The sequence below is a fragment of the Streptomyces sp. NPDC001135 genome, assembly GCF_053598395.1.
The window spans coordinates 1-57,671 of the sequence record NZ_JBSFKD010000005.1 but is presented as its reverse complement, the minus strand read 5'-3'; the positions used below and the strand labels follow the sequence as shown (position 1 = coordinate 57,671).

43 protein-coding genes (1 of these 43 running past the window's edge) are annotated in these 57,671 nt (G+C 72.4%); 19 read left to right on the top strand and 24 right to left on the bottom strand.

The features are described 5' to 3' along the window. The 15 genes from ACWC94_RS08830 to ACWC94_RS08760 form a co-directional block, all read right to left on the bottom strand. Positions 1-272: the beginning of an LLM class flavin-dependent oxidoreductase gene (locus ACWC94_RS08830; RefSeq protein ID WP_450795716.1), read on the bottom strand. 913 nt of this gene lie to the left of the window's left edge; only the first 272 of its 1,185 coding nucleotides appear in the window; the start codon lies at positions 270-272; the stop codon falls past the left edge of the window. Between the two features lie 82 nt (positions 273-354). After that, positions 355-891 carry a flavin reductase family protein gene (locus tag ACWC94_RS08825; RefSeq protein WP_450795715.1) on the bottom strand — a complete coding sequence of 179 codons (537 nt, stop codon included), beginning with the start codon at positions 889-891 and terminating at the stop codon, positions 355-357. Continuing rightward, the gene (locus ACWC94_RS08820; protein WP_450795714.1) at positions 888-1,700 is read right to left on the bottom strand and encodes an SDR family oxidoreductase; all 813 of its coding nucleotides are present in this window, start codon (positions 1,698-1,700) and stop codon (positions 888-890) included. The genes ACWC94_RS08825 and ACWC94_RS08820 overlap by 4 nt, the downstream gene beginning before the upstream one ends. Positions 1,701-1,745: 45 nt before the next feature. Then, entirely contained in the window at positions 1,746-2,270 is a 525-nt protein-coding gene (locus ACWC94_RS08815) for a cupin domain-containing protein (protein WP_450795713.1), read from the bottom strand. 79 nt (positions 2,271-2,349) lie between these two features. Further along, complete coding sequence (locus tag ACWC94_RS08810) at positions 2,350-3,450, bottom strand: type III polyketide synthase (RefSeq protein ID WP_450795712.1); 1,101 nt, start codon at positions 3,448-3,450, stop codon at positions 2,350-2,352. 28 nt (positions 3,451-3,478) lie between these two features. Next, on the bottom strand, positions 3,479-4,249 hold the full coding sequence (locus ACWC94_RS08805) for an SDR family NAD(P)-dependent oxidoreductase (RefSeq protein WP_450795711.1): 771 nt from the start codon (positions 4,247-4,249) through the stop codon (positions 3,479-3,481). A gap of 231 nt (positions 4,250-4,480) precedes the next feature. After that, positions 4,481-7,729, bottom strand: a complete 3,249-nt coding sequence (locus tag ACWC94_RS08800) for a type 2 lanthipeptide synthetase LanM family protein (RefSeq protein WP_450795710.1) — start codon at positions 7,727-7,729, stop codon at positions 4,481-4,483. A gap of 90 nt (positions 7,730-7,819) precedes the next feature. Continuing rightward, positions 7,820-7,996 (bottom strand): hypothetical protein, encoded by a 177-nt coding sequence (locus ACWC94_RS08795; protein WP_450795709.1) that lies wholly within the window; start codon positions 7,994-7,996, stop codon positions 7,820-7,822. Positions 7,997-8,096: 100 nt separating this feature from the next. Beyond that, positions 8,097-8,891, bottom strand: a complete 795-nt coding sequence (locus ACWC94_RS08790; protein WP_450795708.1) for an AfsR/SARP family transcriptional regulator — start codon at positions 8,889-8,891, stop codon at positions 8,097-8,099. A gap of 124 nt (positions 8,892-9,015) precedes the next feature. Beyond that, entirely contained in the window at positions 9,016-10,521 is a 1,506-nt protein-coding gene (locus ACWC94_RS08785) for a methyltransferase domain-containing protein (RefSeq protein ID WP_450795707.1), read from the bottom strand. Positions 10,522-10,632: 111 nt separating this feature from the next. Next, on the bottom strand, positions 10,633-11,661 hold the full coding sequence (locus ACWC94_RS08780) for a ParB/RepB/Spo0J family partition protein (protein ID WP_450795706.1): 1,029 nt from the start codon (positions 11,659-11,661) through the stop codon (positions 10,633-10,635). A gap of 83 nt (positions 11,662-11,744) precedes the next feature. Continuing rightward, complete coding sequence (locus ACWC94_RS08775; protein ID WP_450795704.1) at positions 11,745-12,395, bottom strand: TetR/AcrR family transcriptional regulator; 651 nt, start codon at positions 12,393-12,395, stop codon at positions 11,745-11,747. Between the two features lie 51 nt (positions 12,396-12,446). After that, positions 12,447-16,292, bottom strand: a complete 3,846-nt coding sequence (locus ACWC94_RS08770) for a type I polyketide synthase (RefSeq protein WP_450795703.1) — start codon at positions 16,290-16,292, stop codon at positions 12,447-12,449. 382 nt (positions 16,293-16,674) lie between these two features. Next, the gene (locus ACWC94_RS08765) at positions 16,675-18,147 is read right to left on the bottom strand and encodes an MFS transporter (RefSeq protein WP_450795702.1); all 1,473 of its coding nucleotides are present in this window, start codon (positions 18,145-18,147) and stop codon (positions 16,675-16,677) included. Between the two features lie 29 nt (positions 18,148-18,176). Then, the gene (locus tag ACWC94_RS08760; protein WP_450795701.1) at positions 18,177-19,034 is read right to left on the bottom strand and encodes an arylamine N-acetyltransferase family protein; all 858 of its coding nucleotides are present in this window, start codon (positions 19,032-19,034) and stop codon (positions 18,177-18,179) included. 94 nt (positions 19,035-19,128) lie between these two features. Between ACWC94_RS08760 and ACWC94_RS08755 the strand changes: the two genes are divergently transcribed. Together ACWC94_RS08755 and ACWC94_RS08750 are read left to right on the top strand one after the other, a co-directional pair. Then, positions 19,129-20,037, top strand: a complete 909-nt coding sequence (locus ACWC94_RS08755; protein ID WP_450795700.1) for a LysR substrate-binding domain-containing protein — start codon at positions 19,129-19,131, stop codon at positions 20,035-20,037. A gap of 245 nt (positions 20,038-20,282) precedes the next feature. Beyond that, positions 20,283-20,846: an avidin/streptavidin family protein gene (locus tag ACWC94_RS08750; protein WP_450795699.1), complete on the top strand. Its 564-nt coding sequence runs from the start codon at positions 20,283-20,285 to the stop codon at positions 20,844-20,846. Between the two features lie 104 nt (positions 20,847-20,950). Here ACWC94_RS08750 and ACWC94_RS08745 read toward each other — a convergent pair whose 3' ends face one another. Both ACWC94_RS08745 and ACWC94_RS08740 read right to left on the bottom strand, forming a co-directional pair. Beyond that, complete coding sequence (locus ACWC94_RS08745) at positions 20,951-21,631, bottom strand: energy-coupling factor ABC transporter ATP-binding protein (protein ID WP_450795698.1); 681 nt, start codon at positions 21,629-21,631, stop codon at positions 20,951-20,953. Beyond that, positions 21,628-22,194, bottom strand: a complete 567-nt coding sequence (locus ACWC94_RS08740) for a biotin transporter BioY (protein ID WP_450795697.1) — start codon at positions 22,192-22,194, stop codon at positions 21,628-21,630. Before ACWC94_RS08740 ends, ACWC94_RS08745 begins: the two co-directional genes overlap by 4 nt. A gap of 180 nt (positions 22,195-22,374) precedes the next feature. Between ACWC94_RS08740 and ACWC94_RS08735 the strand changes: the two genes are divergently transcribed. Then, positions 22,375-23,613: a cytochrome P450 gene (locus ACWC94_RS08735; protein ID WP_450795696.1), complete on the top strand. Its 1,239-nt coding sequence runs from the start codon at positions 22,375-22,377 to the stop codon at positions 23,611-23,613. Between the two features lie 55 nt (positions 23,614-23,668). Here ACWC94_RS08735 and ACWC94_RS08730 read toward each other — a convergent pair whose 3' ends face one another. The 7 genes from ACWC94_RS08730 to ACWC94_RS08700 all read right to left on the bottom strand — a co-directional run bounded on the left by ACWC94_RS08730 (position 23,669) and on the right by ACWC94_RS08700 (position 31,083). Then, complete coding sequence (locus ACWC94_RS08730; RefSeq protein ID WP_450795695.1) at positions 23,669-24,310, bottom strand: energy-coupling factor transporter transmembrane component T family protein; 642 nt, start codon at positions 24,308-24,310, stop codon at positions 23,669-23,671. A gap of 6 nt (positions 24,311-24,316) precedes the next feature. After that, positions 24,317-25,522, bottom strand: coding sequence for a thiolase family protein (locus ACWC94_RS08725; protein WP_450795694.1), 1,206 nt, complete (start codon positions 25,520-25,522; stop codon positions 24,317-24,319). Beyond that, a complete protein-coding gene (locus ACWC94_RS08720; RefSeq protein WP_450795693.1) occupies positions 25,519-27,054 on the bottom strand; it encodes an AMP-binding protein in 1,536 nt (511 codons plus the stop codon). Before ACWC94_RS08720 ends, ACWC94_RS08725 begins: the two co-directional genes overlap by 4 nt. Positions 27,055-27,136: 82 nt before the next feature. Further along, positions 27,137-28,324 (bottom strand): 8-amino-7-oxononanoate synthase, encoded by a 1,188-nt coding sequence (locus tag ACWC94_RS08715; protein WP_450795692.1) that lies wholly within the window; start codon positions 28,322-28,324, stop codon positions 27,137-27,139. Beyond that, positions 28,317-29,507: a beta-ketoacyl-[acyl-carrier-protein] synthase family protein gene (locus ACWC94_RS08710; protein ID WP_450795691.1), complete on the bottom strand. Its 1,191-nt coding sequence runs from the start codon at positions 29,505-29,507 to the stop codon at positions 28,317-28,319. Before ACWC94_RS08710 ends, ACWC94_RS08715 begins: the two co-directional genes overlap by 8 nt. Further along, the gene (locus tag ACWC94_RS08705) at positions 29,504-29,743 is read right to left on the bottom strand and encodes an acyl carrier protein (RefSeq protein WP_450795689.1); all 240 of its coding nucleotides are present in this window, start codon (positions 29,741-29,743) and stop codon (positions 29,504-29,506) included. Before ACWC94_RS08705 ends, ACWC94_RS08710 begins: the two co-directional genes overlap by 4 nt. Positions 29,744-29,838: 95 nt before the next feature. Further along, positions 29,839-31,083 carry an MFS transporter gene (locus ACWC94_RS08700; protein ID WP_450795688.1) on the bottom strand — a complete coding sequence of 415 codons (1,245 nt, stop codon included), beginning with the start codon at positions 31,081-31,083 and terminating at the stop codon, positions 29,839-29,841. A 387-nt stretch (positions 31,084-31,470) separates the two neighbouring features. Here ACWC94_RS08700 and ACWC94_RS08695 point away from each other — a divergent pair, with 387 nt between their 5' ends. The 16 genes from ACWC94_RS08695 to ACWC94_RS08620 all read left to right on the top strand — a co-directional run. Continuing rightward, a complete protein-coding gene (locus ACWC94_RS08695) occupies positions 31,471-32,784 on the top strand; it encodes an adenosylmethionine--8-amino-7-oxononanoate transaminase (protein WP_450795687.1) in 1,314 nt (437 codons plus the stop codon). A gap of 435 nt (positions 32,785-33,219) precedes the next feature. Then, positions 33,220-35,223 (top strand): aminodeoxychorismate synthase component I, encoded by a 2,004-nt coding sequence (gene pabB / locus ACWC94_RS08690; protein WP_450795686.1) that lies wholly within the window; start codon positions 33,220-33,222, stop codon positions 35,221-35,223. 5 nt (positions 35,224-35,228) lie between these two features. Beyond that, on the top strand, positions 35,229-35,705 hold the full coding sequence (locus tag ACWC94_RS08685; protein ID WP_450795685.1) for a GNAT family N-acetyltransferase: 477 nt from the start codon (positions 35,229-35,231) through the stop codon (positions 35,703-35,705). Beyond that, positions 35,702-36,643, top strand: a complete 942-nt coding sequence (locus ACWC94_RS08680) for a hypothetical protein (RefSeq protein ID WP_450795683.1) — start codon at positions 35,702-35,704, stop codon at positions 36,641-36,643. Before ACWC94_RS08685 ends, ACWC94_RS08680 begins: the two co-directional genes overlap by 4 nt. Next, positions 36,640-36,966 carry a chorismate mutase gene (locus tag ACWC94_RS08675; protein ID WP_450795682.1) on the top strand — a complete coding sequence of 109 codons (327 nt, stop codon included), beginning with the start codon at positions 36,640-36,642 and terminating at the stop codon, positions 36,964-36,966. Before ACWC94_RS08680 ends, ACWC94_RS08675 begins: the two co-directional genes overlap by 4 nt. Further along, positions 36,963-37,550, top strand: a complete 588-nt coding sequence (locus ACWC94_RS08670) for a hypothetical protein (RefSeq protein WP_450795681.1) — start codon at positions 36,963-36,965, stop codon at positions 37,548-37,550. Before ACWC94_RS08675 ends, ACWC94_RS08670 begins: the two co-directional genes overlap by 4 nt. Beyond that, a complete protein-coding gene (locus ACWC94_RS08665; RefSeq protein ID WP_450795680.1) occupies positions 37,547-38,725 on the top strand; it encodes a LeuA family protein in 1,179 nt (392 codons plus the stop codon). The genes ACWC94_RS08670 and ACWC94_RS08665 overlap by 4 nt, the downstream gene beginning before the upstream one ends. After that, entirely contained in the window at positions 38,722-39,495 is a 774-nt protein-coding gene (locus tag ACWC94_RS08660) for a class I SAM-dependent methyltransferase (RefSeq protein WP_450795679.1), read from the top strand. Before ACWC94_RS08665 ends, ACWC94_RS08660 begins: the two co-directional genes overlap by 4 nt. Then, complete coding sequence (locus ACWC94_RS08655) at positions 39,485-40,735, top strand: GNAT family N-acetyltransferase (protein WP_450795678.1); 1,251 nt, start codon at positions 39,485-39,487, stop codon at positions 40,733-40,735. Before ACWC94_RS08660 ends, ACWC94_RS08655 begins: the two co-directional genes overlap by 11 nt. Further along, the gene (locus tag ACWC94_RS08650; protein ID WP_450795677.1) at positions 40,732-42,768 is read left to right on the top strand and encodes a LeuD/DmdB family oxidoreductase small subunit; all 2,037 of its coding nucleotides are present in this window, start codon (positions 40,732-40,734) and stop codon (positions 42,766-42,768) included. Before ACWC94_RS08655 ends, ACWC94_RS08650 begins: the two co-directional genes overlap by 4 nt. Continuing rightward, on the top strand, positions 42,765-43,835 hold the full coding sequence (locus ACWC94_RS08645) for an isocitrate/isopropylmalate dehydrogenase family protein (protein ID WP_450795676.1): 1,071 nt from the start codon (positions 42,765-42,767) through the stop codon (positions 43,833-43,835). The genes ACWC94_RS08650 and ACWC94_RS08645 overlap by 4 nt, the downstream gene beginning before the upstream one ends. Before the next feature lie 4 nt (positions 43,836-43,839). Next, positions 43,840-44,748, top strand: a complete 909-nt coding sequence (locus ACWC94_RS08640) for an aminotransferase class IV (protein WP_450795675.1) — start codon at positions 43,840-43,842, stop codon at positions 44,746-44,748. Further along, on the top strand, positions 44,745-46,109 hold the full coding sequence (locus ACWC94_RS08635) for a hypothetical protein (RefSeq protein ID WP_450795674.1): 1,365 nt from the start codon (positions 44,745-44,747) through the stop codon (positions 46,107-46,109). The genes ACWC94_RS08640 and ACWC94_RS08635 overlap by 4 nt, the downstream gene beginning before the upstream one ends. After that, positions 46,106-47,377 (top strand): MFS transporter, encoded by a 1,272-nt coding sequence (locus ACWC94_RS08630; RefSeq protein WP_450795673.1) that lies wholly within the window; start codon positions 46,106-46,108, stop codon positions 47,375-47,377. The genes ACWC94_RS08635 and ACWC94_RS08630 overlap by 4 nt, the downstream gene beginning before the upstream one ends. Positions 47,378-47,454: 77 nt before the next feature. Beyond that, on the top strand, positions 47,455-52,548 hold the full coding sequence (locus tag ACWC94_RS08625) for an amino acid adenylation domain-containing protein (protein WP_450795672.1): 5,094 nt from the start codon (positions 47,455-47,457) through the stop codon (positions 52,546-52,548). After that, positions 52,545-57,671: type I polyketide synthase (locus ACWC94_RS08620; protein WP_450795671.1), on the top strand; the 5,127-nt coding region annotated here is incomplete at its 3' end. The genes ACWC94_RS08625 and ACWC94_RS08620, both read left to right, overlap by 4 nt.

The window sequence follows — 57,671 nt, the reverse complement described above, 5'->3', positions numbered from 1 at the left end:
TGGTGGTACGGCAGGGAGGTGACTCCGGTGCCGAACCTCAGGTGCCTGGTGCGCTCGGCCGCCGTGGCGATGAACAACTCGGGTGCGGGGACCAGCTCCCAGCCCCCTGAGTGGTGCTCACCGATCCACGCCTCGTCGAAGCCCAACCGGTCCAGGTGCACCATCAGATCGAGGTCGTCCTCGAGGGCCAGCGTCGGGTTCTGCCCACTCTTGTGGAACGGCGCGAGGAAGACACCGAACCGCCCTGGTCCGGGCACGGTCACGTCACTCATCAGTACCTCAATCAGCTCATTACCGGTATGCGGGTCGGGGACGGACGTCGCGGGCGGGTTCGGCCGCTCCTCGTGGACGCGCTCAGGACGCGGCACGGGGAGCGCCCGCCGGGAGGGCTTTTGCGGCGGGGGGCCGGATGCGGTGGAAGGCCCGCTGGTAATACAGCAGCGGTTCGCCCTCCCGCACACAGGCGCGGTGCACCTCCCCGAGCAGGATCACGTGGTCGCCCGCCGCGATACGGTCCGCCGTGCGGCACTCCAGCCGGGTGAGGGTTCCGTCCAGCAGCGGCGCGCCACCCAGTCCGGACCGTGTCGCCGACCCGGCGAACTTGTCCGCGTCCTTGCGGGCGAACCGCACCGCCAGCCCCTCCTGGTCGTCACGCAGCACATGGACGGCGAACCAGGCGGACGCGCGAAAGGTCTCCAGGCAGTTGGCGTTCCGGTCCAGGCAGACCAGGACCAGCGGGGGTGCCATCGACACGGCGGTGAAGGAGCTGGCCGTGAACCCGTGGGGCCGGCCGGCCGCGTCAGCGGCGGTGACGACCGTGATGCCGGTCGCCCACTGCCGCATGGAGTCGCGGAACAACTCCGGTGCCATCGACGGTGAGGAGGCGATCATGTCGCCCCCTCGACCACGGGCTCAGGTGCCGGCAGCGCCCTCATCCAGTCGATGGGGTGGTTGAGCCCGCCGGAGGCCGGGATGGACACCCCGTTGACCCAGCCGGAGGCGGGCTGCACGATCAGCGACACGATCCCCGCGATGTCCTCGGCGCCGGCGAGGCGTCCCGCCGGAATCGTGCGCCGCATCGCCGCGCGTACCGCCTCGGGCACGTCCCGGCTGGTGTCGGTCTGGACGAATCCGGGCCGTACCGCGTTCACGGTGACTCCGCTGTGTCCCTCTTCGGCCGCGGTGTAGCGCACCAGTGCCTCCAGGGCCGCCTTGCCGACGCCGTAGGCGGCCATGCCCGGTGCGGTGGGCCCGACGGCGTGACCGCTGCTGATCACCACGAACCGGCCGAACCCGCGCCGCTGCATGCCGGGGAGCAGCTCCTGGGTCAGCCGGTGGAGCACCGCCAGGTCGGCGGTGACCTTGTGCAGCAGTTGATCCGTACCCAGTTGCACGACTCCCGCTCTGCTGTGCGGGGTTGTCGCGTTGCTCACCACGATGTCGACTGCGCCGACGGCATCGCGCAGGTCGTCCAGCAACCGGTCCGCGGCCTCGGTCCCGTCGAGATCGGCACGCAGCACGTGCGCCGTGCCGGTGAGCGCGCGGCACTCGGCGGCGACGCGCTCGGCCGCGTCACGGTCGCTGCGGTAGGTGAGCACCACCCGGGCGCCCAGCCGGGCCAGGGCTCTCGCGGTCGCGGCGCCGATTCCCCGGCTGCCGCCGGTGACCAGTGCCGTCCGTTGGGTCAGTGGGTCTGCCACGGTCTCTCCATGCAGCGGCTAGGGGGCGTTCCGGTCAGGTTCCGGTCACTGCTGACCGGGTCCGAAGCGGAGCGGGGTGAGCTGGGTGACGTCGTAGCGGTCGCGCAGCCGCTGCACCTTGTCCGAGTCGACCGTCCTGCCGGAGGAGAAGATGTCGCACAGCTCCTCGAAGTAGCGCTCGTGGTCCGGCGGCGGAGCGCACTGGAAGATCATCCGGGCCGGCCGGTCGGTCGGATTGCGGAACGCGTGGGGGGTGTGCTCGGGCACGAACATGCTGCTGCCCACGCCCGCCCGCACCACCCGCCGGCCGTCCGGTGCCTCCCAGTCGTGCCAGCTGTCCCGCGTGCGTTCCTTCGGCTCGAAGGCCAGCAGGTCGAGCTGCCCTTCGAGGATGTAGAAGAACTCCTTCGCATGCGTGTGGAAGTGCGCGCCGGTGTCGAAGCCGGGAGGGACGACGACCTCGAATATCGACGCGAACCCGGCGTCGGCACCGGTGACCTTGAAGGTCACCTCCTGTGCCTTGGTGATGAGCTTCCTGCCCTGCCCGGGAGGGACGATCACTCCGTCCACAGCTGGCTTCCTCTCCTGAACCGCGTGGTGTGCGCTGTGTGCTGAGGGGGTGTTGGCGGCGAACCGCGGGCCGCCGGCCTCAGGACATCGCGGGGACCGCCTCCCGGACCGGGGCCTGGACGCCGTCCTGTGCGATGCCGGCCCAGGTGCCCAGGGCCATCTCCGCCGTGATGCCGGGGCCGAAGCCGGCGATGACGCCCTGGGCGCCGAGCGGGGCTCCGCCCTCGTCGAAGAGCCGGGCGAGGGCGTCCAGGACGACGGCGCTGGCGATGTTGCCGTATTCGGTCAGCGTCGCCCGGCTGTAGCGGAAGTTCTCGGGCGGGACACCGAGGAACTTCGACAGGTCGTCGAGGATGCGGGGGCCGCCCGCGTGGATGATGTAGAAACCGAGACCCTCGATGTCCCACCGGTGCTCGGTGGCCAGCTCGCGCATGACGGGAGCGAGGGGCTCCATGGTGCCGGGCACCCTGCGGTCCAGCTGGAAGTGGAATCCGGTGGAGCGGACCGCGTAGGAGATCCAGTCCTCGGTGTGCGGAATGAGGTAGGAGCCGTTGCGCTCCAGGCAGACGCCGTGGCCGCCGGTGCCGCGGACGACGGCGGCGGCGACCGCGTCACCGAACAGGCCGTCGGAGAGCAGGGATCCCACACCGATGTCCGTGGGCTGGTAGCACAGCGAGCACAGCTCGCAGGAGACGATGAGGACGTTCTTGTCCGGGTAGGCGGTGCAGAAATCGTGCGCCCGGTTGATCGCCGCTCCGCCGGCGGCGCAGCCCAGTTGGGCGATGGGGATCTGCCGGGTGTCGGACCTGAAGCCCAGTTCGTTGATCAGCCACGCGGTCAGCGAGGGCATCAGGAATCCGGTGCAGGAGACATAGATGATGGCGTCGATGTCCTGTGCGGTCACATCGGCGTGGGCCAGTGCCTCCATGACGACGGCGGGTACGCGCTTCTTGGACTCGGCTTCGTAGACGCGGTTGCGCGTTTCGAAGCCGGGGTGCGCGAGCGTCTTCTCGATGGGCTGGACGATATGCCGTTTCTGCACGCCGGTATTGCGTATCAGCCGGAGAGCCAGCGGAAGTTGAGGATTGTCCGCGTGGACCTTCCTGGCGAATTCCAGCGTCTCGTCCATGGTGATGACGTGTTCCGGGACGGCAACGGCGGGCTTGCACAGCGTGGACACGGTTTCGCTCCTGGTGGGGGGGTGGTTGTCAGAACAGGCAGCTGTCCACCGGCATGGTCCGTCCGGTGATGTACCCGGCATCGGGGCCCGCCAGGAAGGCATAGGCCCCGGCTACCTCGGCCGGCTGTGCGACAGTGCCGAGCGCGTGGCTGACGGCCAGCCACTGCTCAGTGGGCAGGTCGAGCCCGGGGGGCTGGTAATGGGCGCCGTTCGCCGCGGCCATGTCAGTGGCGGTCGCTCCGGGCGCCACGGCGTTGACGGTGATCCCGCGGCGGCCGAGCTCGGCGGACAGGCTGCGCACCATGGCCTCCACCGCGGCCTTGCTGGCGGAGTACAGGGTGTGCTCGAAGACGGTGCGACGGGCGGCGACGGAGGAGGTGAGAATGATCCGGCCGCCTTCCGTCAGGTGGCGGGCGGCGTGCTGAGCGGCGAACAGCTGGCCGTGGGTGTTGACCGCGAAGACCTCGTGGACGGTTTCGGGCGTCAGGCCGGCCAGCGGCCCGAAGTGCTCGATGCCCGCGCAGGACGCCATGACGTCCAGTCGTCCGAACGTGGTGACGGCGCGGTCGACGAGGGCCCCCGTCTCCTTCGGGTCGGCGACATCGGCCCGTACCGCCAGCGCCTGGATTCCGTCCGCCTTGAGTTCGGACTCCAATTCCCGGGCCGCCTCGACGGCATTGCGGTATCCGAAGACGATGGATGCCCCTTCCGTTCCCAGACGCCTGACCACGGCAGCGCCGATTCCCCGGCTGCCGCCGGTTACCACGGCAACCTTTCCCGCCAGCGGTTTACCTGCCATCTGAGACTCGCTTTCTCTTCGGGGCCACAGATACAGGTTGGCGGAGTGCGCTAGCAGTTGACTCAAAGAAGGCATGCACCACAACCGGCCCCGGAACACACCGGAACGCACAGCGAAGCGGCGGCGCCCGGCCCGGGTGCACACGACAAAGAGCCGGCCGCGCAACGGGATTGCGCGACCGGCTCGCACCGGAACTCAGCAGCTTTTGCACACAGGAGAACGGCAGGTGTTCTACGGCCCTTCGGGAGGCTGTACGAGCAGGACCGAGGGAACGCTTTCCGGGGCGGCCATGCGAAGGAGGTTGTAGCCGATTCCGGCGATTCCGGTGAAGAGCCCCGGGACCTCCTCCCCGTCGGGTGTCCCGCAGCGCCATCCGGTCCGGCGGGCCCCCTCCAACGCCGCCTTCGGCGCTCCGGCGAACTGCCCCCGCCCGCACAGGCCCGCGCGCTCGGCCAGCAGCAGCAGTTCGAGGTTGCCCAGGTCCCCGTGGCACAGGCTGTGGTTCGCGCGGCTCGCGCGCGTGGCGGGCAGGGCGTCCACGACCTCGGCACGCAGATCGCGGACGGCGTCCGCCAGGTACGGCGCGGCGATGAACTCCGTGCGGACCATGGCCATTCCCGCGGCGCCGTGGCACCAGGACGACCGGAACCGGTCCGGTACGCCGTCGCGCAGATCGGGCCAGTTCCGCTCGTGCCGGCTGTAGGTGCTCGCTTCGTAGGCGAGGGCCTGGGTGATGGCCTCGACGTGCCGTCGGTCGGGCACGAGCTCTTCGAGGCGGCTCAGGGCCAGGGCGATGCCGGACGTGCCGTGGGCCAGTCCGGTGAGGGGGCGGGTGCCGGCGACGGCCGTGTGGTGCCAGGCGGCGCCCCGCTCCATGACGGTGCGGCCGGTGAGCAGGCGCTGACCGGCGAGCCGGGCCAGGGCCAGCAGCTCCGGATCGGGGTGGACGGAGTGCGCGGCGAGCAGGGCCAGAAGCCAGCCCGCGCTGCCGTCGAGGATGTCGTACCTGCGGTCCTGGGCGATGGCCCCGGCCAGGCAGGGCACCACCGCGTCGCGCACCGCGGTGAACCGGTCCCGGTGTCCGCCCAGCCGCCGGTCGTGGCTCATGAAGTACAGGGCCCCGAGGCCCGGGCCGATGTCCTGCGGGCCCGCGGGCTGCCCGTCACGGGAACGTTGTTCCCGCTCGTCGGTCACACGGCGCACGACCTCGTCGGCGACGCGTTCCGCGTAGGCGTGGAAGCGCCGCTTCCCGGTGATCCGGCTCAGGCGGAGGAAGAACAGCCCGATTCCGGAGAGACCGGAGTACAGGTCGACACCGACCGGTGCGATGGCACTCGCGCCCTCCGCGATCGCGCGGGTGCCGAGCCAGCCCACCCGCTCTCCGGAGGTCGCGGAGAGCTGGATGAGCCGGTCGCCGATGGCCCCGGCCGCGTCGATCAGCGCACCGGCGCCCGGTTCGCCGGCCGAGCCGCCGCGTCCGGTCCGGCGGTGGGGGAGGAGCCGTGGCATGCGGGGCCGGCCGGACGCGGACAGGCCGGCGAAGGAGGTGGTGATGATCCATTCCTGCCGCGCCATGTCGTCCGGGCCCATCGCCCGGAGCTTCGCTCGCACCTGGGAGAGCGGGCTGGAGGCAAGGAAGTCCGGGACGGTCTCCCCGTTGTCCAGGTGCAGGTCTCGCGTACCGGGCGTGATGCGGAAGGCGGGGACGTCGCCGGCCAGCAGCGCGTCCATCTCGCCGCGCACGATCCGCTCCCTTCCCGGTGCGCCCCGCCAGCCCGAACACAGCCGGGCCACGCTGCGCTCCCGGTCGAGGGCGTCGGACACGAAGTCCGGGTGATAGCTCTCCCGCAGGACCTTCTCGTACACGGCGGTGGCCCGGTGCAGATAGCGCACGGGTGTGGTGGCGAACCGCTCCACCATGCCCCCGGGAGCCAGCAGTTCGTCACGGTGGCGGCACAGCCACCGGTAGCCGGTCCGGAATCCGGCGAGCAGGTCGGCGACGAACGCGGCGGGATCCACGGGCGAGCCGTCGGCCAGCCGTGGCCGGTTGTCCGTCCCCGCAACCTCCACCTCCCGACTGACCAGGCGCATCCGATCGGTCCCGGCGTTCTCGGGCACGAGCAGCGGCACCACCCAGGGCTGCCCCTCGGCCCCGCTGATGCCACTCAGATCCGTCACCCGGGGAGGCTGCCCCTCCTCGCTCACCAGCGTCTTTCCCGGCAGCAGACCGGTCGACAGCACCGAGTCGTGGAACAGCAGGTCGGCCGGACCGGGGCGGGGGTCCTCGGCCCACACCGACACGCCGTGGTCCGCGGGGTGGAAGAGGGCTTCCAGGTCGACCAGCACCGGCTGGTCGGCGACGGCGATGACGTTCTCGTGGTGCAGGTCGGTGCCGCGGAAGGCGTGCACCATGGCGAGCGCCGCTCCCATGCGGTGGTAGAACACGGCAACCTGCCGCGTGGACCGGCAAGGAGCCGGGCTCAGGTACTCCACCCAGCCGTAGTCGGACCGGTCGAGCAAGCGCGGGACGCGGACCGGGATCCCGCTCTCCTGGTGGAAACGGGCCAGGACTTCGGCGAAGGCCGCCTCCACGCCCAGGGGTCTGGGCTTGTACATCACGACGCCGTCGTCGGTGAACTCCACCTTGCACACGCTCTGTCCGCCTCTGTGCGGGTCACCGAGGCCGAACGAGAGCCCACGAACCCCGGTGGGGAGGTGCCCGGCCAGGAGCGTCCGGCTGATCTCCGGCAGGTCAGCCCGAAGGCGCCGGGCGAAGCGCAGACCGTTGTGCACCCAGGTCTCCAGGGCCTCGGTCGCCTGTCGCGCCAGTACCGGGTACCGCGACCAGAAGGCGGACCGGAAGCCGGGATCGGTCAGCTGCCCGGTGAACGACGCGAAACGCTCCTGCGGGGTCCGGCCGCTCAGCCGGCCCGCCACCCGGGCCAGGTTGATCTCCAGGATCATGGCCGGTGCGAGCATCGCGTCGAGCCGGGCCAGCGGCACGGTCGCGCACAGTGCGTCCGCCACCCCGGCGGGCCCGCCGGGGCCGTCGTCGCTCAGCGCGGTGCGCAACCGGGCCGTGGCCCGGCAGATCAGTGGCTCGGCGATGCGGGGGAAGACCGGTCCCGAGTACGCGTACGTTCCCGGTGCCGCCCGGTGCGCGGAGGTGAACGCCCTGAGCCACGCCGGATGCCCGGTGCCGTCCGCGGCCAGCCGGTCCGCCAGGTGCGCGGGGTCCTCGCCGAGCACCCGCCGCAGGGTCGCGGCGTCGGTGCCCAGGGCCCGCAGGTTCGCTTCGACGGAGCCGGGACTGCCACGGAATGCGGCGAGTTGCCCCCAGGCATCCATGCGGGTGGCGGCCCGCTGCGGGTGCGAGGCCGGCGGCGGACCGGACGCGGTGCGCTCGGCCAGGGACTGCGCCGCCGCCCAGGCGGCGGTCTCGGACAGGTGCCGGTACGCCGCATCGGGGGGCGCGCCCATGATGTACCTCCCAGGTCCGGTCGTGTCCGGCGGCCACCGGCCGCACGGTGGCCCGGTGGGAACGGCGTCCCACCGGGCCGGTGCCGATCGTCAGCAGCACACCCAGTAGATCGCCGAGAGGGTGGTCACCGAGCCCGAGCGGGCCTGCGTCCCGACCCGCTCACCGGGCAGCTCGGCGGTCAGGTCGACGGATCCCGCCGGGTGCACCGCGAATATCTCGGTGGTCTCCGCACCGGTGGGGGTCTTGTCTGCCGTGGTGGTGTTCATCTCGTCTCCTTCTCGGGTGAGGTGTCCGGGCTTTCGGATGCGGGGGCCGTACACGGTCGTTCCTCTGCAGCCGCGCCACGGAGGGGCGCGCCCCCTCCGGCTACGCATTCCTGCCGGCCGGGCTCAGGCGATCGGCCTGGAGCCGGTGCTCCAGGGCGGGATCGGACTCCAGGACACCGCGGTGCAACCGCTGCAGCGCGGGGGAGGGGTCGAGGCCGAGTTCGTGGATCATCGCCGTACGCAGTCGCTCGTAGGCCTCGAGGGCGCGGCTGCGGTGGCCGCTGCGGTACAGCGCGAGGATGAACTTCGCGTTCAGGTCCTCGTCGACATGGTGTTCCGCGACCAGTCCGGCGAGTTCGCTGAGCACCGTCCGGTGATGACCCAGATGCAGTTCCGCGTCGATCCGGTGCCCGATCATCGTCATCCTGGACTGCTCCAGCCGCGCCACCTCGGCCTCCAGCAGCCGCCCGTGTTCGACGTCGGCCAGGGCGGGGCCGTGCCACAGGGATTCGGCCCGGCGGAACAGTTCGACGGCCTGCCGATGGTTGCCCTCCGCCAGGGCCGCGTTGCCGTCCCGCTCCAACGACCGGTACTCCCGAAGGTCCGACCAGCCCTCGCCCAGACAGAAGGCGTACGCCGCCCCGCGGGTCTGCAGGACCTCCCGGGCCACTGTCTGCGTGGGCACCCCCATGGCCTGTGCCAACAGCTTGCGCAGGAGCACCACGTAGGTCTGCAACGTCGTACGGGCCGTGGCCGGCAGCCGCTCTCCCCAGATCTCGGAGAAGAACGAGGAAACAGGGACAACCGTCGGAGAATTGAGCAGGAGCAGAGCGATCACCTTGCGCTGCTTCTTGGCGGTGGGAAGAGCCGTATGCGAATCGATCCACAGGTTCATCGGACCCAGCACTTCAACCTTCATAAAAATCCGATCAGGTCAGTACGGCGCCGTCGACAGTCGCTTCACCATCACAACTGCTATCACGATTCCCGGACCGAGGGTATCCCTGCCAGGTGGCGCGTCATTTCCCGTTGCGCACCGCCGTGATGAGTAAAAAGGTGCCCGGCGTGGTTTCGTCCCGGATTTCCAGCCCCGCCGAGGCGAGCGCTCCGCGCATTTCGACGGTGTCGAACGACCGTACCCCCAGGCACTCTTCGTGGCGCCGCTGGAAATGCCGGTACACGGGGTCGGCAGCCGTGCGGTACGTGAGCAGGGTGAACGTGCCGCCCGGCCGCAGGCACCGGCCGACCTCCTGGACCACACCGTACGGCTCGTCCATGGACTGCAGGGCGTTCCAGCAGTTGACCGCGCCGAGCGAGGCGTCGGCGAAGGGAAGCCGGCCGGCGGAGCCGCGCACCGACAGCACTCCGGGCAGGGTCGTACGCAGCTTCCGCACCATGTCCGCCGCGAGGTCCACGGCGATCACCCGGTCGCTCCCGACCCGGTCCGCCAGTGTCCTCGTCCACCGGCCGGCGCCCGCCGCGAGATCGACCACGGGGCCTGCCGCGGGCCGTACCTGTTCCTGCAGATAGCGGTCCTCGTCGTGAGGCGTGATCGGTCCGTTCCAGTTGGCGCCGTGTACGCGCAGGAACGCCGGGCGCAGCAGGGTTTCGTACCGGTGCAGGTACAGGGGCGAGTTGCCGGCTATCTGATCCGCCGCGTCCGGGTCCTCACCCGAAAGGTCCAGGTAGCCGCGGTCGCCGGCGTAGCGCGCGCCGCACCCCGTGCAGGACGCGCCGGTGGCCTCCTCGGCCAGCCGGCCCCGGCAGCGCGGGCAGCGGATCGCCTCGGCGTGCGGGCCGCGCAGGGCGTCGGGGGCGGGCCGCCCGGCGAACTCCGCTGCCCCGTGGGCTCCCGCGTCCACGGGCAGGCTCCTGCCGCCCAGGCCGAAGGTCACCGCGCCGACGGCTCGTGCTCCCAGGTAGGCAAGGAGAGTGCGGGTGTCCTTGTCCCACATCGCGGCGATGCGGGCCGGGGCCAGGGTGCGCGTCCAACGGCGCTCCCGGTCCAGTTCCGCCGCGTCCAGCGTCCACCTGGCCGGAGAGGGCCAGGCCCGCCCGATCGCGGGTGCGCCGGGGTCCAGCGGCGCCAGGCACCGCTCCAGCCGGGAGAGGTCGTCCTCGCCCAGCGCGGCCATCGCGGGGTGCTGAAGGATGAGGGAACGGTCCTCGGGGAACTGGGCGAGCAGGTGGACCACCACGGCCTGCAGCGCGACGTCGCCGTCGGCGCGGCCCAGCAGGTCGAGGTAGTCGTGCAGGCCGCTCCGCACACGGGCGCGGACGGCGGTGCCGCCTCCCCGGACATCGGCCAGCAGCCCGAGGGTCAGGGCGAGATGCGCACGCCGCCGGCCGGGCGCCGTGGCCAGGACCGCCAGGATCTCGGCGACGGCTGCCTCGGCCTGCCCGCTGGGACCGGACTCGGACCACAAGGAGAGCGCCAGGCGCTGGAATTCGTTGTGCAGTGCGCCGTCGGGAGCCTGCATGAACGAATCCACAAGCGATTCGGCGGCGATTTCGTGTACGGGCACGCGAGTCTCCTTCGCTGGCACCTAGGGATCGCCGATGATTCTCCCGGCGCTCACTAGAAAGCCAATCAAAGAAGGGTCACGGAAAAGGGAGGGGCGGCGCACCGGGGGAAGTCAAATCGCCTCGTTCGTCCGGCCCTGCACCATGTCGGCAAAAGCGCGCCATTCCTCGGCGCGCTGCAAGGCGATTGTGCGTACCAACGGAACACAGTACGGAGGAATCACCGCCGAGATCCTCTGCCACTTCCCGTCCTCGGTCTCGGTCGCGTGCAGCATGCGCAGCAGTGCGCGACCGGCCTCGGAGAAGCGCAGGGCAGGGTCCTGGGTGAGCTTGCGCACCGCCGACCGGACGGCGCTCCGGCTCTCGTCGGGTGTACGGCCCGCCGGCGCTCCCGACGGCGGGGCGGCCGGCTTTGTGCTGCGGGGTGTTCCCGTCCGCTGGCGGAGGGGAACGGGGGTCTCGCCGCTCTGCATCCGCTTGCGCACGTCACGGACGGTACCCACGGATATCCCTGTCTTCGCGGCGATTTCCCGTAACGAGGCGCAGGGGTTGGCGGTGATCTCCGCCGCGGCGCTGAGGCGGCCGTCGGCGGTGTTCAGCGGCCGGGTCCGGCCGTCCCTGCCGACCCGGGCGTGCAACTGACCGCTTTCCTCACTTGCACGCCTGCGGATCGCGGCGACCGTCTTCGCGTTCAGACCGGTGCGCTCCGCGATGGCCCGGTCCGACCAGTGCGGGTGGCTGTCGACGATGCGCCCGGCAGCGGCCTTGCGCTCCGTCAGCGAGAGCACGAGGCCCTGCCGGATGTTCAGCTCCACGGCCAGTACGAACGCGTCCGCCTCGTCACCGGAGAAGAACCGCACGGGGATCCGGGTCTCCTTACGCAGCACGGCGGCACGTAGGCGGTGCATGCCGTCGATCACCCGCATCGTGGCCCGGTGGACGACGATGGGCTCCACCGGCGCCGTCGATTCCGCGAGTTCGCGGACGCGGGCGGCGCTCTCGGGCTGTCTGCGCGGAGAGTCGGACGGTGACAACGCGCTGATCGGCACCGACTCCGGTGCCGAAAGAGAATGCCGTGACGGATGTGCGACGGCGGCGTCCTCGGACGGTCGCTGCCCAGCGGACTCGGTTGCGGATGCCACGGTCTCTCCTTCGGTGCGGTGACGGGGGGCGCGCGGATGTTCTCCGGTGAGAGGGGGGTCGTTCAGCGCTGGGGCCCCGGCCTTCAGGCCTCCTTGACGCAACCACCTTCCCGGTGCGCATCGGCCTTGATGCCGGTCAGCAGGAGTTTGAGGACTTCCTGCAGCTCGTCCTGAAGTGAGGGGGTTCCGGAGTGCCGGGCCCAGCGGTAGAGGGTGCCCAGGTAGGTGTCACGCAGGGCGTTGCCCACACGGACCGCGTCGATCCCGGCGGCGAACTCGCCGCTCAGCCGCCCGGATTCCACCACGTCGGCGAAGATCTTGGCCGCGTAGGGCTCCTCCATCAGCGGCTGGCCCGCCTGTACCCACGCCCGGAGCATCGCGGGGGTGACGTCGCGCTCCTCCTCCTCGTTCAGCCGGCCCAGCACGCCCATGCAGCATTCCAGCCGGTGCTGGTACTGGCCTTCCCCGGCGGTCACGGTCTCCTCCAGATACGTCTTCAGCCGCGCACGCCGCTGTTCGCCCCACTCGGCGATCAGGTCTTCCTTGCGGTGGAAATGGTTGAAGAACGTTCCCCTCGCGACATCGGCGCGATCGGCGATCTCGTCGATGGTGGTGGCGTCATAGCCCTGCTCGGCGAAGAGCGACAGCGCCGCGTCATAGAGCCGCTTGCGGATGCGCTGCTTGTTGCGTTCTCTCCGTCCCGCAGGTGCTGTGCCGACAACCGTCGTTTCCAAGATGGTTCCCTCTCCCCTGAGGCGTCCCGGCCCCCGTCGAACAACAGCTAGCTATACCAGGATGCAAGATTGAACTCCAGTATCCTTCGGGGAGGCGTCCGCCTCTTCCGCGGTCAAGGGGGTGCTCGCCGCCAGTTCACGGGTGAACCCCGCCAGGCCTTCCTCTCCGAGCAACCGGTCCATCGGCACGTCCACGCCGTACCGGTCGATGAGCAGCCTCCTCAGCCGTACGGCCAGGATCGAGTCGAGCCCGAGGTCACGCAGCGGCCGGCGGCGGTCCACACGGTCGTACGGCACGCCGAGCACGGCGGCCACATGCCGGAAGAGGCTGTCCGCGTCCAACGCCCCGTCCGCCGGCGCCGGTTGGTCCAGCCATGCCTCCAGCCGGTCCGCCCGCACGGAGGGCGGTGACCCTTGACGGCCGGATCCGTGGGCTGCCGGGCGCAGAGTGATGCCGCGGAACTCGGCGATGACGCGGCTGTCGGGATGACACACCAGCACGTCGGCCTCCCGCTGCCCCTCGTCCAGCGGCCGGCAGCGGGTCAGGCACCAGAACTCCTCGGGCAGTTCCGTGTCCATGCGCGCCTCGGCCAGCGCCGTCGGTATGCACGGGACGTCCGAGGACCGTGCCGTCGCGTTGTCCGTGGCGCAGATCAGCAGCGGCTGGAGCGCGGCTTCCCAGACGACAGGGGCCGGCGCGTCCGGGCGGGACATCCGCGCGACCGATTCACCCTCGCCGCACCACATTCCCCGCACCGCCAGCCGGTGATCCGGGACGCGGTAGCCCCGGGCGGCCGCGAGATGCAGAAAGGCCGACGGCGAGACGTAGCGGCCACAGCGTGCGAGGGCGGCGTCCAGCCGGTCGGAAGCCGCTCCGGGGGCGGGCAGCGAGCGGGTGCGCAACCTCGCCGACATCACCGGTACGCGTGTGCTCCGCCCCCCGCGCAGCGAGGACGCCTCGACCGTCGTGGCGCGTGAGCCGTCTGCCGCCGGAAGACTCCAGGACGCCCGCAGATGTGTGGTGTCGGCGGCCTCGACGAGCTCGCTGCCGAAGCGGACGTCTTCCAGGATCCGGGACCGGCCCGCCACGGCCGGCGCGCCGAGGCCGGCGAGCAGGAAGGCGGCGGCGGGCAGCGGGGTGACGTCCCCCAGGGTGACGCCTCCCCAGTCTCCCACCTCCACGGTCCGCGTCTCGGGCTCCGCGCCCGGGTGCGTCACCGCCGCGATGTCCTCGCGGTGGTGTTCGGCGTCCCACTGGTAGGTCGGCAGCGGCACCCGGGCCGCGGCCCCCCTGAACCACCGGTGCCAGTCGATCCGGGCTCCCTCGACGAACAGGCGGCCGGCGGCACGGGCCATCGTCGTGGGCTCGCAGCGGTCGCGGTGCAGCGAGGCGACCACCTTGACCGGAGCGCCGACGGAGGCCAGGGTCTCCTCGACGGCCGGGGTCAGCACGGGATGCGGACTGATCTCCAGGAAGACGTGTTCGCCCGTCCCCGCCAGCGCGGTGAGGGTGCCGGCGAACCTCACCGGACGGCGCAGATTGTCCATCCAGTACGCGGCATCCAGCTCGGGCCCCGCCACGTGCCGGCAGGTGACGGTGGAGACCATGTCGACCGCGCACGGCCTCGGCGTCAGGTCCGCGAGGGCGGCCGTCAGGTCCCCGCCGAGCGACTCCATCTCCGGTGAGTGCGAGGCGACATCGACCTTCACCGGCCGGCAGAACACCTGGCGCGAGCGGAGCTGGGCGGCAACGGCCCGCAGGACCTGCGCGTCGCCTGCCAGGACGGTGGAGGACGGCGCGTTCTCCACCGCGACGCCGACACGGTCACCGTGGCGTTCGGCGACGGCCCGCGCCTCGTCGGCGGGGAGGTCGACGGCGAGCATCCCCCCGCGGCCCGACCTGCTCGTCATCAGACGGCTCCGACGGCAGATGACCGCGGCCGCATCCCGCAGGGAAAGCGCTCCCGCCACGTGCGCCGCGGCCGACTCGCCCATACTGTGGCCCACGCACACGTCGGGCTCGACGCCCCGGCTCCTCCATGCCTCGGCGAGCGCCACCTCCATGGCCCACAGGACCGGCTGTACGGTCTCGACCGACTGGGGAAGGCCGGCACCCTCCCCCGTCAGTACCTCCAAGGGGGAAAGACCCGTCTCGGCACGTACCGCGGCGTCACACTTCTCCATCGCCGATCTGAACTCCGGCCAGGAGGCGAGCAGTCCACGCCCCATGCCCAGCCACTGCGATCCCTGTCCGGGGAAGACGAACGCGGTTTTGAACCCGTCCCGGACCGGCTCCCGGCCGCGTCCGCCCTGCGGGGTCTCCTCACCGGCGGCCAGTGCCCTCAGCGCGCCGGCCAATTCGTCATGTGTCTCGCCGACCGCCCACAACCGGTACGGGTGGCTGTCCCGCCGGCACGCCGCGGTCGAACAGATCGCCTCGAGCGGGTGTTCCCGCCCCGCGCCGCCCGGCTCCAGGTGGGCGGCGTAGGCACGCGCGAGGCGGCTCAGGGCGCGGGGGGAGCGGGCCGACAGGACCAGCAGGTGCGGTGCGTTCGGTGTCGCGGAATCCTCGCCGTGCGCCTCGGGGGCGGGCTCCTGGGAGGAGGGGACGTACTCTCCCACGACGACATGCGCGTTGGTGCCGGACAGGCCGAACGAGCTGACACCCAGCAGCGCGGCCTTCCCGGCCCTGGGCAACGGCCGGTTGTGCGCGGCCACTTCGACGGGGAGGTCGCCGGCGGCCAGCAGCCGGTGCGGCTCGTGGTAATGCAGTGACGCGGGCACGAGGCCGTGCCGGGCGATGAGTACCGTCTTGATGAGGGCCGCGATGCCGGCCGCGGCCTCGGTGTGGCCGATGTTCGTCTTCACCGCCCCGGTGAGCAGGGGCGCCTTGCTGCCGCGCCCGCCCATCTCCTCGGCCAGGGCGCGTAACTCGACCTCGTCCCCGACCACGGTCCCGGTGCCGTGGGCCTCCACGTAGTCCAGGTCGGACGGGGTGATGCCGGCGCTGCGGCACGCCTCGCGCAGCATCGCGCGCTGGCCCTCGACCGCGGGGCGCAGCAGCAGGCCGCTGGCGCGTCCGTCGTTGCTGACGGCGCTGCCGAGCAACAGGGCCTGCACGGTGTCGCCGTCGCGCAGCGCGTCCCGCAGTCGTTTCAGGACGACGACGCCGATTCCCTCACTGCGCACGAACCCGTCACCGGACGCGTCGGCGAACTTGCAGCGCCCGTCGGCGGAGAGCATGCCGGCCTGTGCGTAGGCCACGGCGTCGTCCGGGGACAGGATGATGTTCGTCCCCGCCGCGATGGCCAGATCGCTCTCCCCGGTGAGCAGGCTCTGCCGGGCCGCGTGCACGGCCACCAGGGACGAGGAGCACGCGGTGTCGACGACGACGCTCGGGCCCCGCAGGTCCAGGGCGTAGGACAGCCGGCCGGCGGTGACGGCTCTGATGCGGTGCCCCACGGCCCCGTGGAGCGAGCGCCGGGTCAGCGGCCGCGGCAGGTCGCCGTACTCCGAGGTGGCCTGCCCGACGAAGACCCCGGACCGGCTGCCGGCGAGGCTGGACGGGGGGAGGTGGGCGTCCTCCAGGGCTTCCCAGGCGGTCTGGAGCAGCAGTCGCTGCTGGGGGTCCATGCTCTGCGCCTCGGTCGGCGCTATGCCGAAGAAGCCGGCGTCGAAGGCGAAGGCGTCGTCCAGGAATCCGCCATGGCGGGAGACGGTCTTGCCGGGGGTACCGCTCACCGGGTCGTAGTGTTCTTCGACGTCGAACCGGTCCCGGGGGACCAGGGTGACGGCGTCGCCGTTGTTCACCAGGAAGGACCAGAAGCTGTCGATGCCAGGTGCCTGAGGAAACCGGCATCCCATGCCGATGACCGCTATCGGTTCCGCAGCCGGCACGTCTCGTCCGGCGGACCGTACATCCCCCGTGAAGCCCATCCAACCCCCCTGAACGACATCAGGTCACCTCGCCGACCGGTCGATGGACCGGCGTAGCGCTCATGACCTTGAATACAAACTTAGACTCGCACACATGACTGATCCCTGTCACATGAATTTTCGACGTTCCCCTCCGCCTCGGCGGGGGCAACGGCGGTAGGTGGGGGATCGGTTCGTGGCGCGGCGGGGGAACACACAGCTCCGCCCGGAACTCGGGGAGTTCCGGGCGGAGAGGGGGCCGTACCCGCGCCGATGCGGGGGTAGCGCGGGTACGGGGCCGACGGGCGTCACCGGGGACGCCGGCTGGTCACGGCGGTTGGTGCGGCCACGGGGCCGGCACGTCTCAGGCCCGTCCCGCACCGCCCGTCGCGACGGCCGGCTCGCCGTCCGTCTTCCCGGCCACGGGGGCGAAGGAGGCGGCGGTCTCCTCGGCGGTGCGGCGGGCCCACTGTCCGGTCGTGAGCAGACCCAGGGCGAACACCGCGACGCCGCAGCCGGTGATGATCCACCATCCCGGGTGGCTCGCCTCGGCGAGCCCGGTGCGCAGGGAGCCGTGCAGATTCGACGTCACCACGGAACCGACCACGGCCACGCCGAGGGCCTGGCCCACCTGCCGGCTGGTGGAGATGATGCCCGCCGCCACCCCGGCCTGCTCCGTGGGCATGCCGGACATCGCGGTGTGGGTGATCGGGGGGTTCTGCATACCGAACCCGAGACCGAAGACCGCGTAGACCACGAGCAGCCACACCACAGCCGTCCCGTTGTCCAGACCCGTCTGCACGACGGCGGCCAGGGTGATCGCGACACCGGCGATCACCAGCGGGAGCCGTGGCCCACGCCGCGCCACCATCCGGCCCGAGCGGGGCGAGATCAGCAGTGACATCACCGCGATCGGCAGGGTGCACAGACCCGCTTCGAGCGCGGACATACCGCGCGCGTTCTGCAGGTAGAGCGGGTTGATGAACAGGAAGCCGCTCATCGCGCCCATCCCGCACACCGCGACCACGCTCGCTCCGCTGAACGGCACGCTCTTGAAGAACCGCAGCTCGACCAACGGCTCGTGGCGGCGCCGCTCGTACGGGACCAGTACGGCCAGCGCGGCCGCGAACACCGCGAACAGGACGATGATCCCCGGCGACGTCCAGCCCGCTTCCCGGCCCTCGATCGTCGCGTAGATCAGCGAGGCCAGAAGGACGACGACGAGCAGTTGCCCGACCGGATCGAAGCGACGTGCCCTGGCCGCCCTGGACTCCGGGACGAAGACCTGGCACAGCACGATGGCCAGCACACCGATCGGGACGTTGAGCCAGAAGATCGCCCGCCAGCCCAGTGAATCCACCAGCGCTCCGCCGACGACCGGCCCGAGAGCCGTGCTGACGCCCATGACACCCGCCCACATACCGATGGCGCGGGCCCGCTCGGCCCGGTCGGTGAAGGTGTTCGTGATGATGGCCATCGCGACCGGATTCAGCATCGAACCGCCGACCGCCTGCACCATGCGGAAGACGATCAGCCAGCCGAGGCCGGGGGCGATGCTGCACAGGAGGGAGCCGACGGTGAACACCGCGAGGCCGATCTGAAAGGTGCGCCGACGGCCGATCCGGTCGGCGGTCGATCCCGCCAGCATGAGCAGGCTCGCCAGAACGAGCAGATACGCGTCGACCGTCCATTGCAGTCCGGCCATCGACGCGTGCAGGTCGGTGGAGATCCGCGGTAGCGCGATATTGACGATCGAGCTGTCCAGGCTGACGATCAGCAGGCTCATGCAGCAGATCGTCAGGACAAGCACGCGGCGCCGGCGGCTGAGCTCCGTCATCTCTCTCCTCCCGTTTCCGCCAGGGGCCTTCAGCGGGCCAGCTTGTCGACCAGGGCGGCGCAGTCGTCGCCCGGCAGACGGATTCCGAAGACCTCGTCCAGCACCTTGGGAACCTCGGTCGGCTCCAGCTGCCGGGTCTCGTGGGCACCGTCGGGCCGGGTCACGGTCAGCGTGGTGCCGGTGAGGTCGTAGCGGGCGTCCGGCTGCGGCTGCTGGACCAGCAGGTGGCGGACGAACCGCGAACCCGGGTGTGTCGAGCGGTGGTAGTTCACCATGTCGTAGTCCACCGCGTACCGGGGGTCGAGGGTGAAGCTGAACAGGTCCCACCAGCCGTCCTCGCGGAGTGTGTACAGCACCCACTCCTCGTCGCCCGTCACGCCGCTCTGGCGCGCGAGCCTGTAGTGCCAGACTCCCTGGAGGACTTCGTTGCCGTCCGTGATCTCGATCGGTTCCAGCGGGCCCATGTCCCCGAACCCGATGTCGCACAGATACGACTGACCGGTGTGCGGCGCATCCGGCAGCTCGACCTTCAGCAGGGCGTGCGTGGCCGGGCGCAGGCCGGCACCCATACGGGCGCGGCCCGAGAGTCCGGTGACCTTGAACCCCAGCCTCTCCAGGACCGCGGCGAACAGGACGGTCTGCTCCAGGCAGTAGCCGCCTCGCGAGCGGGTGACCAGCTTGTCGTGCACCGAGCCGAGATCCAGCTGGACGGTCCGGCCCAGTTGGATGTCGACGTTCTCGAACGGGATCGCCGCCACGTGCGCCCGCTGCAGGGCCCGCAGGGTCTCCAGGGTCGGCTTCCGCGGGCCCTTGAAACCGATGCGCGCGAAGTAGGAGTCGAGATCCGCCTGTTCGCCGTTCCAGCCGTACGCGCTGTCTGTGTTCACGCTTCCTCCAAGTGCCTGTCCGCAGCGAGAACAAGACTCCAGGAGGTGGATACATAACCACAAATGCAATCTCGGAACTTATAAAATGCACGCCATGCATGCGAAACTCGACCTGAACCTCCTGGTGGCCCTCGACGCCCTGCTGGAGGAGTGCTCGGTCACCAGGGCGGCGGCCCGACTGCGTGTCACCGAGCCCGCGATGAGCCGCACCCTCGGACGTATCCGCCGGGTGCTCGGCGACCCGGTCCTGGTCCGCGCCGGCCACACCATGCAGCCGACGCCGCACGCCGTGGCCATCGCGTCGGAGGTCCACGCGCTGGTGCAGCGGGCGTACACGGTGCTCGCGCCGACGGCGGAACTCGATCTGGGCAGTCTGGAACGCACCTTCACGATCGTCGCCAACGACGCGGTGGTGACCTCGGTGGGAGATCACCTCGTCTCCCGGGTGGGCTCGCAGGCGCCCGGCGTGACCCTGCGGTTCCTGGCGGAACTGGCGGGCGACAGTTCACGGTTGCGTGAGGGCAGTACGGATCTGGAGATAGGGGTGATCCGCGCCGCCGCCCCCGAGATCCGCACCGAGCAACTCGCCGAGGACCACCACGCCTTGCTCATGCGCGACGACAACCCCCTGGCCGAGGGCGAACTGACGGCACAACGGCTGGCCGCCGCCCGGCACATCGTCACCTCCCGGCGCGGCCGGATGAACGGGCCCATCGACCAGGCGCTCTGCGACCTGGGGCTGAGCCGACGCGTCGTCGCCACCGCCCCCACCTTCGCCGCGACGGCGCTGCTTCTCATGGGATCGGACAGCTTCGTCTCCCTCGTGCCCAGGCTCCATCACCGCCGCACGGCTCAGGCGCTCGGCCTGACCCTGCGCGACATCCCCCTGGCCCTGCCACCCGTGCGCGTCATGCAGGCGTGGCACCCGCGCGACGACGCCGACGCCGCCCATGTCTGGCTCCGCCGCCAGGTGCGTGAATCGGTCCAGGCAATGCTGAAGTGAAGCCCCGACCCGTGACGGACCGTTGAGCGAAATTCAGCCAAGGAATGGCCGAAAGGCCATGATGAAAAAGCCAGTTGAGGCGATCGGTGATGCGCGAGTACGATCCCGTCGGACATGTGCCGTTGGCAGTTATCGACGGGACCGGACCAGCCCGTTTCCTTTCCGTACAAGGAATTCGAGGTTCCGGCGCGGCGCGCGAAAGAGCGCACCCGCCGGTCTCGTGGACACAAAACAGGGGAGAATTCGTGTCTCACAAGCGCAAGATCGTCGTCGCTGCGGCCGCTGCGGCCGCTTCTCTGACCCTCGTCACCGTCGGGGCGAACGCCTTCGCCGACACGGGCGCGGCGGCCAAGAAGCCGGCCGTGAAGTCGGATGCCGCGGCCGGTATCACCGGCACCTGGTACAACGAGCTCGGCTCGACCTTCACGGTGACCGCGAACGCGGACGGCAGTCTCACCGGCACCTATGAGTCCACCGTCGGCAACGCCGAGAACCGCTACGTGGTGACCGGCCGCTACGACACCGCCCCGACGGACGGCAGCGGCACGTCCCTCGGCTGGACCGTCTCCTGGCGCAACGACTACCGCAACGCCCACTCCGCGACGACCTGGAGCGGCCAGTACGTCGGCGGCTCCGCCGCCCACATCAACACCCAGTGGCTGCTCACCTCCGGCACCACCCCGGCCAACCAGTGGCAGTCGACGCTGGTCGGCCATGACGAGTTCACCAAGACCAAGCCGTCCGCCGCCGCCATCGCCGCGGCCCGCAAGGCCGGCCTGAACGCCGGGGTTCCCACCCTGAAGAAGTGACACGCTCGCTGAAGAGGTGACGCGCTGAGCCCGCTCGGGGCGACGCGCGGACGGGGCGCCCGGAGGATCTCTCTCCGGGCGCCCCGTCGTGTGTGCGCCCCGCGCTACAGCGGGGGATACATCGCCACATAGGTGTCGATCGTCTCCCGCGGCGGGCCGTCGGCGACGACGCGGCCCTGGTCGAGCACGATGACGCGGTCGAACTCGGCGAGCAGGTCCAGGTCGTGGGAGACGACCACCACCTTCTGCTCCAGGTCCCTGATGAGTCTGGCGACCCGGCGCCGGTTGCGCAGGTCGAGCAGCGTGGTCGGCTCGTCGAACACCACGTACCGCGGCTGGACGGCCAGGACCGCGGCGATGGCCAGCATCTGCTTCTGACCCCCGCTCAGCAGATGGGCGGGATGGTCCCGGAAATCCGTCAGTCCGAACTCCTCCAGCACCGCATCCACCCGCCGGCCGGTCTCGGCGCGGTCGAAGCCGTGGTGCTTCAGCCCGAACGCCAGATCCTCGGCGACCGTCGGCATCACGATCTGCACGTCCGGGTCCTGGAAGACGAAACCGACCCGGCGGCGCACCTCACGGCCCTTGGCCGAGGTGTCCAGGCCGTCCACCCGTACCCGGCCCCGCTCCGGCACCAGCAGGCCGTTCAGCAGCCTGGCGAAGGTGCTCTTGCCCGAGCCGTTCGACCCGACGACGCCGATGCGGTCCGCGTCCAGCGTGAGGTCGATTCCGTCCAACACCCGCCGGTCACCGAACCGGTGACCCACTCCCTCGATCTCGATCATGCGCGCGAGTCCACGGAACGACGGGGATCGATCAGCGGGTACGCCCGGCGTACCGCCACGGCCGCCAGCGAGGCGAGCACCACCTTGAGCAGGTCACCCGGCAGGAAGACCGCGGAGACCTCGAAGGCCCTGCCCAGCCGCATGCCCGAGACGACCGCCATCCAGGGGATGCCGATGACGTACAACACCAGGGCGGCGCCGGTGAAGTTGGCGACGATCGCCCGCCAGAGCGTGTAGTGCCGCCACATCCGCTCGGTCAGCAGACCCGCGACCCAGGCGCCGACCGGGTAGGCCAGGATGAATCCGCCGGTCGGTCCGAGGATCACCCCGAGACCACCGCGCCCGCCGGGCAGCACCGGCAGGCCGACCGCGACCAGCACCACGAACAGCAGAATCGCCAGCCCGCCTCTGCGCGCCCCGATCACGGAGCCCGCCAGGGCCACGCCGAGCGTCTGGGACGTGATCGGCGCCGGCACGAACGGCAGCTCGATCAGCGGGAACAGGCCGAGGACCACCATGATCGCCGCAAACAGCGCGATCTGGGCGATGTCCTTCGTACGCACGTCACAACCCCCCGAGAATAATGTGGAATGACCGCCACCGCCTCATCCTAGTGGCGCCCGCACAAACCCTGAACACGCCCACGAGACACGGCTCACACATATCAGGACCCTGTGGGTATTCAACGTGATCGGGAACCATTGATACGGTCTCGGGGGAGGTGGGTTTCCGTCATGGTGGCAATGCCCGTGGATCGTGTCGACCTGTTCGGCCAGGAGTATGCGCTCGACCCATTTCCGGTGATGGCGGCGCTCCGGGAACACGAACCCGTGAAGTACGACGAGAACACGGGCCTGTGGCTGGTGAGTCGTTACGAGGACGTCCGGGCCATTCTCCTCGACCCGGAGAATTTCCACCCGGACAACGCGATCGACGCGGTCGGCCGTTTCTCCGTGAGGAGTCTGCGGACCCTCGCCAGGGTCAGATTCGAGCTGCCGAAGACCCTCGCCAACAACGGCGGTGACAGCCACGCCGGTTACCGCCGCATCATGACCCGGCTGCTCAACGCCCACGCCGTCGCCCGCGCCGTGCCGATGGTCGAGGAGGTCGTGTCCGACAGCCTCGACGAGGTGGCGGACCGGCTCGCCGACGGCGGTGTGTGCGACCTCGCCACCACCCTCGCGCGGGACGTGCCGTTCCACGTGATGCTGCGGATCCTCGGCCTCGACGAGGCCGTGGACGTGGACATCGACACCCTCGCCCGGTGGAGCGAGGCATCCCTCGAACTGTTCTGGGGGCGCCCGCGCGGCGAACGGGAGGTCGAACTCGCCCACGAGGCCGCCGACTTCTACGCCTGGCTGACCGAACTGGTACAACGCCCGGCGCCGGACCCCGCCACCCTGCTGGGCGCGCTCGGCGTCCACCGCCTCCCGGACGGTGAGCCGCTGAGCCTGCCTCAGAAGGCGGCCGTCCTCTACTTCATGATCATCGCGGGTCAGATGACCACGACCCAGATGCTCGCCACCATGTTCCGCCGCGCCCTGGAAGCGGACGGCCTCTGGCGGCGGTTCGCCGGCCATCCGGCCGAGGTCGAGCCGTGGACCGAGGAGATGCTGCGGCGCGAGCCGCCCATCACCACCTGGCGGCGGATCACCGCCCGGCCCGTCACGGTCTCCGGGGTGGAACTGCCCGCGGGAGCACCGCTGCTGCTGATGCTGTCGGCCACCGGCTCCGACCCCGCCGTCTTCGACGAGCCCGAGCGCATCTGCCCGCACCGGGGCAATGTACGCCAGCACCTCTCCTTCGGCGTGGGTGTGCACCGCTGCTCCGGCGCCGAACTGGCCCGGATGGAGGCCGACGTGGTGATGCGCATGACCACCGCCCGCTTCCCCGACCTCACGCTCGCCGACACCTCCACGCCCGAGATGCTGGCGCTGCTGTCGTTCCGCGCCCCGCTCCGGGTCCCGGTGCGGCGCGGCTGACCCGGTCCCGCGCGTCCCGTACCACCCGGTGCCGCACGGGACGTCGCCGTCAGCTCTAGCGCTCCGCACCGGGCCGAGGGGCCCGGTCGCCGAGGTCGTCGGAGCGCGAGTCCAGACCGCGCGCCTCCAGTGCCTCACCGAGCCCGTCGGCCAGACGCAGCGTCCGCACCAGCAGCGGGGTCAGAAACGCCGTGCTGCGCTCCACACCCCGCGCCTTCTGGGCGGCCCGCACCAGATCCGCCTGCTCCTTGATCACCGGGACGAACCGGATCGTCATGGTCACCATCAGCCCCACCCGCTCCGGCCGCACCCCCAGCCGTGCGAAGGGCCGAAGGACGTGTTCCACCGCCGTGACCATCTCGGACGTCCGGGTCGTCAGGGTGACCAGGCTCGCCAGTGTCACGAGCCCCGTGATCCGCTCGCCGATCAGCAGCGCGCTCGTCCAGTCCGCCAGCAGTCCCTGGGCGAGGACCAGCACAGCGGCGATCGGCAGGACCGTCAGCAGCTGCCGCCAGGCGAGCCGCAGGGGGATGCGGGCGAGTCCGTAGCAGGCCGCCACCGCGGCCACCGCCCCGCCGAGCACTAGCGGCGACCGGACGAAGAACGCGCCCGTGCCCGCGGCGAACAGGACCAGCAGTTTGCAGCCCGCCGGCACCGCGTGCACCGGCGTCCGTGCGGAGTGGTACAGGCCGATCACCGCGGCTCACCCGGCCGTGTGACGCTCGAACAGCGTCGCGATGCCGAGGCCGCCGGCCGCGCCCAGCGTGGCCAGACCGTACCGCGCCCCGGCGGCGACCGGATCGTGCGCGCCGAACATGTCCGCGAACATCCGGGTCACCAGGACCGCGCCGGACGCGCCCCAGGGATGGCCGAGGGCGATGGCACCGCCGCCCCGGTTCACCCGCTCCTCCGGGATGCCCAACTCGTCCAGGCACGCCAGGACCTGCCCGGCGAACGCCTCCGTGAACTCCACCAGCGGGATGTCGTCCAGACGCAGTCCGGGATTGCGCTTCAGCAGGCGCCGGACCGCGGGCACCGGCCCCCAGCCCAGGATCTCCGGGTCCACCCCCGTCGTCGTCGCGTCGAGGACCCGCAGCCCCTTCGACAGCCCCAGCTCGCGGAACTTCCGCTCCGACACGACCGCGACCATGGCGGCACCGTCGTTCACCGGACAGGCGTTGCCCGCGGTGACCGTGCCGTCCTCCGCGAACACCGGCCTGAGCCGGGACAGCTTCTCCAGGCTGGTGTCCGGGCGCGGACACTCGTCGGACGTCACCGTCACCCCGCCCGCCCTGCCGACCCGCACCTCGACCGGCACCAGTTCGGCGTCGTACCGGCCGGACTCCGCCGCGGCGACCGCCTTGCGATGGCTGGCCAGTGCGTACCGGTCCTGCCGCGCACGGCTGATGCCGCCCAGCCGGGCCACGTTCTCCCCGGCCACGCCCATGTCCGGGTCACCGAACTCGGGGGGCACGAACGGCGGTCGGGCGTAGAAGCGGGGAGTGCCATGGGGGACCGGCGGGCGTTCCACCCGCCACGGGGCCGTACTCGCGCTCTCCGCGCCGCCCGCCAGCACCACGTCCGCCGCGCCGGCCGCCACCAGCCGCGCCGCCAGGTTGACCGCCTCCAGACCGCTCCCGCACTGCCGGTCGACGGTCATCCCGGGCACCTCGATGCCGAGACCAGCGGACAGCAGCGCGTACCGGGCGGGGTTGCCGCCGGAGTTGCCCGCGGTCCCCACGACCACCTCGTCCACGTCGCCACCGGACAGGCCCAGGTCGTCCAGTACCGCCGCGAGGACGGGACGCAGCAGCTCGTGCATCGGCGTCGTGGCGAACGCACCGCCGATCCGCCCGATCGGCGTACGCCGCGCCGCGACGACGAGGGCCCGCTGCCCGTTCCCGTTCACAGAACCTCCCGTATGCTCTGCCGACCGTCCAGGAGCATGGCACGCACGCTGCGACGGTCGATCTTTCCACTCGATGTGTACGGCAGCGCGTCCGTCTCGAACAGCCGGCGGGGGCACTTCTGCCGTGACACATGGCGCGACGCCCGGTCCCGCAGCTGTGCGAGGCTCAGCCGGCTCCCGTCACGCCAGCGCACCACCGCGCACACCAGATCGCCCCAGCGCTCGTCGGGCAGGCCCACGACCGCGACCTCCGCGATCTCCTCCAGCCGCAGCAGCGCCGCCGCCACCTCCTGCGGGTGGACGTTGAGGCCGCCGCTGATGAGCATGCCCTTGTCCCGTCCGACGAGGTGCAGATGCCCCCGCTCGTCCAGCCGGCCGATGTCACCGACCGTGAACCAGCCGTCCTCGTCCGGGCCGCCGGTGTGCTCCGCGGACAGATAGCCCGTGAACAGCATCTCGCTGCGTACGTACAGCTGCCCGACCTCGTTCACGCCCAGCTCGTCCCCCGACGGGGAGCGCACTGACAGCTCGACGCCGGGCACGGGCCGGCCCACCGACTCCCACGGGCCGTCGTCCCGGCTGTGCAGCACGGAGACCAGACTCAGTTCCGTCGCCCCGTAGAACTCCACCGCGTCCGCGGCCGGGAAGAGGGAACCGGCCAGCGCCCGCCGCGACGGCGACCACTTGTCGCCCACCGACAGCAGCGAGCGCACCTGCGGGAACGTCCGCCCCGGATGCCGGCGGGCCTCCTCCAGCATCGCCTCGAACATCGTCGGCACCAGGTACAGGTGCCGCACCCCGTACCGCTCGACGTGGTCGAACACGGCCGCCGCGTCGAACGACGGCATCAGGCACACCGTCGCGCCCACGTGCAGCGCGTGCACCGCCCCGAACAGGAAGTGCGAGTGCGCCAGCGACCCCGGCAGCAGGACCGTGTCGCCCTCGCCGATGCCGAACCCGGACGTGTAGTGCTCGAACGTCCGCAGCCAGGACCGGTGCGAACGCACGGCGCCCTTGGGGCGACCGGTGCTCCCCGAGGTGAACCCGACGTAGAACGGCGCGGAGTCCGGCACCGGGGCCGGGTCTGCGCCTTCCTCCGCGCCGTACCGCTCCAGCCACTCGGGGAGACCGGAGCCGGCCACGTCCGTCAGCGCGCCGCCGGGCAGCTGCTGCCCGGCCGCGGGGGCGGGCCGGTCGTGAAAGAGCCGTGCCGGGGGAGTGTCCCCCAGCACGGAGGCCAGTTCCGCGTCGCTCCACGCCGGATCGAGCACCATCACCGGGATCCCGGCGACGGCCGCGCCGAGGAAGATCTCCAGGAACTCCCTGCGGTTTCCGAGCAGTACGGCGACCCGGACATCCGGCCCGGGCTCCGGTCCGAACTCCGCGTGCAGGGCCCGCGCGACGGCGAGCACACCGCGGCGCAGCGCGTCGTAGCCGCACCGCCCGCCCGGGCCGTCACCGTCGCCCAGGGCGAGCGCGACCCGGTCCGGTGACCTGGTGGTGTGCGAGAGGAAGCCGCTGGCGATCGTCATGTGAGTGCTGCCCTTTCGGCCGTCGTCGGATCGTCGGTTCTGCGGACGGGTGGCGTCCCGGCGGAACGGTCGTACGGGCCCCTCACCAGGGGCTGTTCTTCACCAGCACCTCCACCGCGCGGTCGATCTCGGCGTCCGTCAGGTCGGCGCGCGCGGTGAGCCGGACGCGCGAGAACCGGTCGGGCACCGACGGCGGCCGGAAGCACGCCACCCGGACGCCGTCCGCGAGGCAGCTCGCCGCCCACTGCACCGTCAGCGCCGGCGAGGGGCCGCGCACGGACACCACGGCGGCCTCCGCCCGGGTCACCGGCAGCCCGGCGGCCGCGAGCCGCTCCGCGATGGACCTCGCCACCGCGCGCGTGCGGGCCGGCCGGTCCGGCTCGGCGCGCAGCACCCGCAGCGCCGCCAGCGCCCCGGCCGCCGACGCCGGGGCGAGCCCGGTGTCGAAGAGGAAGCTGCGGGCGGTGTTCATCACATGGCCGATCACCCGGCGGGAGCCGACCACCGCACCGCCCTGCGCGCCCAGTGACTTGGACAGGGTGAGGGTGGTGACGACGTCCGGGCCGCCGTCGAGACCCGCGGCGGCGACGGCGCCCCGGCCCCGCTCGCCGACGACCCCGAAGCCGTGGGCGTCGTCGATGAGCAGACCCGCCCCGTGCGCACGGCAGACGGCCGCCACCGCGGCCAGGTCCACCAGGTCGCCGTCGACCGAGAACACGGACTCGGTGACCGCGAGCGCCCGCTGCTGCTCCCGGTCGCCGAGGACGCGCGCCAGGCCCTGGGCGTCGGCATGGTCGGTGGTGACCACGTCGGCGCCCGACAGCCGGTACGCGTCGATCAGTGACGCGTGGTTGAACTCGTCCGAGGCGACCAGCGTGCCCGCGCGGGCCAGCGCGGTGACCGCGCCGAGGTTGGCCAGGTATCCGGAGGAGAAGACCAGCGCGGCCTCCGCCCCGCAGAACTCGGCCAGTTCCCGTTCGAGTTCGGCGTGCACCTCGGTCGTGCCCGTGGCCAGTCTGGAGCCGGTCGAGCCGGCGCCCCAGACAAGGGCCGCGTCGGCACTCGCCCGGACCACCTGGGGGTGACGCGTCAGCCCCAGGTAGTCGTTGCCGCCGAAGTCGATCACGTCCGGCCTGGGGCCGCGCACATGGACCCGGCGGGTCAGCCCCGCCCGTTCCATGCGGCGCGCGCTGTCGTCGATCCAGGCGAACACATCCTGTGGTCCGCCCCCGCCTCGTGCCGACGGCTCCATCGTCGCCCCCTCACTCATGATGGCCCAGGACCAGGACGCCGTTGTGGCCGCCGAAGCCGAACGACGACGTGATCGCCGGGCCGGGATCCCAAGGGCGGCCCTCGCCCGTCACCACGTCGACGTCGAGGTCCGGGTCGCGTTCGGTCAGGCCGAGGGTCGGCGGTATCACGCCGTGCCGCATGGACAGCAGTACCGCCACCGCCTCCAGAGCGCCTCCCGCCCCGAAGGCGTGCCCGGTGGCGCCCTTGGTCGAGGTCATCGGGGGGCAGTCGTCGAACACGGCCCGCACGGCGGTGCTCTCCGCCGTGTCGTTGAGAACCGTGCCGGTGCCGTGCGCGTTGATCTGGCGTACGTCCTCCGGGCGCAGCCCCGCGTCGGCGAGGGCCAGCCGGATGCACCGGGCGGCGTGCACGCCGTCCTGCGACGGCACGGTGATGTCGTGGGCGTCGGCCGTACTGCCCGCGCCCAGCACCTCGCCGTGGATGGACGCGCCGCGCGCCACCGCGGTGTCCCAGTCCTCCAGCGTCAGCACCGCGGCGCCCTCGGCGATGACGAAGCCGTCACGCGCGGCGTCGAACGGCCGGGTGCGGCCCGACGGCGACAGGGCCCGCATGGTGGTGAACCCGGCGACGATGGTGGGCGTGATCGCGGCCTCCGTGCCGCCGGCCAGGACCACGTCGCAGGTGCCGTCGGCGATCATGCGGGCGGCATGGGCGATGGCGTGCGTACCCGCCGCGCAGGCGGTCTCGATGCTCTCGCACGGTCCGCGCAGCCCCGCGTGGATCGCCACGGTCGCCGCCGCCGCGTTGGCCATGATCATCGGTACCAGGAACGGGGAGACCCGCCGGGCCCCGCGCTCGTGGTGCGTCACCGCCTGCCGCTCGAAGGTGCCGACCCCGGCCAGGGCGGTGGCGACGACGACGCCGCACCGGTCCCGGTCCACCTCCGCCTCCTTCAGCCCGGCGTCGGTCCACGCCATATCGGCTGCCGCGACGGCGAACTGCGTGAAGCGGTCGGTGTGGCGGATGTCGCGGGGCTCCATCCAGGGCGACGGGTCCCAGTCCGTCAGCTCCCGGTGACCTGCCGGGGGTTCACGGAAGAGCCCCTCCCAGAAGGCGTCCGCCCCCGTGCCGCAGGCGCTGACGACCCCGAGACCGGTGACGGCGACCCGGCGCCGCCCGTGTGCGTGCCGGTCGGTCATGACGTCAGCGACAGCACGAGTCGGTACAGGTCGTCGACGGTGCGGATGCGCTCGACGGCGTCGTCCGGCACCGCTATGCCGAACTCCTCCTCCATCGCCATGACCAGCTCGACCTGTATGAGGCTGGTGGCCCCCAGATCGTCGGTGAAACTCGCGTCCAAGGTCACCTCGTCGCGCTTCACCTGAAGGACGTCCGAGGTCAAAGTCGTCAGCCGAGCCAGAACGTCGTCAGCCACGGTGGGCCAACCTCCCCCTGTTTTCATGGTTTTGTCCATTGTCACTGTTTTCCTCTCCGGCCGGGAGGCGTCACCGCGGACCCGGCCGGACGTCGTCAGGGCCCCGTACGGGCGGCCCCCTCGGCGGCGGGGCCGCCGGCCGGGCCGGGCAGCGAAGGCGCCGCATCCGGTCGTCCCGCGGTCAGGCGCGGCACGACGACGCAGGCCAGCGCCGCCAGTTCCAGGCACACACCGCACCACGCCAGCGCGGCGGGCGAGAACCGGTCCAGCACCGCCCCGCCGACCGCCCCGCCCAGGGCCACGCCCACATAGGACGCGAAGCTGTTCACCGAGATGGCGACGCTCGGCGCGGTCGGCGCCAGGTCCAGCACCCGGTGGATGGCCGTGGGCGGTTCGGCCCAGTAGAACACCCCCCACAGGACGGTGACGGTGAGGAAGACCGCCACCACCCAGGCCGCCCCGGGGGTGACGAAACTCGCCGTGACGGCCAGCAGCGTCATCGTCACCACGACGCCCGACACGGAGGTGACGAACGTCCGTTCCGCTCCGACGCGGTCGCTGAGCCGGCCGCCGACGGCGTTGCCCACCGCGCCCGCCAGGCCCCACACGAGCAGAACCAGGCTGACCCGGGCGTCGTCCAGCCGGGTGGCGGCCCGGGTGAACGCCGCGAGGTAGGTGAAGACGGTGAAGCAGCCCGCCACCGCGAACAGGTTGCCGAGGACCGCGAGCAGCACCGGCCGCTGCGCTCCGATCCGCACCCGGTCCCGGATGCCGACGGCCGGCGGCTGCGGCACCGGCGGCAGGACCAGGCACAGCCCGATCAGCGCCGGCAGCGCCAGGGCGGCGACGAGGACGAGGGTCCATCGCCAGCTGCCGAGCTGCCCGATCAGCGTGCCGCCCGGCACACCGAGCGCCGTGGCCACCGTGAGACCGCCGATGATCAGCGACACGGCCCGGCCCCGGTGGGCCTCGCCCGCGAGCGCGGTGGCCGTCGCCGCGGCGGTGTTCATGTACAGGGCGGCGCCGACCCCCGCCAGGATCCGCGCGGCCATCAGCACCCCGTACGAGGGTGCCAGTGCCCCCAGCGCGTTGGCGAGGACGAACAGCAGCAGCGCGCCGCGCAGCATCACCCGCCGGGACAGCCCGGCGGTGAGGGTCATCAGGACCGGCGCGCTGATCGCGTAACTGAGCGCGAACGCCGTGACGAGCTGTCCGGCGACGGGCTCGGACACGCCCATGTCGCCCGCAATACGGGAGAGGATGCCGCTGATGACGAAACCGTCGGTGCCGACGGCGAAGGAACCGATCGACAGAAGCGCCAGGATCACCTTGTGCGGCACGGCACCCCCTGCGGATCCGGCCCGGGACCGCGTAGGACGGGACAACCGCGTAAGACGGGACAACGGATGGTTCCCGCCCCCCTTTCCAGTCGCGCCGCAAGGGTGGAGCGGCTTCACGAGCGGGGTCGTGCCGTCAACGTATCAGCAGCCAGGGCGCCGTCGGCCCGGTCCCGAAGTGATCACCGTCACCGTGACACGACGGGAAAGTTCCGTCGATTCCCCCGGGTTGACGAACGTGAAGCCGAGATTCCGCCATTTTCCGCGGACAGCCGGTGCATTCGGTGCCGCGCACGCGCCCCATCGGTTATGTTCGGGCCGTTTACCAGTCACTTCAGTTCGACTTACCAGTGAATTCGAGGCCGCAGTGCCGAGAAGGAAGCGGATCCCGTGCCTGCACCCGTGCCGCCCCTGAACCCCCAGCAACTGATCGCACTCGACCGGGCCCATGTGTGGCACCCCTACGCACCCATGCCGGGACGGACCGACCCGGTCGTCGTCGAGTCGGCCGAGGGCGTGCGGCTGCGGCTCGGCGTGCCCGTGGAGGGGGTCGGTGAACTCGTCGACGGCATGTCCTCCTGGTGGGCGGCCATCCACGGCTACCGGCACCCGGTGCTGGACGCGGCCGTGCGCGACCAGCTGGACCGGATGAGCCACGTGATGTTCGGCGGCCTCACCCACGAGCCCGCCGTGCGGCTGGCCGCCACCCTCGTCGAGATCACCCCCGAGCCGCTGCGCCATGTCTTCCTCTCCGACTCCGGGTCGGTGTCCGTCGAGGTCGCCGTGAAGATGTGCCTGCAGTACTGGCGCTCGCTCGGCCGCCCCGGAAAGCGCCGCCTGCTCACCTGGCGCGGCGGCTACCACGGCGACACCTTCCAGGCCATGGCCGTGTGCGACCCGGACGGCGGGATGCACAGCGCCTGGACCGGCCTGCTGCCCGAACAGCTCTTCGCCGACCGGCCCCCGGCCGGCTTCGACGCCGGTGTCGACGAGGACTACGCCCGCCACCTCGCCGGGCTCATCGAGCGGCACGCCCATGAACTGGCCGCCGTCATCGTCGAGCCCGTCGTCCAGGGAACCGGCGGGATGCGCTTCCACGACCCGGGCTACCTCCGGGTGCTGCGCGAGGCCGCCGACGCCCATGACGTGCTGCTGATCTTCGACGAGGTGGCGACGGGTTTCGGCCGGACCGGGGAGTTGTTCGCGGCCGGGCACGCCGGTGTCAGCCCGGACGTGATGTGCCTGGGCAAGTCCCTGACCGGCGGCTATCTGTCCCTGGCCGCGACGCTGTGCACCTCCCGGATCGCCGAGGGGATCTCCCGGGGCGACCTGCCCGTACTGGCCCACGGCCCCACCTTCATGGGCAACCCGCTGGCCTGCGCGGTGGCCAACGCCTCGACGGGTCTGCTGCTGAGCGAGGACTGGAGCCTGCGGGTCCGGGGGATCGAGGCGGCACTGCGCACCGGCCTCGCACCGGCCGCGGACCTCCCCGGCGTGGCCGACGTCCGGGTGCTCGGGGCCATCGGCGTGGTCCAGCTCGACCGGGACGTGGACGTGACCAGGGCCTCCCGCGCGGCGATGCGGCAGGGGGTGTGGCTGCGGCCGTACCGCGACATGATCTACACCATGCCGCCCTTCGTCGCGGACGACGCGGATGTGAAGACCATCGCGGACGGTGTCCTCGCCGCGGTGGAGGCCGCCTGACGGGCTTTCGGAGCCGTGCCCCGCGCCGACGCCGCCCGCCGCGTCTGACAGGACGTCAAACGCCACCTGGGCAACAGAATTTCCGCAGGGTAGGGCAGTTGCGGACAGGTGGCCGACTTCCAGTGTCCTGAGTCACACAAGCGTGCGTTTTCGTCCCCGGCTGACTAGCATCGGCGGCAACGGGGGGAAGAGTCCTGGGCCTGCGATTCATACCAAGACCAGTGGTATTCGCGGCAGCCGGGAACATTCCAGCAGTAGCAGACTGCCGCGACAGGAACAGGTCGCTTCTCTCTCGTGCGCATCGGCGGGCGCATGCGTATCACGCTCCTTCGCAGAGCGGTTCATCCACGCATGTCTGCCGTCCGATGAGGAATTGTCGGTCAGCCGGACAGTCGCGCCACGAGGCCGGTTCCGGTTTTCGGGGAGCTGCACGACATGGTGAAAGATCTGCGCGTCCTTCTTGTCGACAACTACGACTCTTATACCTGGAATCTCTTCCAGTTGATCTGGAAGGTCGCCGGAGAGCCACCGGTCGTCGTCCGCAACGACGAGGCGACGGCGGACGACCTGCTGGCGCGGGACTTCACCCATGTGGTGATCTCCCCCGGCCCGGGAACGCCGGCCCGGGAAGCGGACTTCGGCCTGTGCCGCGATCTGCTGCGCCGGGCCACCGTGCCCGTCCTCGGGGTCTGCCTCGGCCACCAGGGGCTCGCCGTCGCCTTCAGCGGCGAGGTCCGGCACGCGCCCGAGGTCGTCCACGGCCGCGCCGACGCGATCACCCACACCGGCACCGGGCTCTTCACCGGCATACCGCAGGGCTTCAAGGCCGTGCGCTACCACTCCCTCGCCGTCACCGAGCCGCTGCCCGACCACCTCGTGGTCACCGCGCGCTCCGAGGACGGTGTGGTGATGGGCCTGCAGCACCGCGAACGGCCGCTGCACGGCGTGCAGTTCCACCCCGAGTCCGTGGAGAGCGAATACGGCGAGGAACTGATCGCCAACTTCCTCGGTGTCGAACCCGGCCTCCGCTGGAGCGACTTCGACACCGAACTCGACGCCGAAAGCCTCTTCCTGCGCGCCTTCGCCGACGACCCCTACAGCTTCTGGCTCGACAGCTCCCGCTCCGCCTACGGCATGGGCCGCTACAGCTACCTCGGCTCCTGCTCCGGACCCGACCTGGAGGTGATCCGGGCCTACGCGGCGGCCGGCGTCGTCGAGCGCGAGACCGGCGAGGCCGTGCACTCCGTCGCCGGCACCGTCTTCGACCAGCTGCGGGCCGCTCTGGCGGCCACACCGGTCCCGCCCGGCGCCTCGCCCGTACCGTTCGCCGGCGGCTATGTCGGCTACCTGGGCTACGGCATCAAGGGCAGCACCGGCATCGGCCGCCCCGGCAGCGGGGACCGCCCCGACGCCGAACTGCTCCGCGTCGACCGCTTCGTCGCCTACGACCACGAGACCGGCCGGCGCCTCCTCGTCACCGTGGGCCTCACCGCCGAGCAGCACGCCGCCTGGTGCGAGGAGGTCCGCGCCCGCGCCCGGCGCACGCCCCTGCCACGACCCCGCCGGGAGACGGCCCCGGCCGTGCTGGAACCCGGTGTCGACCGCGCCACCTATCTGCGGCACTTCGAGACCGTGCAGGGCTGGCTGCGCGACGGCGACTCCTACGAGGCGTGCTACACCTACCAGATCAGCGGCACCAGCGAGGCCGACCCGCTGCAGACGTACCTGCGCCTGCGGGCCGCCAACCCGGCCCCGTACGCCGCGTACCTGCGCCTGGGGGAGCGGACGCTGCTCAGCTCCTCACCCGAACGGTTCGTCACCGTCGACGGCGACGGCGCGGTGGAGACCAAGCCGATCAAGGGCACCGCGCCCCGGTACGACGACCCCGCCGACGACGAGCGGGCCCGGCGGGCCCTGGAGCGGGACCCGAAGATCCGCAGTGAGAACCTGATGATCGCGGACCTGCTCCGCAACGACCTCGGGCAGGTCTGCGAGCCCGGCACCGTCCACGTGCCGAAGCTGATGGCCGCCGAGTCCTACGCCACCGTCCACCAGCTCGTCACGACCGTGCGCGGCCGGCTCCGCCCGGACCGGACGGCCGTCGACTGCGTACAGGCGCTGTTCCCCGGCGGCTCCATGACCGGCGCCCCGAAGAAGCGCACCGTCGAGCTCCTCGACGAGCTCGAGCCCGAGGAGCGCGGCGTCTACTCCGGCAGCCTGGGCTTCTTCGGCTTCGACGGCCGCGCCGACCAGAGCATCGTCATCCGCACCATCGTCTGGGAGGGCGACCGGGTGCGCATCGGCGTCGGAGGCGCCCTCATCGTGCTCTCGGACGCGGAGGAGGAGTTCCAGGAGACCCGGCTCAAGGCACGGGCGCTGCTGCGCTCCCTCGGCGTCGGTGAACTCGACGACGCCATGACCGAGATGGGTGCGAGGTGACGGGCATGAGCGCCGACGTCTTCGACGTGGGCCCCGCCGGACCGGACGACACGGACGCCGTGGCCGGGGCGGTCACCGCGCTCCTGCGGGAACTCCGCGGCGACCCCGCCCACGTCGTGCCCGGGCTCCGGGCCGCCGTGACCGACGCGATCGCCGGCCGCGACGGCGCGGGTGTCCTGGTGGCCCGCGACCGCGGCGGGCGGGTCGTCGGCGTCCTCGCCCACACGACCCAGACCCCGCTCCGCCTCGCCGCGCCCTACCGCCAGGTGCAGGAACTGTGGGTGACCCCCGAGCTGCGCTCGCGGGGCGTGGCCGCCCTCCTGCTGGACGCACTCGACAAGGCGTGCACCGCCGACGGTGTCCGGCGCGTCGAAGTGTGCCTGCCCGCCCCGCACTTCACGGGCTACGACCGCACCCTGGCCTTCTACGAACGGTCCGGCTTCCGGGCCATCGGCCCCCGTGTCATCAAGGACCTGTCATGACGCTGCACGTGGTGGTACCCGAGGAATCCGAAGCGCTGCCGTTCACGGTCGAACCCTCCGGGGCGCGGGCCGCGAGCAAGGAGGTACCCGAGCGCGTCCACCGGATCCTGGAGGGTCTGCGCGACGGCGGGGCGCGGCTCGCCGCGGCGGCCCCCGGCAGTCTCGCCCGGGCGGAGCGGCTCGTCGCCGCGAGCCATGACCCCGCCCTGCTGGCGCATCTGCGCGACGCGGCCGCCGACGCCGAGGACTGCGTCCTCGACGACGCGTTCGCCGCACCCGGACTGGAGCAGGAGACCCCGGTCACCCGCGCCGTGTGGCCCGCGGCCCTCGCCGCGGCAGGCGCGGCTGTCGCCGCCGCCGAGCTCACCGCGCGCCGGCAGCAGACCTCGTACGCCCTCGTACGGCCACCCGGCCACCACGCCGGTCCGGGCTGGTACGGCGGCTACTGCTTCCTCAACAACGCCGTGGTCGCCGCCCGCACCCTGCGGGAGGAGGGCGCGGCCCGGGTCGGCATCCTCGACATCGACTACCACCTGGGCAACGGGACACTCGCCTGCGTCCGCGACGACCCGGCGCTGCCCTTCGCGTCCGTCCACTCCAGCGCGGCCCGGGACTTCCCCTACCGGTTCCCGGCCGGCCCCGGCCTGTTCGGCGCTCCCGCCGACCCGGGCCCCGAGGGGTTCCTCGCCCTGGTGAAGGACGCCCTGGAGGGGCTGCGCCGGCCGGACGTCGACGCCCTGGTGGTCTCCGTCGGCTACGACGTCCTCCGCGACGACCCGCACGGCTCCTGGAGCCTGCCGCCCGAGGTGTTCGGCCCCGTCGGCGCGCTCCTCGCGGCCCAGCACCTGCCCACCGTCCTCGTCCAGGAGGGCGGGTACGGACTCCCGAACCTGCGCGGCGCGGCCCGCGCCCTCGCCCAGGCCCTGGAGGCGGCATGACCGACCCGACCCACGACAGTGTGCTGCGGCCCTACCGCGAGCGGCTGGAGGAACTGGACCAGCGCATCGCGGAGCTCGTCGCGGCGCGCCTGGCCGTCTGCTGCGAGGTGGCCGAGGTCAAGCGCGCGCACGACATCCCGATGATGCAGCCCCGGCGGGTGCACACGGTACGCGAGGCATACGCGGCCCGTGGCGAACGCCTCGGACTGGCACCGGACTTCATGCGCTCCCTGGCCGGCCTGCTGATCGACGAGGCATGCCGCCTGGAGGACGAGATCATCGACGGCGCCGCCGCACCGGCGCCCATGGAGGCACGGCCATGAGCCTGACGTTCACCACCCTCGGCCCCGAGGGCAGCTGCCACGAGAACGCCGTGGCGCACTACTTCGCGTTCCAGGGCATCGAAGCGGACGCGAAGATCGACCTCACCCTGGACCTGCACGACGGCCTGGAGCGCGTCCGCCGCGGCGACTCCGACTACCTGGTCCAGTGCAGCGCCCACCCCGAGGTGCACCTCATCACCGAGCGGTACTTCGGGGAGGTCCACGTCGTGGACACCTTCGTCCACCCGACGAAGGAACTCGTCCTGCTCAGCCGCGCCGACGTGGCACGCCCCCGCACCCTCGGCCTGGTGCCCGCGACCGCCGGATACGTGGACACCTCCCAGTGGGAGGAGGTCGTCCGCGAGCCCTCCAAGCCCGTCGTCGGCCGGCACCTCCTCGAGGGCCGGTACGACTCCGGGCTCACCCACCTCGAATACCTGGAGCAGTCGGACGGCGCGCTCCGCCTCGACCGCTACATCGGAGCCGTCACCACGACCTGGGTCGTCTACGGCCGCCGCCCCCGCTTCACCGGGGACCTGATCGGCACCCGTTGCCGCGACTACCTGCTGGGAGAGGCGAAGTGACCGTGTCGGAAACCGTGACCGTGACCGAGCAGCAGCCCCGGAAGATCCTCGTCTGCGACACCACGCTCCGCGACGGCGAGCAGACCTGCGGCGTCGCCTTCAACGTCGAGGAGAAGGTGCGGATCGCCCAACTCCTCGACGAGATGGGCGTCGACTGCATCGACGCCGGGTTCCCCGCCTCCTCGCAGGCCGACCAGGACGCCGTGCGCGGCATCGCCGCGCTCGGCCTGCGTGCCCGCGTCGTGGCGTTCTGCCGGCCGAACCGCGCCGAGATCGACCTCGCCAAGTCCTGCGGCGCGAACGCCATCTACACCTTCCTGCCGACCTCGGACGTGCACATGCGCGTCAAGTTCGGCGGCACCGACAGCTCCGTCCGCGACCGCCTCAAGCGCGAGATGGCCGACGGCGTCGCCTACGCCAAGAGCCTCGGCATGTTCGTCGGCTGCGGCTCCGAGGACGCCACCCGCACCCCCTACGACTACCTCGAAGAGGTCCTGGTCCTCGCCCAGGACAGCGGCGCCGACCTGGTCGGAGTCGCCGACACCGTCGGCTCCACCACCCCGGACGCCTTCCGCACCCTCATCTCGCGGCTGCGCGAGCGCATCAGTGTGCTGCTGTCGCTGCACTGCCACAACGACTTCGGCCTGGCCACCGCCAACACCGTCGCCGGCATCCTCGGCGGCGCCGACGAGGTCCAGTGCACGATCAACGGCATCGGCGAACGGGCCGGCAACGCCTCCCTCGAGGAGGTCACCGTGGCCCTCACCCAGCTCTACGGCTTCCGTACCGGTATCGACCTGTCCCGGCTCAAGCCCATGTCGGAGCTGATCGCCGGCCTGTCCGGCATCGAGGTCAGCCCCATGAAGCCGATCGTCGGCGGCAACGCCTTCTCCCACGAGTCCGGTCTGCACGTGTCCTCCGTGATGAAGGACTCCACCGCCTACGAGCCGCTGCGGCCCGAACTCGTCGGGCACACCCGTCGCATCGTCATCGGCAAGCACTCCGGCAAGTCCATCGTCGCCCACGTCCTGGACGCCCATGGACTGGCCTACGACGACAGCGTCCTCGGCGACGTCCTGCGTGACGTCAAGGAGGTCTCCGTGCGCACCAAGTCCAGCGTCACCGAGAAGCAGATGATCGAGATCTACCACGAGCGGACGGCATCGACGGCATGACGGCAGAGCACGACCACCTCTGGTTCGAGGACGAGGGGTTCTGGCACGACTTCTACCCGCACCTGTTCTCCGAGGCACGCGTCGCCGAGGCCGCCCGTATCGTGGCCGGGTCACCGCTGTTCCGCTTCCCGCCCGGGGCCCGGATCCTCGACCTGTGCTGCGGACCCGGCCTGTTCACGGTGCCGCTCGCCCGGGCCGGGCACACCGTCACGGGAGTGGACCGCAGCGCGCCCCTGCTGAAGGCCGCGGACGCGGCCCTGCGCGACGCCGGTGCCGAAGCGCGGCTCGTCGAGGCCGACATGCTCGACTTCGCCGAGCCGGAGGCCTTCGACGCCGTCGTCAACATGTACACCTCCTTCGGCTACTTCGACCGGCCCGAGGACAACCTCCAGGTGCTGCGCAACGCGTACACCAGCCTGGCGCCCGGCGGCACGTTCCTCGTCGACGTCGTCGGCAAGGAGATCCTCGCCCGGCTCGACGAGCGGGTCTCGCTCACCGAGGTCGACGACCGGATCCTGATCCAGCGCGACACCGTCCTGGACGACTGGTCGCGGCTGCGCAGCGACTGGTTCTCCCTGGTCGGCGACCGCGTCGCCCGCGCCTCCATGACCCTGTACGTCTACAGCGCCGCCGAACTCCGGCACCTGCTGGAGACGGCCGGCTTCGACCGCGTCGACGTCTTCGGCGGCTACGACGGCGCGCCCTACGACCACCGGGCGGACCGCCTGGTCGTGGTCGCCCGGAAGGGCGTGACCGCGCGTGCCGACTGAGGTCACCGTCGTCACGTCCGTGTCCGCCCTGGACCGGGCGGAGTGGGACGCGCTGGTCCCCGAGGGACAGGTCTACCTCACCCATGACTGGCTGCGTGCCGTCGAGGAGAGCTTCGGCTTCGAGCTGGTCCTCTTCCTGCTGCGGCAGGACGGCCGTACCGTCGCCGGGCTCCAGGGGCTGCTGCTGCGCGATCCCGACGCCTTCCCCTACCACGACCCGGTCGGCGCGCTCTTCGGCGACTACGAGCGCGAGCACCTGCGCCAGGCCCTCGCCCGCGACCGGACCCCGGCCGAGACCGACCAGGCCGCGGCCCTGCTCGACGCCGTGGTGCACGCCGAGGCCGCCCACGCCCGCACCGCCGCCTACCCGGCACTGGTCATGACCAGCCCCTACGGTTACGCGTGCGAGGTTCTCACGCTGCCGGGCTGCGACCGCCCGGCGGCCGTCACCCGGCTGCTCGACGCGGTGGAGGAGTACTGCGCCGCCGAGGGGATCCCCGCCCGCTGCTTCCTGTGGCACGGCGGCTCCGGCGACACCCTGCGCGGTCCCCTCGCCGCCCACGGCTACCTGGAGTTCCTCTCCGATCTGGAGTACGGCCTCGACGTCGCCGCCCACACCTCCTTCGACGACTACGTCCGCGGCCTGGACCGCAAACGGCGTACGGTGGTCCGGTCCGAGATCCGCCGGTTCGCCGAGAGCGGGCTGTGCATCGAGCGGGTGAAGGACCCGGCGCCCGAGACCGTCGCCCGGTGCGCGGAGCTGTCCGAGGGACAGCACGAGAAGTACGGCCTGCCCGTCGAACGCAAGGCGATGGAGCGGCTCTTCAGCACGCTCCTCGAGGCGGAGGCCCTCGGTACCACCCTGCACGTGGTGCGGCGCGACGACGCCGACGAGCCCGGCTCCGTCGTCGGGTTCCTGCTGTGCCTGGAGTCCGGCGGTGTCCTGCACCCCAAGTTCCTCGGGTTCGACGCCGAGGCCGTCGGCACCGCCTGCGCCTACTTCAACCTCACCTTCTACCACCTGGTCGAGCACGCCCTGACGGGCGGCGCCCGGCGCATCGCCTACGGCATGGGTTCGCCCGACGCCAAGCGGCTGCGGGGCTGTGGTCCCGGACCGGTCCGGGGCTGGATCCGGTTCTCGTCCCCCGCCGCGCACCGGCGGATCGAGCCGTACGTCACCGTCTTCGACTGCCTGAAGAGGCAGCTCCTCGGATCCCCGGAGGGAAGCACCGCGTCATGACTCTCGTGCGACAGCTCTTCCAGCACGCCCTCGGCCGCCCCGTTCGCACCGGCGAGGTCGTCGACCTCCCCTTCGACCTGTGCTGGGGCAGCGAGATGACCGTCAAATGGGCCCTCGACATCCTCCGCGACAGCGGGTTCGACGACACCTGGATCGCCGAGGGCATCGCCCGGCAGCGGGAGAAGACGGCGTTCGTCTTCGACCACGTCGTACCGACCCACACGGCGTCGATGGCGTCGATCCTGGTCGAGCTGAGGCGGTTCGCCAAGGAGCACGGCATCCGGGTCTTCGACGTCGGCTACGACGGCGGCATCCAGCACAAGATCCTCATCGAGCAGGGCCTCATCCGGCCCGGCGACGTCGCCGTGGGTGCCGACTCCCACAGCTGCACCGCCGGGGCCGTCGCCTCCCTCGCCACCGGCATCGGCTCCACCGACCTCGCCATGGCCCTGGTCCGCGGCACCTGCTGGATGCGGGTGCCCGAAGCCACCCTGGTCCGCTTCCGCGGCTCGCTGCGCCCCAACGTCCAGGGCAAGGACGTCGCCCTGCACCTGTGCGGGCTGCTCGGTGTGCACGGCGCCGTCTACCGCAGCCTGGAGTTCGGCGGCCCCGGGCTGGCCTCGCTGGCGGTCAACGACCGGCTGTCCCTCAGCAACATGGCCGTGGAGATGGGCGCCAAGTACGGCCTGTTCCCCACCGACGAGGTCCTCGACGCCTACCTCGCCGACACCCTGGGCGACACCGCGTACCCGGCCTTCACCGTGGACGACGACGACCCCGACTACGTGGAGGTCATCGACGTCGACCTGAGCCGGATCGAGCCGACCGTCGCCCTGCCCTTCTCGCCCGACAACGCCATCGGCACCCACCAGCTCCAGCACGTCCTGAGCCACTGGGGCGAGTACGCCGGGCGCGAGGACCTGATGACGGGTGTCGCCCCGCTCGCGGCGCGCGCCGACGACCAGGGCCGGATCCCGGTCGACCAGGTCTTCATCGGCTCCTGCACCAACGGCCACCTGGAGGACCTCCGCGTCGTCGCCGACACGCTGCGCGGCAAGCGGGTCCAGGACGGGGTGCGCACCATCGTCATCCCCGCCTCCCAGAAGGCCTACCGCGCCGCGATGAAGGAAGGCCTGATCGACGTCCTGCTGGAGGCCGGCTGCTACGTCGAGTCCTCCAGCTGCGGCCCCTGCATCGGCATCAAGTCCGGTGTCCTCGGCACCGGTGAGGTCGCCGTGTTCACCTCCAACCGCAACTTCCGCGGCCGCTGCGGCGACGTGGACGCCGCCGTCGTCCTGGCCAGCCCCGCCGTCGCCGCGCAGGCCGCCCTCACCGGTTTCCTGGCACCCGTGGGCGAGCGTGCCGCGTACTACGCGGACGAGGCAGGACTGCGCCGGAGCGTCGAGGACCTCTTCGCCCTGCACGCCGTCCGCGAAGGCCGCGCCCCGGGCGCCGCCGCGGCGGAGGCCGACGCACCGCAGGCGGCCGGCACGGCCGGGGACGAGGCCGGTGACGGCAGCCTGGCCTGGGTCTTCGGCGACCACGTCAACACCGACGTCATCCTGCCCAGCGTGTACTGCCAGATCCCCGACCCCGCCGAGTACCGCAAGCACATCATGGCCCACGCGGGCAACGAGGCCTTCCTCGACCACTACCGGGCCACCGGGTACGACCTCGGCGGTTCGGCCATCGTCGGCGGAATGAACTTCGGGTGCGGCTCCTCCCGGGAGAACGCCCCCATGGGCATCAAGGCGGCCGGTACCCCCTTCGTCGTCGCCCACAGCTTCGCCCGGATCTTCGCCCGCAACTCCCTCAACATCGGCCTGCGGCTGATCGAGGTCGGCGACTTCGCCTACAGCATCCGCGAGGGAGACCGGCTCGTCGTCGACGACGAGCGCGGCGAGCTGCTCAACCTCACGCGTGGCACCTCCGCCCCCGTGCAGCCGCCCTCCGCGTTCGAGCGGCAACTGCTCACCGCGGGCGGCCTCGTCGCCTTCGCCCGCACCCAGCGGGCCGCGGGAGCGTCCGTATGACCACCACCCTCGCCGTCATACCCGGCGACGGCATCGGCCCCGAGGTCATGGCCGAGGTGCTGAAGGTGCACGCCGTCGTCGACGACGTCTTCGGCACCGGCCTCACCACGGAGATCCTCCCGTACGACGCCGACCACCATCTGGCCCACGGCGGCACCGACATCGACATCCCGGGCATCAGGGAGCGCTACCGGGCCGTCCTCCTCGGTGCCCTCGGCGATCCCCGTGTCCCGGACAACGCACACGCCCGGCAGATCATCGGCGGTCTGCGCCAGCAGCTCGAACTCGGTGTCAACCTCCGCCCCGTACGGCTGCGGTCGCTGGACCACTGCCCGCTGAAGCACGTGACGTCCACCGACTCCGTCGACCTGCTCATCGTCCGGGAGAACACGGAGGACACGTACGTCGGGGTCGGCGGCACCGTGCGCGGCGGCCGGCCCGGGCACGTCGCCATGGAGGTCGCCGTGCACACCCGCGGGGCCGTCGACCGGGCGGTGCGCGCGGCTTTCGACCTGGCCCGCGCCCGACGCCGCAAGGTCACCCTGGTCGACAAGAGCAACGCGATGCCCAGCGCGGGCCCGCTCTGGCAGGAGCGGTTCCGGGCCGTCGCCGCCGCCTACCCGGACGTCGTGCACGACCACCTGTACGTCGACGCCGCCGCCATGGAACTGATCCGGGACCCGTCCCGCTTCGACGTGATCGTCGCCGCCAACCTCTTCGGCGACATCCTCAGCGACGAGGCGGCCCAGCTCGCCGGCGGCCTCGGCATCGCCCCGTCGGCCAGCTACGACCCCGAGGACGACACCTTCCTCGGCGTCTTCGAGTCGGTGCACGGCAGTGCCCCCGACATCGCCGGCACCGGGCGGGCCAACCCCGTGGCCTCCGTTCTCAGTTACTCCCTCCTGCTCGACCGGATGGGGCTGCGCGAGGCCCACACCGCCGTGGAGCACGCCGTCGACCAGGTGCTGGACTCCGGCACTGTCACCCCCGACCTGGGCGGCACCGCCCGCACCCACGAGGTCGGGGACGCCCTGTGCCGCATCCTCACCCGCCGCGACAAGGACTGACCTCATGAACGAACCCGCGAAGCTGATGTGGTGGCGGGGCGGACTCGTCCCCGCCGCCGACGCGGCGCTGACCCTCGCCAACCACAGCCTCCACTACGGCCTGACCGTCTTCGAGGGGATCTCCGCGTTCCCCGACGGGGACTCGGGCCACCACGTCTTCCGGCTCGACGAACACCTCGCCCGGTTCGCCGAGTCCTGCCGGCTGGTGGGCACGAGCCTCGACCTGACCGCCGGGCAACTCGCCGCCGCCTGCCACGACACACTCCGCGCCAACGGGCTGCGCCGCGCCTACCTGCGGCCCCTCGCCCTCCTGGGCGACGGTGTGCTCGGCCTGGCCGAGCCCGGCGCCGTCGCCGACGTGGCCGTCCTCGCCTTCGACGTCGCCCACTTCGACGAGCAGGTCCGCGCCCAGCGGCCCCGGCTGACCCTGTCCACCGTCACCCGGATCAGCCCCCGGTCCCTGCCCACCAAGGCCAAGGTCTCCGCCGCCTACCTCAACTCCCGGATCGCCTGGGCCGACGCCACGCGGCGCGGCTACGACGACGCACTGCTGCTCGACGACACCGGCGCCGTCGCCGAATGCTCCGTGCAGAACGTCTTCGGCGTCCGTGCGGGCACCGTCTTCGTACCCGACTCCGAGGCGGCACTCGACGGCATCACCGTGGCGTCCGTCGTCGACATCGCCCGCGACCTCGGCCATGAGGTGGTGCGCACCCGCCTGGAGCCGCAGGACCTGCTGGCCTGCGACGCCGTCTGCGTGGCCAGCACGGCGGGCGGTGTACGCCCCGTCCGCTGCGTGGACGACACCGAGTTCGACACGGACAACCCGGTGGTCGCAGAACTCGTCCGCACCTACCGGCAGGCCGAACTCGGCCTCCTGCCGGCCTACCGGGCATGGAGGTCCACACCATGACCGGCACCCCCGTCGTCGACCTGTACGACACCCTGCCCGAGGACGTCCGCCGCGCCCTCGACACCCTGGGCAGGGACCACTGGCGGCACGCCCACACCGGTGTCCCGCGCGGCGCCGACACCTGGAACCCCCTCCGGCCGCTGATGTTCGGCCCGGACGCCTACGCGCGGGTCGGCGCCGTCGCGGACCGGGCGGCGGGGCTCGTCCTCGACGCCTGCCGGCGGCGGGCGTCGAGCGCGGGCGCACTCCTCGACGCGCTCGGCATGCCCCGCGACCAGTTCCCCCTCCTCGACCCCGACGCACCGCTCGGCGAGGAACTGCTGACCTCGGTACGCGCCGACGTGATGGTCGAACGCGGAGTGCCCCGGGTCCTCGAACTCAACATCGACGGCGCGGTGGGCGGCGCCATCGAGGGCGACCTCATCGCGACCCAGTTCCAGGAGCTCTACGCCGCCGCACTGTCCGCCGAGGCCGGCACCGTCGCGCTGCGCACCCCGCCGTCGTCCCTGGACGCGTTCTGCACCGAACTGATGTCCTTCCTGGGTCTCGCGGAGGGCTCCTGCCTCGTCGTCCCCGTTTTCCGGGAGGACGGAATGGACGCCATCGCCGACCCGGACGATTTCATCTCCTTCCTCGCCCCGCTCGCCGAGCGGGGCAAGGAACACGGCATCGCCGTCGTCGGCCACCCCCTGGAGCTGCTGACCCTGGACGAGGAGCAGCGGCTGCGGGCGGGGGACCAGATCGCCCACGGCGTCTTCCGCCTCTTCCTGCCCGTCGAGCAGCGGGGCCCCGGCCTCGACGCCCTGGCCGGCGCGCTGCGCGCCGGCACGGCCCGGATGTACACGCCGGAGGCGACCAGCCCGGTCAGCGACAAACGCGTCCTCGCCTGGATCTGGGACGACCTTCCCGAACTGGCCCCGGAGGACCGGGACTTCGTGCTCCGCCACATCCCGCGCACCACGTTCGCGCGCGCCGACCGCCTCGGGGAGGACCGGACCCGCCTGGTTCTCAAGCCCGGCGACGGCTACGGCGGCACGGGCGTCGTCCCGGGCGGTTCCGTCACCGGGGCGCGCTGGCGCGAACTCGTCCTGGACGCCGCCCCGCACGACACCCATGTTCTCCAGGAGACGGTGGACGGCGACCTCGTCACCCTGGAGTTCGTGCACGAGACCACCGGCGAACACCGCACCGAGGCGGTGCCGTTCGTGCTCGGGCCCCTGATGTACGGCCGCCGGCTGTCCGGCACGTACGTCCGCCACGGCACCCCCCGGCACAGCCCCCTCATCAACACGCACCAGGGCGCCGCGTCCAACGGGGTGCTGATCGTGGACCGGCCCACGGACCGGGCGGCCGCACGATGAGCGACGCCGGCCGCGCACCGACACTGCTGGACCCGCTGCGCCGGCGCAGCTTCCGCGCGCTGGCGGGCGGGCGCATGGCGACGTACGTCGCGAACGCCATGGCGCCGATCGTGCTGTCCTTCGCCGTGCTCGACCTCACCGGTTCGGTGGTGGACCTCGGGATCGTGGTGGGTGCCCGGTCGGTGGCCAACGTGGTGCTCCTGCTGTTCGGCGGGATCGTCGCCGACCGGCTGCCGCGGCGGCTCGTGCTGTACGGCGCGAGCACGGTCGCGGCAGCGGTCCAGGCGCTCATCGCGGTGAGCGTGCTGCTCGGTTTCGCCTCCGTACCGGTCCTGGTCGTGCTCAGCGTCGTCAACGGCGCGGTCGCGGCGCTGTCCCTGCCGGCCGCCGCCGCGCTGGTGCCGCAGACCGTGCCGCCGACCATGATCCGGCAGGCCAACGCGCTGGCACGGATGGCCGTCAACGCGGGCATGGTCGTCGGCGCGTCCTGCGGCGGCATCGTCGTCGGCGTGGCCGGCTCCGGCTGGGGCATCGCCGCCAACGCCGCCGTCTTCCTGGTCGCGGGGCTCTGCTTCACCGCCATCCAGGTCACCGGCACGGCCGCCCCGGCGGACAGCGGCCCGGTCCGCCCCCTCACCGAACTCCGCGAGGGCTGGGCCGAGTTCGTCTCCCGCACCTGGGTGTGGGTCGTCGTGCTCCAGTTCCTCGTCATCAACGCGGTCGTGGCGGGCGGCCTGCAGGTCCTCGGCCCCACCATCGCCGACGCCTCCTTCGGCCGTACCACCTGGGGGCTGCTCCTCGCCGCCCAGACGGCCGGGGCCTTCGCGGGCGGTGTCCTCGCCGCCCGCGTCCAGCCGCGGCACGCCCTGCGCCTGGGCGCCGCCGTGGGCGTGTTCGAGGCGCTGCCGCTGCTCGCCCTCGCCGCCACCGCGCACCCGGTCCTGCTGGCCGCCACGATGTTCGTCAACGGCGTCGCCCTGGAACAGCTGGCGGTGGCCTGGGACGTCTCCCTCCAGGAGAACATCCCGTCCGAACGACTCGCCCGCGTCTACGCCTACGACGCGCTCGGCTCGTTCGTGGCCATCCCCCTCGGGGAGATGACGGCCGGGCCGCTCGCCCTCCACACCTCCGTCCGCACCACCCTGCTCTGCGGCGCGCTCCTGATCGTCACCGCGACCGCTCTCGCGCTGTGCAGCTCCAGCGTGCGCCGCCTCACCGTCCGGACACCACCGGCACCCCAGCTGTCGCAAGAGGCCACGACAGGCTGACCCGGCACCACACCCGGCCGCACCGGGCCACCCGACCACATACGCAGCACCACCGCAGGATTACGGGGACTTCCGCCATGCACCCTCACGACGACCACCCGGGCCACGCCCTGCGTGGACCATCCGTCGGCCACCCGGCCCCCTACGGCATTCCCGGACTGATCCGGGCCGTCTCCGACCGCACCCCCGACGCCGTCGCCTGCGTCGGCGCCGAGGAGACCTGGACGTACCGCGACCTGGAGCGGGTCTCCGACCGGCTCGCCGCCGAACTGCTGAGCCGGCGCCTGCCCGGGGACCGACCGGTCGCCGTCCTCGCCCACCGCAGCCCGTACCTGGTCGCCGCGCTCCTCGGTGTCCTCAAGGCCGGGCACGCCTATCTGCCGCTGGCCACCGACGAGTCCGCCGAACGGCTCGCCCTCATCCTCGACACGGCCCGGCCCGCCCTCGTCGTCGGCACCACCGGCCCGCTGAGCACCTGGCAGGGCCCGGACGGCGTCGACCTGCTGGACGTCGTCCCCCTCGCCGCCGGCACCGACGACAGCCACCCCCCTGCGCCGCTGCGGCCCGTGGCCCCGGACCAGCCCGTCAACGTGTTCTTCACCTCCGGCTCCACCGGCACCCCCAAGGGCGTCCTGGTGCCCAGCGGCGGTGTCACCAACCGGCTGTTGTGGGGACAGAGCCACTACGGGCTCACCGCCGACGACCGTGTCCTGCAGAAGACCCCCTACACCTTCGACGTGTCCGGCTGGGAGATCTACTGGCCGCTGATCGTGGGCGCCCGGCTGGTCCTCCTCGGACCGGGCGAGCACGCCGACCCCGCCGCGATCATCAAGACGGTCGTCGAACACCAGGTCACCGTCTGCCACTTCGTGCCCTCGATGCTGGACGAGTTCCTGCGCTGGCCCGGGTCCGGCGACTGCACCAGCCTCCGCCACGTCTTCTGCAGCGGCGAGGCCCTCCCGCCCGCCCTGGCCCGGACCTGCCTGGAGACCCTGCCCGTCCGGCTGCACAACCTCTACGGCCCCACCGAGGCCTCCATCGAGGTCACCTACTGGGACGCCTCCGCCGACCCGGCCGGCCTGGACGAGGTCCCCATCGGCCGGGCCATCGACAACTGCGTCCTCCTCGTCCTCGACGAGCAGGGACGGCCGGTCGCCGACGGCGCCACGGGCGAACTCTGCATCGGCGGCGCACCGCTGGCCCTGGGCTACGTCCGCCGCCCGGACCTCACCAGCAAGGCCTTCGTCCGCGCTCCCGCCGGCAGCGGGGTCGACCACGTCTACCGCACCGGCGACCTGGTGAGTGTCACGGACGGACAGATCCGCTACCACGGCCGCATCGACGAGCAGGTCAAGATCCGTGGCGTGCGGGTGGAGCCCGGCGAGGTCGAGACGGTCCTGCGGGAGCATCCCGGCGTCACCGAGTGCGCGGTCGTCGCCGCCGGTGACCGCGCGCCCCGCCTGGTGGCGTTCGTCCGCCCCGCCGGGTCCGGTACCGGGCCGGCCGGGCAGGAGGACCTCCGCGCCCATGTGGCCGCCCGGCTGCCCTCCGCGTACGTGCCCAGCCACTTCGTCGTCCTCGACACCATGCCGCTCACCGGCAGCGGCAAACAGGACCGGGTGGCGCTGCGGCGGCGCGCCACGGAACTCCTCGCCCCGCGCGGCACCGACACCGGCCCGAGCGGCGGCGACCCGCTGACCCGGCTGTGGGCCGACGCCCTCGGCCTCGACACGGCCGACGAGGACCTCGACTTCCTGGCGCTCGGCGGGCACAGCCTCGCCGCCGTCCGGCTGCGCGGCGAACTGCTGCGCACCTACGGCGTGCGGGTCACCCTCGCCGAGCTGCTGCGCGAGCGCATGACCCTCGCCGCCCTGCGCGCCCGCGTAGCGGACGCGGCCGGTCCCGGCGACGGGCCCGGCGCCGGGCCGGCCACGGACGGCGCGGTCCTGCCGCGGCGGCCCGACCCCGCCCGCGCCCCGGTCTTCGGGGGCCAGCGCAGGCTGTGGCTGATGGAGCAGCTCTACCAGCAGCTCAGCGCCTACAACGTGGTCGCCGCGCTGCGTGTCGCGGGCGGCCTCGACACCGACCGGCTCCGCGCCGCCCTCGCGGTCGTCGTCGCACGGCACGAGTCGCTGCGCACCCGCATCGCGGTCGACGAGTCCGGGCCGTACCAGGACGTCTCCGCGCACATCGAACCGCCGCTCGAGGTCAGCGCGGTGGACGAGCCACTCACCGAGGAGCGCTGCCGTGCGCTCGCGGCCGAGGCAGCGGCCGAACCGCTGCGCGTGGACACCGCGCCGCTGCTGCGCGTCCACTGCGTCACCGGCACCGACGGCGACGCCCTGCTGGTGGCCGTGCTGCACCACGCCATCGCCGACCAGCGGTCCGTGGACCTGTTCCTCGCGGACCTCGCCGCCGCCTACGACGGCCGCCCCGCGGACACCGCGCCGCCGCAGTTCGGCGACCTGCTCACGGAGCGGGCCGCGCGCGCCGACGCGGCCGCCGAGGAGGCGGACCTCGCCTACTGGACGGAGCGGCTGCGCGACGCCCCGCGCTCGCACGGCCTGCCCTTCCAGGCGCGCCGCCCCGCCGTCACCACCTTCGAGGGCGGCGCCGTCGACGCCACCGTGCCCGGCACCGCCGCGCTCCGCCTCGACGAGGTGGCGCGCGACCTCGGGGTCACCCCCGTCGCCGTCGTCCTCGCCGCGTTCGCCACCGTGCTCACCTCGTGGAGCGGCCAGGACGAGGTCGTCGTCGGCGTGCCGTGGTCCTCCCGGGACGGCGGACCCGGCGACGACGTCATCGGCTTCCTCATCGACACCCTGCCCGTACGGATCGACGTCGCCGGTGAGGGCCGCTTCGGCGCGCTGGTACGCCAGGTGTCCGACGCGATGCTCGACGCCCACGCGCACGCCGGGGCCGACTTCGAACGCATCGTGCAGGCCCTCGGCCTGCCCCGCAACCTGAGCCGCAACCCGCTCTACCAGGTGTGGTTCAACGACCTCACCCACGCCGCCCCGCCACCCGCCTTCGACGGGGTGACGGCCGGCGAGGTCGAGCCCGACACCACCGGCTCCCTGTTCGACCTCGGCCTCTACCTGCGCCGCACCGACTCCGCCGGCTACCGGCTGCGTCTGGTGCACGCCCGCGACGTCTTCGACCGGGAGACGGCCGCACACATGCTGGATCAGGTGGTCCGGCTCCTCCACGCGGTCCCGGACGCCCTCGACCGGGCACCGGCCCGCTGGCCGCTCGGCGGCGACCGGCCCCGTGCGGCCCTCGACCCGGTACCCGAACTGTCCGGCGTGGCCGAGGCGTTCACCCGCGCTGCCGCACAGCACCCGGACCGTACGGCGCTGAGCGGCCCCGGCGGACAGCTGACGTACCGACAGCTGCACCGGGCCGTCACGGACCGCGCGGACGCGCTGCGCGCCGCCGGCTGGTCGGACCGTATGGTCCTGCTCCCGGGCGACCGCACCGAAGCCACCGTCCGGGAACTCCTCGCCGCCTGGCATGCCGGATGCAGCGTCACCCTGGTGGACGCCGCGCTGCCCGACCGCCGGCTGCTGGCCGCCCTGACCGGCTCCGGCGCCGAAGCCGTGCTGATGCCCGGCGGAGCCGACTGGCCCGTGCCCGTTCTCACCGGCCCCGACCTGCCCCGCCCCACCACCGAGCCGCGGCCCCTCGACGCCGGACACGCCCTGTGCACCTCGGGCACCACCGGTGAGCCCAGCGTGGTCTTCGCCCCGCGCGACGCCCTCCCGGAGGCCCTGCACCACTACCGTGAGGCGTTCGGCCACGGACCGGACGACCGCTTCCTGATGCTGTCCGCCCCCGGGCACGACCCCGTCCTGCGTGACATCCTCGTCCCGCTCACCAGCGGCGGCGCCCTCCACCTGCCCGCCGCCACCGATCCCGACGCCGTCGTCGACCAGATCGCCGCACAGCAGATCACCCACCTTCACGCCACTCCGGGGCTCGCCCGGCTCCTCGCCTCCGCCGCCCGCGCCCGGGGCCGGCGCCTGGAGCACGTGCGGCAGATCGTGCTGTCCGGCGCCCTCCTGACCGACACGGTCGCCCGTGAACTGCGCCGCGTCGCCCCCCGCGCCGAGATCCACCACGGCTACGGCACCACCGAGACCCCGCAGCTGAGCTCCTGGCTGCGCTGGCACGACCCGGCCGGCGACCCGGTGCGACGCAGGCGCGACCGGTCCGGGGTGCCGGTGGCCGCCACCAGCCCATGGCGGGAACTCGTCATCGAGGGCGCCGGGGTGGGCCAGCTGGGCGAGATCGTCGTGCGCGGCCGCGGCCTCGCGCTGCGCACCCAGCCCGCGAAGGACCCCTCGCCGTTCGGCCCCGACCCGTACGGCGAGCCCGGCATCACCTCGTACCGCACCGGCGACCTCGGCCGGTACACGCCCGACGGGCACATCGAGTTCGTGGGGCGGCGCGACCGGCAGCTGTCCGTCGGCGGGCACCGGCTGGAGCCGGCCGAGATCGAGGCCGTGCTCCTCGCCCACGAGTCCGTCGTGAACTGCGTCGCCGTGGCCACCGGCACCGGCATCACCGCCCTGGTGGCCGCGCCCGGCGCGAGCCCCGCCCTCGCCGAGGAACTGCGGTACGAGCTCGGCGCGGTCCTGCCGGTGTGGGCCGTACCCGGCCGGATCGTCGTCCTCGGCGAACTGCCCCTCGACCACAACGGGAAGGTCGACGTCCGCGCCGCCACCGCCACCGCCGACGAGGTCGCCGGCACCGGACAGGCGCGCGCCGAGCGGTCGCCGTCGGCCGTCGAGGGACGCGTCCTCGCCGCCCTGCGCGAACAGCTCCGCGCGTCCGGCGGTGCCGCGGACGGCGGCTTCGGCGATCGGCCCGGCCCGTCCGCGCAGCCCGAGGCGACCACCAACTTCTTCGACGCCGGCCTCACGTCCCTGTCCCTGCTGCGCCTGCACGAGCGGCTGCGGGCAGACGGTCTCGGCGTCGAGATCGTCGACCTGTTCCGCTTCCCCAACGCCCGGCTCCTCGCCCGGCACCTGGGCGGGGACACCGCGCCCGTCGCCGGCGCCGCCACCCCCGCCGCACCCGCACGCCCCGCCTCGCTCACCGGAGTCGCCGCCGTGCGGCGCGCCGTCCGACGACGCCTGAACGACCAGAAGAGGACCACCCAGCGATGAACCCGTCGCAGCACCCCGAGCCCGGACGCACCGCCGAACCCGTCGCCGTCATCGGCATGGCCGGCCGGTTCCCCGGTGCGGAGAACGTGGAACGGTTCTGGCACGCCCTGTCCGAGGGCGCCGACTGCTTCAGCACGCTCAGCGACGACGAACTGCGCGCCGCGGGCGTGAGCGAACGCCTGCTGACGGACCCGCACTACGTCCGCCGGGTCCCGCTCCTCGCCGACGCCGACCGCTTCGACGCCGAGTTCTTCGGGATGACCCCGCGCGAGGCCGCCATGCGCGACCCGCAGCAGCGTCTCTTCCTCGAACTGGCCCACTCCGCCCTGGAGGACGCCGGCTACGACCCCTTCGCCGTGCCCGGCACCGTCGGCGTGTACGGCGGCGCCGCCTCCAACCGGTACGCCGAGTTCAACATCCGCGCCAACAAGGACCTCGCCGCACGGGCCGGCGCGCTGTCCCTGGACATCTACAACAACAACGACTACGTCGCCAGCACCGTCTCCTACCGCCTCGGCCTCACCGGACCCGCCCTCTCCGTCGCCACCGCCTGCTCCACCTCCCTCGTCGCCGTCCACCTGGCGTGCGAGGCGCTGCGCGCCGGCGAGTGCGAGACGGCGCTGGCGGGCGGCGTGGAGATCGAACTGCCCTACGGCCACGGCTACCGCTGGGCACCCGGCAGCATCTTCTCGCAGGACGGCTTCTGCCGCCCCTTCGACGCCAGGGCCAACGGCACCGTGTTCGGCAACGGCGGCGGTGTGGTGGTGCTGAAGCTGCTGTCCGACGCGCTGGCGGACGGCGACCCCGTCCGCGCGGTCATCCGGGGCTCGGCCGTCACCAACGACGGCTCCGACCGGGTCAGTTTCAGCGCCCCCGGCGTCGACGGCCAGATGCGGGCCGTCGTCGAGGCGATGACCGTCGCCGGCCTCACGCCCGCCGACATCGACTACGTCGAGGCCCACGGCACCGGCACCGACATCGGCGACTCCATCGAGATCGAGGCCCTCACCTCCGCCTACCGCTTCCTGGCGGGCGACGGCCCCGCCCCGTCCGCCGTCGCCCTCGGCTCCGTCAAGTCCAACATCGGCCACCTCGGGCCGGCCGCCGGAGTCGCCGGACTCGTCAAGACCGTGCTGTGCATGGAGCACGGCGAGTTCGTGCCCACGGCCCACTTCACCGAACCCAACGCCAAGCTGAACCTCGACGCCACACCGTTCCGCGTGGTCGCCCGGCGCGACGTGTGGCCCGTCACCGGCGAGCGGGGCAGGACCGCCGCCGTCAGCTCCTTCGGCGTGGGCGGCACCAACGCCCACGTCATCCTGGAACAGGCGCCCCCGGCCCGGCCGCGCACCCCCGCCGACGGCCCCGAACTGCTCGTCTGGTCCGTGCGCACCGAGGCCGCCGAACCCGAGGTACGCGCCCGGCTCGCCCGGCACCTGACCTGGCACGGCGAGGACGGCTTCGCGGACACCGCGGCCACCCTGCGGCACGGCCGGACCGTCCACCCGCTGCGCCGGGCCGTGGTCGCCGGCACCGCCCGCGAGGCCGTGGACCTGCTCACCGACCCCGAGGGCCGGGGCGTGATCCGTCCCGCCGAGGGCGCCGCCGCCCGGCCGGTCGCCCTGCTCTTCCCGGGCCAGGGCTCCCAGCGTCCCGGCATGGCCGCCGGACTCCTGGGCCATGACCCCGCGTTCACCGAGACGATGCACCAGTGCCTGGACATCGTGGCCGCCCTAGGCATGGATCTGGAGCCGGCCTGGCGCGGACCGCACGCCGCCGAACTGCTCACCCGCACCGAGTACGTCCAGCCGCTGCTGGCTGCCGTCGGCTGCTCCCTGGCCGCCATGTGGCGGGCCCGGGGCGTCACCCCTGTCGCCCTCCTCGGACACAGCGTCGGCGAACTCGTCGCCGCCATGGTCGCCGGCGTCACCGGCCTGGAGGACGGCCTGCGCCTGGTCACCGCCCGCGGCCAGGCCATGCAGGCCATGCCTCCCGGGGCCATGCTCGCCGTCTCCCTCCCCGAGGAGGAGACCCGGGACCTGCTCGGCGACGAAGTCGCCCTCGCCGCCGTCAACGGTCCCCGGCAGACCGTCCTCGCGGGCGCCCCCGACGCGATCGAGGCCCTCGCCGAACGGATCCGCGCCGCCGGCGTCCGGGCCAAGCGGCTCGACACGTCGCACGCCTTCCACTCGCCGTCCATGACACTCGCCGCCGAGCGGTTCCTGGAGGCGTTCGACGGTGTGACGCTGTCCCCGCCCACGATTCCGGTCGTCTCGGCCGCCACCGGCAAGCCCCTCACCGACGAGCAGGCGGTCGATCCCGCCTTCTGGGCCGGTCAGCTCACCGCACCGGTGTTCTTCGGGCCTGCCCTCGCCCAGCTCCTCGACGGACGGGGGCTCACCACCCTGGAGGCCGGCCCCGGCCGCGCCCTCACCGCACTCGTCCGCGGCCACGGCAGCGGCAGCCTCGCCGTCCCCACCCTCGGCCCCGGCGACGACCGCACCGCCGTCCTCGCCGCCGCGGGCGCGCTGTGGGCCGAGGGCCACGACCTGCGCCCGGACGCCGTCGGACCGTCCCGCCCGCTGCACCGGATCGCCCTGCCCGCCTACCCGTACCAGCGTGAGCGGCACTGGATCAGCCCGCCCCCGCCCGAGCCGGAAGCCACCGAGGCGCACCCGGCCGCGGCCGGGCCGGCGGAGGAGCGGACCGTCGGCCAGGACGCGGAACACACCGGGAGCGCCCCCGAAGCCGGCCCACGGACACCGGCCCCGCACACCGCGCCGGCCACGTCCTCCCCGCTGTCACTGATCCGCTGGCGCGAAGTCCCCCTCGGCCCCCGCCCGCCGCGGCACCGCGGCACCGTCGCCCTCACCCTGCTCCCGGACGACCCCGACGCCGCCCGCCACGTCACCGGCATCCTCGGCCGGGCCGGCCACCGGGTGGTGCCCGCCCGTCCCCGCACCCTGGGCGCCGTCCTGGACGACCTGCTCGCCCGCGGCGACGAGCCCGCCCTGTACGTCCACGCCCTCGCCGCCGGACCGTGGCCCGAGGCCACCGTGGACACCGCGGACCAGCAGCTCGCCGACGGCGTGGAGAGCGCCTACGACGTCGTCCGGACCGTCGCCCGCAGCTCCCGGCTCCGCCGCGCGCCCCGCTTCCTGATGCTCACCGCGCGGGGCGCGGACGTCTCCGGCGGCGAACCCCTGCACCCCGCCAAGGCGGCCCTCGCCGGGCTGGCCCGGACCGTTCCGCTCGAACTGCCGAACGCCGCCTGTCTCTTCCTCGACGTGTCACCGGGCACCGACGACGATCTGATCACCCATCAGATCCAGGAGGGGGACTGGCCCCCGGTCGTCGCCCTGCGCGGCGACCGCCGCTGGATCCCGGCGGAGGTGCCGCTGACGCACCGGCCCGCCACCGAGCCCCCCGTCCGCCCCGGCGGCACCTATCTCGTCACCGGAGGGTTCGGCGGCCTCGGTCTGGCCGTCGCCCGCGGTCTCGCCGAGACCGGCCTCGCTCCCACGCTCGTCCTGACGGGCCGCTCCGGACTCACCGACGCGGCGGCACCCGTGGTCGGGGAACTGGAGCGGCTCGGCGCGCGCGTGCTCGCCGAGCGCGCCGACGTCACCGACGAGGCCTCGCTGCGCGATCTGGTCGACCGCGTGGAGCGCACCGCCGGCCGTGTCCACGGCGTTCTGCACGCCGCCGGGCTGCCCGGCGAAGGCATGATCGCCTTCCGTACCCCCGAGGACGTGCGGGCGGTGCTGCGGCCCAAGGTGCACGGCACCCTCGTCCTCGAACGGGTCTTCGCCGACCGGCCCCCGCTCGACTTCCTGGCCTCCTTCTCCAGCCGCGCCTCCATCGGGGGCCTGGTCGGCAGTGCCGACTACGCCGCGGCGAACGCCTTCCTCGACGCACACGCTGCCGTCTCCCGGCAGCGTGTCGTCAGCGTCAACTGGCCGAGCTGGGCCTCGGTCGGCATGGCCGCCCGCTCCACCGTCGACCCGGGCAGCGGCGAACCCCTGTCCTCGTGGACCACCGGCCGCCGCCCGGAGGCCCTGGTGTACGAGCGGGAACTGTCCGAGGAGCACTGGCTGCTCGACGAGCACCGCTTCGGCGGACGCGCCGTCCTGCCGGGCACGGGCCACCTCGACCTCGTCGTCCGCGCCGTCCGCGACCTGCTGCCCGAACTCACCGGGGCGCCGGTGCGGCTGCGCGAGGTGGTGTTCCGCCGGCCGCTGTACGTCGACGGCACCCGCCGCGTCCGGGTCACCCTCGAACCCCGCGAGGACCACTGGGACTTCACGGTGCGGACCGGGTCCGCGGTGCACTCCTCCGGCCGGGTGGAGACGGCCCGCGACGAGGTCCCGCCCCGGGTGGACCTGACGGCCGTGTCCACGCGCATGACCGAGACGGTCGAGGCCACCGGCGCGGGCGACCTCGCCGAACTGGGCCCGCACTGGCTGAACGTGGCGGAGCTGCGCCGCTCGGCCGACGAACAGCTCGCCACCCTCTGCCTCGACCCCCGGTTCCACGCCGAGCTCGACGACCACGCGCTGCACCCGGCGCTGCTGGACAGCGCGACGGCGCTCACCCGCCGCCGCGAGCACGACCACCATCTGCCGCTGCTGTACGGGGAGATCACGGTCTACGGCGACCTTCCCGGCGCGTTCGCCGCGCACGTCCGGCAGGTCCGCGGCGGCAACGGCGTCCTCGTCGCCGACATCGACCTCGTGCGCACCGACGGGGTGGCGGCCGTCACCGTCCGCGGCTTCACCATGCGGAAGGTGGAGGGCAACCCGTTCGAGGCGTCCGACGGCGCCGGGGCGAGCGCTCAGGGCCGGGAAGGTGCCGACGACTCCGCAACCGCCGACGACTCCGCAACCGCCGGTGCCCCGGCCGGCGGGCTGCCGTCCTCGGACGGCATTCCGCCCGGCGAGGGAGTGGCGCTGCTCTTCGACATCCTGGCGGAGCGCCCCGCCCGGCAGGTCGCGGTGCGTCCGTTCCGGGACGGCGGGCCGGTGCCGCTGGAGTCCGTCACCCCGGCCGCCGAGCCCGCCCCCGCCGCGCCCCCGCTGCCGGACGCGCCCGCCGCGCCCCCGCTGCCGGACGCGCCCGTCGCG

Bases quoted from the DNA above. Each gene is read 5' to 3' on its own strand.
- ACWC94_RS08825 (WP_450795715.1), bottom strand. From the start codon at position 891: ATGATCGCCTCCTCACCGTCGATGGCACCGGAGTTGTTCCGCGACTCC.
- ACWC94_RS08805 (WP_450795711.1), bottom strand. From the start codon at position 4,249: ATGGCAGGTAAACCGCTGGCGGGAAAGGTTGCCGTGGTAACCGGCGGC.
- ACWC94_RS08800 (WP_450795710.1), bottom strand. From the start codon at position 7,729: ATGGGCGCGCCCCCCGATGCGGCGTACCGGCACCTGTCCGAGACCGCC.
- ACWC94_RS08795 (WP_450795709.1), bottom strand. From the start codon at position 7,996: ATGAACACCACCACGGCAGACAAGACCCCCACCGGTGCGGAGACCACC.
- ACWC94_RS08790 (WP_450795708.1), bottom strand. From the start codon at position 8,891: ATGAACCTGTGGATCGATTCGCATACGGCTCTTCCCACCGCCAAGAAG.
- ACWC94_RS08765 (WP_450795702.1), bottom strand. From the start codon at position 18,147: ATGACGGAGCTCAGCCGCCGGCGCCGCGTGCTTGTCCTGACGATCTGC.
- ACWC94_RS08755 (WP_450795700.1), top strand. From the start codon at position 19,129: ATGCATGCGAAACTCGACCTGAACCTCCTGGTGGCCCTCGACGCCCTG.
- ACWC94_RS08745 (WP_450795698.1), bottom strand. From the start codon at position 21,631: ATGATCGAGATCGAGGGAGTGGGTCACCGGTTCGGTGACCGGCGGGTG.
- ACWC94_RS08735 (WP_450795696.1), top strand. From the start codon at position 22,375: ATGCCCGTGGATCGTGTCGACCTGTTCGGCCAGGAGTATGCGCTCGAC.
- ACWC94_RS08720 (WP_450795693.1), bottom strand. From the start codon at position 27,054: ATGACGATCGCCAGCGGCTTCCTCTCGCACACCACCAGGTCACCGGAC.
- ACWC94_RS08715 (WP_450795692.1), bottom strand. From the start codon at position 28,324: ATGAGTGAGGGGGCGACGATGGAGCCGTCGGCACGAGGCGGGGGCGGA.
- ACWC94_RS08710 (WP_450795691.1), bottom strand. From the start codon at position 29,507: ATGACCGACCGGCACGCACACGGGCGGCGCCGGGTCGCCGTCACCGGT.
- pabB (WP_450795686.1), top strand. From the start codon at position 33,220: ATGGTGAAAGATCTGCGCGTCCTTCTTGTCGACAACTACGACTCTTAT.
- ACWC94_RS08685 (WP_450795685.1), top strand. From the start codon at position 35,229: ATGAGCGCCGACGTCTTCGACGTGGGCCCCGCCGGACCGGACGACACG.
- ACWC94_RS08680 (WP_450795683.1), top strand. From the start codon at position 35,702: ATGACGCTGCACGTGGTGGTACCCGAGGAATCCGAAGCGCTGCCGTTC.
- ACWC94_RS08675 (WP_450795682.1), top strand. From the start codon at position 36,640: ATGACCGACCCGACCCACGACAGTGTGCTGCGGCCCTACCGCGAGCGG.
- ACWC94_RS08670 (WP_450795681.1), top strand. From the start codon at position 36,963: ATGAGCCTGACGTTCACCACCCTCGGCCCCGAGGGCAGCTGCCACGAG.
- ACWC94_RS08660 (WP_450795679.1), top strand. From the start codon at position 38,722: ATGACGGCAGAGCACGACCACCTCTGGTTCGAGGACGAGGGGTTCTGG.
- ACWC94_RS08650 (WP_450795677.1), top strand. From the start codon at position 40,732: ATGACTCTCGTGCGACAGCTCTTCCAGCACGCCCTCGGCCGCCCCGTT.
- ACWC94_RS08645 (WP_450795676.1), top strand. From the start codon at position 42,765: ATGACCACCACCCTCGCCGTCATACCCGGCGACGGCATCGGCCCCGAG.
- ACWC94_RS08640 (WP_450795675.1), top strand. From the start codon at position 43,840: ATGAACGAACCCGCGAAGCTGATGTGGTGGCGGGGCGGACTCGTCCCC.
- ACWC94_RS08635 (WP_450795674.1), top strand. From the start codon at position 44,745: ATGACCGGCACCCCCGTCGTCGACCTGTACGACACCCTGCCCGAGGAC.
- ACWC94_RS08630 (WP_450795673.1), top strand. From the start codon at position 46,106: ATGAGCGACGCCGGCCGCGCACCGACACTGCTGGACCCGCTGCGCCGG.
- ACWC94_RS08625 (WP_450795672.1), top strand. From the start codon at position 47,455: ATGCACCCTCACGACGACCACCCGGGCCACGCCCTGCGTGGACCATCC.